The organism is Vibrio sp. 10N.286.51.E5, assembly GCF_041469125.1.
In the GTDB taxonomy this organism is placed as follows: Bacteria; Pseudomonadota; Gammaproteobacteria; order Enterobacterales; family Vibrionaceae; genus Vibrio; species Vibrio crassostreae_C.
This window is the reverse complement of the sequence record NZ_JBFRJZ010000054.1, coordinates 1-53122: the sequence shown is the minus strand read 5'-3', so window position 1 is coordinate 53122 and position 53122 is coordinate 1. Positions and strand designations below refer to the sequence as shown.

40 protein-coding genes and 2 pseudogenes are annotated in these 53122 nt (G+C 44.9%); 23 read left to right on the top strand and 19 right to left on the bottom strand.

Translation table 11 applies throughout. From position 1 onward, the window contains the following. The 3 genes from AB4161_RS18665 to speA form a co-directional block, all read right to left on the bottom strand. On the bottom strand, positions 1–3617 hold a 3617-nt coding region (locus AB4161_RS18665; RefSeq protein WP_372083882.1), incomplete at its 3' end, for a retention module-containing protein. Between the two features lie 664 nt (positions 3618–4281). Then, positions 4282–5211 (bottom strand): agmatinase, encoded by a 930-nt coding sequence (speB, locus tag AB4161_RS18660; RefSeq protein WP_372083881.1) that lies wholly within the window; start codon positions 5209–5211, stop codon positions 4282–4284. Then, positions 5211–7118: an arginine decarboxylase gene (speA, locus tag AB4161_RS18655; protein WP_372083878.1), complete on the bottom strand. Its 1908-nt coding sequence runs from the start codon at positions 7116–7118 to the stop codon at positions 5211–5213. Before speA ends, speB begins: the two co-directional genes overlap by 1 nt. 560 nt (positions 7119–7678) lie before the next feature. On the opposite strand from speA, the gene AB4161_RS18650 reads away from it, so the two are divergent. The 4 genes from AB4161_RS18650 (at position 7679) to AB4161_RS18635 (ending at position 13141) form a co-directional block, all read left to right on the top strand. Beyond that, a complete protein-coding gene (locus AB4161_RS18650; protein ID WP_372083876.1) occupies positions 7679–9115 on the top strand; it encodes a coniferyl aldehyde dehydrogenase in 1437 nt (478 codons plus the stop codon). Beyond that, positions 9112–9690: a TetR/AcrR family transcriptional regulator gene (locus AB4161_RS18645; RefSeq protein ID WP_017066051.1), complete on the top strand. Its 579-nt coding sequence runs from the start codon at positions 9112–9114 to the stop codon at positions 9688–9690. Before AB4161_RS18650 ends, AB4161_RS18645 begins: the two co-directional genes overlap by 4 nt. Positions 9691–10212: 522 nt before the next feature. Next, the gene (locus AB4161_RS18640; RefSeq protein WP_372083874.1) at positions 10213–11787 is read left to right on the top strand and encodes an ABC-F family ATP-binding cassette domain-containing protein; all 1575 of its coding nucleotides are present in this window, start codon (positions 10213–10215) and stop codon (positions 11785–11787) included. Between the two features lie 115 nt (positions 11788–11902). After that, entirely contained in the window at positions 11903–13141 is a 1239-nt protein-coding gene (locus tag AB4161_RS18635) for a leucine-rich repeat-containing protein kinase family protein (protein WP_372050968.1), read from the top strand. Positions 13142–13222: 81 nt separating this feature from the next. Here the strand turns inward: AB4161_RS18635 and AB4161_RS18630 are convergent, their stop codons facing one another. The 6 genes from AB4161_RS18630 to thrS form a co-directional block, all read right to left on the bottom strand. After that, complete coding sequence (locus AB4161_RS18630) at positions 13223–13672, bottom strand: hypothetical protein (RefSeq protein WP_017063604.1); 450 nt, start codon at positions 13670–13672, stop codon at positions 13223–13225. Between the two features lie 68 nt (positions 13673–13740). Next, positions 13741–14055, bottom strand: coding sequence for a N(4)-acetylcytidine aminohydrolase (gene yqfB / locus AB4161_RS18625; protein WP_017063603.1), 315 nt, complete (start codon positions 14053–14055; stop codon positions 13741–13743). A gap of 175 nt (positions 14056–14230) precedes the next feature. Continuing rightward, complete coding sequence (rplT, locus tag AB4161_RS18620) at positions 14231–14584, bottom strand: 50S ribosomal protein L20 (protein ID WP_004733517.1); 354 nt, start codon at positions 14582–14584, stop codon at positions 14231–14233. Positions 14585–14626: 42 nt separating this feature from the next. Then, positions 14627–14821 (bottom strand): 50S ribosomal protein L35, encoded by a 195-nt coding sequence (gene rpmI, locus AB4161_RS18615; protein ID WP_004738430.1) that lies wholly within the window; start codon positions 14819–14821, stop codon positions 14627–14629. A 104-nt stretch (positions 14822–14925) separates the two neighbouring features. Continuing rightward, positions 14926–15477, bottom strand: a complete 552-nt coding sequence (gene infC / locus AB4161_RS18610; protein ID WP_076654893.1) for a translation initiation factor IF-3 — start codon at positions 15475–15477, stop codon at positions 14926–14928. Between the two features lie 2 nt (positions 15478–15479). Further along, the gene (gene thrS, locus AB4161_RS18605) at positions 15480–17408 is read right to left on the bottom strand and encodes a threonine--tRNA ligase (RefSeq protein ID WP_372083872.1); all 1929 of its coding nucleotides are present in this window, start codon (positions 17406–17408) and stop codon (positions 15480–15482) included. A 462-nt stretch (positions 17409–17870) separates the two neighbouring features. On the opposite strand from thrS, the gene AB4161_RS18600 reads away from it, so the two are divergent. Further along, the gene (locus AB4161_RS18600) at positions 17871–18794 is read left to right on the top strand and encodes a DUF3187 family protein (RefSeq protein ID WP_372083870.1); all 924 of its coding nucleotides are present in this window, start codon (positions 17871–17873) and stop codon (positions 18792–18794) included. 118 nt (positions 18795–18912) lie between these two features. On the opposite strand, the gene AB4161_RS18595 is transcribed toward AB4161_RS18600, so the two are convergent. Beyond that, positions 18913–19656, bottom strand: a complete 744-nt coding sequence (locus tag AB4161_RS18595; RefSeq protein ID WP_372083868.1) for a sporulation protein — start codon at positions 19654–19656, stop codon at positions 18913–18915. Positions 19657–19837: 181 nt separating this feature from the next. Between AB4161_RS18595 and hutC the strand changes: the two genes are divergently transcribed. From hutC to AB4161_RS18565, 6 genes are all read left to right on the top strand, one after another. Next, the gene (gene hutC, locus AB4161_RS18590; protein WP_372083866.1) at positions 19838–20551 is read left to right on the top strand and encodes a histidine utilization repressor; all 714 of its coding nucleotides are present in this window, start codon (positions 19838–19840) and stop codon (positions 20549–20551) included. Between the two features lie 113 nt (positions 20552–20664). Continuing rightward, the gene (gene hutI, locus AB4161_RS18585) at positions 20665–21909 is read left to right on the top strand and encodes an imidazolonepropionase (protein WP_102320508.1); all 1245 of its coding nucleotides are present in this window, start codon (positions 20665–20667) and stop codon (positions 21907–21909) included. Next, complete coding sequence (hutG, locus tag AB4161_RS18580) at positions 21896–22924, top strand: formimidoylglutamase (RefSeq protein ID WP_372083863.1); 1029 nt, start codon at positions 21896–21898, stop codon at positions 22922–22924. The genes hutI and hutG overlap by 14 nt, the downstream gene beginning before the upstream one ends. A gap of 78 nt (positions 22925–23002) precedes the next feature. Then, entirely contained in the window at positions 23003–24697 is a 1695-nt protein-coding gene (gene hutU, locus AB4161_RS18575) for a urocanate hydratase (RefSeq protein ID WP_017063597.1), read from the top strand. A 14-nt stretch (positions 24698–24711) separates the two neighbouring features. Then, complete coding sequence (hutH, locus tag AB4161_RS18570) at positions 24712–26244, top strand: histidine ammonia-lyase (protein WP_372083861.1); 1533 nt, start codon at positions 24712–24714, stop codon at positions 26242–26244. 227 nt (positions 26245–26471) lie between these two features. Next, complete coding sequence (locus AB4161_RS18565; protein ID WP_016792117.1) at positions 26472–27197, top strand: DUF3581 domain-containing protein; 726 nt, start codon at positions 26472–26474, stop codon at positions 27195–27197. A 91-nt stretch (positions 27198–27288) separates the two neighbouring features. Here the strand turns inward: AB4161_RS18565 and AB4161_RS18560 are convergent, their stop codons facing one another. Further along, a complete protein-coding gene (locus tag AB4161_RS18560; protein ID WP_017066183.1) occupies positions 27289–27750 on the bottom strand; it encodes an isoprenylcysteine carboxylmethyltransferase family protein in 462 nt (153 codons plus the stop codon). A 66-nt stretch (positions 27751–27816) separates the two neighbouring features. Then, positions 27817–30852 carry an FAD-binding and (Fe-S)-binding domain-containing protein gene (locus AB4161_RS18555; protein WP_102320504.1) on the bottom strand — a complete coding sequence of 1012 codons (3036 nt, stop codon included), beginning with the start codon at positions 30850–30852 and terminating at the stop codon, positions 27817–27819. A 222-nt stretch (positions 30853–31074) separates the two neighbouring features. On the opposite strand from AB4161_RS18555, the gene AB4161_RS18550 reads away from it, so the two are divergent. The 7 genes and pseudogenes from AB4161_RS18550 to AB4161_RS18520 all read left to right on the top strand — a co-directional run bounded on the left by AB4161_RS18550 (position 31075) and on the right by AB4161_RS18520 (position 36404). Next, entirely contained in the window at positions 31075–31758 is a 684-nt protein-coding gene (locus tag AB4161_RS18550; protein WP_372083859.1) for a DUF3334 family protein, read from the top strand. 209 nt (positions 31759–31967) lie between these two features. Beyond that, positions 31968–32657, top strand: a complete 690-nt coding sequence (locus tag AB4161_RS18545) for a DUF2786 domain-containing protein (RefSeq protein WP_017059769.1) — start codon at positions 31968–31970, stop codon at positions 32655–32657. Positions 32658–32775: 118 nt separating this feature from the next. Continuing rightward, positions 32776–33343: pseudogene (locus tag AB4161_RS18540) on the top strand (tetratricopeptide repeat protein); the annotation flags it as partial. Between the two features lie 80 nt (positions 33344–33423). Beyond that, positions 33424–33861, top strand: a pseudogene (locus AB4161_RS18535) (hypothetical protein); the annotation flags it as partial. Between the two features lie 165 nt (positions 33862–34026). Next, entirely contained in the window at positions 34027–34215 is a 189-nt protein-coding gene (locus tag AB4161_RS18530) for a hypothetical protein (RefSeq protein WP_017059767.1), read from the top strand. A 350-nt stretch (positions 34216–34565) separates the two neighbouring features. Then, a complete protein-coding gene (locus AB4161_RS18525; RefSeq protein WP_017055178.1) occupies positions 34566–34973 on the top strand; it encodes a SulA-like leucine-rich domain-containing protein in 408 nt (135 codons plus the stop codon). Positions 34974–35300: 327 nt separating this feature from the next. Next, complete coding sequence (locus AB4161_RS18520) at positions 35301–36404, top strand: phosphoribosylaminoimidazolesuccinocarboxamide synthase (RefSeq protein ID WP_017055177.1); 1104 nt, start codon at positions 35301–35303, stop codon at positions 36402–36404. A 166-nt stretch (positions 36405–36570) separates the two neighbouring features. Here the strand turns inward: AB4161_RS18520 and AB4161_RS18515 are convergent, their stop codons facing one another. Beyond that, positions 36571–36948: a hypothetical protein gene (locus tag AB4161_RS18515; protein WP_017059766.1), complete on the bottom strand. Its 378-nt coding sequence runs from the start codon at positions 36946–36948 to the stop codon at positions 36571–36573. A 203-nt stretch (positions 36949–37151) separates the two neighbouring features. Then, entirely contained in the window at positions 37152–39530 is a 2379-nt protein-coding gene (locus AB4161_RS18510) for a helicase-related protein (protein WP_372083857.1), read from the bottom strand. A gap of 183 nt (positions 39531–39713) precedes the next feature. On the opposite strand from AB4161_RS18510, the gene AB4161_RS18505 reads away from it, so the two are divergent. The 3 genes from AB4161_RS18505 (at position 39714) to AB4161_RS18495 (ending at position 43942) form a co-directional block, all read left to right on the top strand. Beyond that, positions 39714–41402: an NAD-dependent malic enzyme gene (locus AB4161_RS18505; protein WP_372083855.1), complete on the top strand. Its 1689-nt coding sequence runs from the start codon at positions 39714–39716 to the stop codon at positions 41400–41402. 172 nt (positions 41403–41574) lie between these two features. Beyond that, complete coding sequence (locus AB4161_RS18500) at positions 41575–42375, top strand: vancomycin high temperature exclusion protein (protein ID WP_372083854.1); 801 nt, start codon at positions 41575–41577, stop codon at positions 42373–42375. Positions 42376–42571: 196 nt separating this feature from the next. Continuing rightward, positions 42572–43942: a DASS family sodium-coupled anion symporter gene (locus AB4161_RS18495; protein WP_017059762.1), complete on the top strand. Its 1371-nt coding sequence runs from the start codon at positions 42572–42574 to the stop codon at positions 43940–43942. A 254-nt stretch (positions 43943–44196) separates the two neighbouring features. Here AB4161_RS18495 and AB4161_RS18490 read toward each other — a convergent pair whose 3' ends face one another. Continuing rightward, entirely contained in the window at positions 44197–45492 is a 1296-nt protein-coding gene (locus AB4161_RS18490) for a GGDEF domain-containing protein (protein ID WP_372083852.1), read from the bottom strand. A 303-nt stretch (positions 45493–45795) separates the two neighbouring features. Here AB4161_RS18490 and AB4161_RS18485 point away from each other — a divergent pair, with 303 nt between their 5' ends. Next, complete coding sequence (locus AB4161_RS18485) at positions 45796–46620, top strand: DUF2797 domain-containing protein (protein ID WP_029235797.1); 825 nt, start codon at positions 45796–45798, stop codon at positions 46618–46620. 132 nt (positions 46621–46752) lie between these two features. On the opposite strand, the gene AB4161_RS18480 is transcribed toward AB4161_RS18485, so the two are convergent. Further along, positions 46753–48003 (bottom strand): diguanylate cyclase, encoded by a 1251-nt coding sequence (locus tag AB4161_RS18480; RefSeq protein ID WP_372083851.1) that lies wholly within the window; start codon positions 48001–48003, stop codon positions 46753–46755. 347 nt (positions 48004–48350) lie between these two features. After that, entirely contained in the window at positions 48351–49235 is an 885-nt protein-coding gene (locus tag AB4161_RS18475) for a LysR family transcriptional regulator (RefSeq protein ID WP_372083850.1), read from the bottom strand. 213 nt (positions 49236–49448) lie between these two features. Between AB4161_RS18475 and AB4161_RS18470 the strand changes: the two genes are divergently transcribed. Beyond that, positions 49449–50120, top strand: a complete 672-nt coding sequence (locus tag AB4161_RS18470) for a type 1 glutamine amidotransferase domain-containing protein (RefSeq protein ID WP_372083849.1) — start codon at positions 49449–49451, stop codon at positions 50118–50120. A gap of 175 nt (positions 50121–50295) precedes the next feature. On the opposite strand, the gene AB4161_RS18465 is transcribed toward AB4161_RS18470, so the two are convergent. Both AB4161_RS18465 and AB4161_RS18460 read right to left on the bottom strand, forming a co-directional pair. Then, complete coding sequence (locus tag AB4161_RS18465; protein WP_372083847.1) at positions 50296–51531, bottom strand: cysteine desulfurase-like protein; 1236 nt, start codon at positions 51529–51531, stop codon at positions 50296–50298. Beyond that, a complete protein-coding gene (locus AB4161_RS18460) occupies positions 51515–52171 on the bottom strand; it encodes a 2OG-Fe dioxygenase family protein (RefSeq protein WP_372083845.1) in 657 nt (218 codons plus the stop codon). Before AB4161_RS18460 ends, AB4161_RS18465 begins: the two co-directional genes overlap by 17 nt. Positions 52172–53122: the final 951 nt, after the last annotated feature.

Sequence of the window (53122 nt, the reverse complement as noted above, 5' to 3'; positions counted from 1 at the left end):
TCGCCGTCACCATCAACGGCCACAACATCAAACGGTATTGTTAATGTATCGAGGTTATTTGGTGTCGTAGCGTGATTGAGAGGGCCAAGCAAGGTAAACGTATAAGCACCGTCATCAGTCAGCACTAATGTGAAGATTGGCGTCCCACCTGGGTCAGTTGCCCCTTGGTAGGTAGTCGTGTTAGTGGCACCTGTGATCTCAGTGATCTTAATACCTTCATTGCCCGACGATAGCGTCGCTTCTAGCGTTGAGATATTGCGTAGTTCGTAAACCTCTACTTGGTCTGCTCCTTCTGAGGTAACAAACGAGCCTGCCGCCTGAGCGACAACAGAGCCTAAATCGCCTTCATCAACGACAAACGTACTCGCAACTGTCGTATCAGTGATGCTTGGCACATCATCCGTCACCGTGATCTTCAAATCGATCGCATTCGATTTATCTTGGTCGAAATCTTCAGCTACAACAGAGAAGTTAAGGTTAATCGCGTTTTCACCCGCGCCATCAAGGTGCTTAAGTGGTTTAAGCAATTCGAATTGATAGCTGTTATCCGAGGTATCGAAAATAATCTCGAACACCGCTTCATTACTCGTTGCTGTTTGAGCAACATAAGTGAAGGTTGTGCCGCTTTGTGACACAGCTTGCCACTCTAAACTTTCTCCATCAGAGGTTAAGCCAGTCAGAACCAAATCTTCATCGACCAGTTCATACTTCACAACACCATCGGCGCCTTCATCAACCGTGAATAACCCATTAATAATGGTATCTTCAGATTGATCTGAACCAATACCAGTAAGATCGTCTTCATCGACAACCATTTCACCAGTCGGCGCCGTCATTACTGGCGCAGCATCGAGCACCTCGATTGGCAATACATATTGGTTAGAATCATCGCCATCACGATCAACAGCAACAACATCAAACGGTATTGTTAATGTATCGAGGTTGCTCGGTGTCGTAGCGTGATTGAGAGGACCAAGCAAGGTAAACGTGTAAGCACCATCATCAGTCAGCACTAATGTGAAGATTGGCGTTCCGCTCGCGTCAGTTGCACCTTGGTAGGTCGTCGTGTTAGCAGCACCTGTGATCTCAGTGATCTCAATACCTTCATTGCCCGACGATAGCGTCGCTTCCAGCGATGAGATATTGCGTAGTTCGTAAACCTCAGCTTGGTCTGCACCTTCTGTGGTAACAAACGAGCCTGTCGCTTGAACGACAACAGAGCCTAAATCATCTTCATCAACGACAAACGTACTCGCAACCGTCGTATCAGTGATGGTTGGCACATCATCCGTCACCGTGATCTGCAGATCGACCGCATTCGATTTATCTTGGTCGGAATCTTCAGCCACAACAGAGAAGTTAAGGTCAATCGTGTTTTCACCCGAGCCATCAGGGTGTTTAATTGGTTTAAACAGTTCGAATTGATAACTGTTATCTGAGGTATCGAAAATAATCTCGAACACCGCTTCATTACTCGTTGCAGTTTGAGCAACATAAGTAAATGTTGTGCCGTTTTGTGAAACAGCTTGCCACTCTAGACTTTCTCCATCAGAGGTTAAGCCAGTCAGAACCAAATCTTCATCAACCAGTTCATACTTCGCAACACCATCGGCGCCTTCATCAACCGTGAATAATCCATTAATAATGGTGTCTTCAGATTGATCGGAACCAATACCAGTGAGGTCATCCTCATCGACAACTGTTTCCCCTGTAGGTGCTGTCATCACTGGTACATCGTCTTTAACATTAACGAGGATCTCAGCGGCTTCTGGTGTACTAGAGCCTCCAGACAGTGCAGAACGGTCGCCATCGGCATCAACAGCATAAATTGGCAATGCAAAAGTTAGCAGCGTATCTTCAGCGCCTTGATGTGAAAGGTCTTCATACAGATTAAATTCGTAGCTCCCCAATGAAGGGCTATCAATTTTAACGTCAAAGACCGTAATTCTCGAACCATTGACCTCAACATAACCTTCGTAAGTTCTTACACCGTTGGTTTCATCAATCAGCTCAAGTAGCACAGCCTCACCATTTGAAACCAAGCTGCCACCCGTATTAAATTCCGTCGGCTCCAGTTCATAATGGTCGATGATGTCGCTTTCGAAAATATCGGCAGTGATACTTCCGCTCCCCGCTACAGGCGCGGTTCCCTCTTGTGAGCCACCAATGATGCCTGCTTCATCGACACTAATACTGTCGACATTAGTAATGACTGGGCTATCGCCATCAGTGATAACAATGTTGATGTTATTGGTTACAACATCTTGGTCGAAATCGGTAATCGTGATCGGTAAATCGAACGTCAGTGAATCGGTGCCCACTTGTTCTATTGGATTAAACTGCTCGAATTTATAAGTACCATCGGTATCTAGTGAGATAGTGAGAACAACCTCACCTCGACCTTGGATGGACAGAGTAATCGTTGTTCCATCATCAGAAAGTCTGGCAAGCGTATTTTGATTATCACTGAGCAACCCATCAAACTGGTCCAGTGCACCAGCATCAAATACAGCTGATTGAAGATTATCACTACCAATATTGGAGAACGTTCCTTCAATTGCTGCACTGCTAGTTTCTACGTTACTGATATTCACACTTTCAGCAGACGGATCGCCCCCATCAACCACGGCAACTTGCGCATTAATTGGTGTTGCTAATGGGTTTCCGGCGGTGTCTTCACCTTGAATATCAAAAGTGATGTTAATTTGATCGCCTGTATAGGAAACCTGACCGCCACCAACAGACGTTACGTGATCAATTGGTTGAGAAATCGTTGTGGTCAATGAAAGCTCAGCGTTGTTTCCAACACTAACAACATCGATGTCGATGCGTAATACTTCATCGGTGCCTTGAACACCAATGATAGAGTTCGTCGCCGCATCATAAGTAAACGTAACGGGTTGACCACTTGAAGTAATATCACTGTTTAGCTCTGTGAGTAGCGAAGCGAGAGACAGTGCTTCTGGAACAAAAGAATCAGGGGAGAGCGCTAAACTACCAGCAATAATCGTTTCGGTAGTTGTAATAGATTGGGGGTAGGTATTGCCAGAAATGGAGCCTTCGGTGAGCACTTCACTGATTGATTGACCTCCCGATGAACGGGTTATTGTTCTGAACTCTTCTCGGTCTTCATCAACCGTTTGTTCTGCTAGACCTGCGGTCTCAAAAAATGTCGACGGATGAGTTTCGGTGTAGTTGTAGTCAATCGTCACAAAGCCAGCGTTTGCAGAACCTAATCCGCCCCCCGCAGCCGTTGCTTCTAAGATTTGGGTCGGATCGGCACCACCTAAAATGGCTTCTTGGATAGCAGCAAATTCATCATCATCAAAATCTCCTGCATCGGCTTGCTGTAAGTCAAAATTAACTTCTCCAGCGATAGGAGCATCAGCCCACACTAAGTCTTGATCAACACAGCCAACACAATTACTTGCCACCTCAGTGACACCGTTTGGGTTACCTAATAACAGCTCTGCTTGGTTTGCAGTGATAACAATCTCGTTTTCACGAATAATATCGCCAACTGAAATTTTTCGTGCGCTTCCATCAGACTTAACCGCAATGACTTCTCCACTCACTGCCTCTACAACTGCAGCTTGGCGCGAAACTTCAATACCCATATATCCCCCGAGGTCACAAAATGCTGTATTGCCCAACATCGTGAAAATGATAGTAATAACGGTTTCAGGCTTAAATTATATTCAGAACTTATTCTCTGCATTAACAATCAATTACGTAGAATGATGTATGTGATGAGTCAGTTCCGTTTCGCCTGTTTTTTTATAGTTTACTTACCCTTAAGCCTAGTCTTCCCCATAAAAAATGCCATGTCTGTGCGAAGAGACATCTTTTCGCAAATCCAAGTATTCTTTCAAGGCTTAAAAACCCTAGTCAAAAGTTAGTAGGATGCTGATTAATATGCAAATGAGCGCGCAATATAAATACACATCTTCGTTTTATAAATATATACAGTAACAAAGTTGATAAATCATTAGCGAATACAGGGCATTAATAGCGGTAAGCTCTGCATCCTTAGTAAAGCAGAGGCAAGTCCCATCTTTGAGACACCTCTCAGAATCAATGTGATGATTTTTCGCTCACAAATCATGAGATAGACCGTAGAATACGAGCCTTTTAGCCTATTAGTTCACAGCCAAGAAAAGACTACTTACTGAGATGCGAGAATAGAATTTTTGTTGCTCGGCAAAACAAAAAAGCCCACTAAGTTGAAACTTAGTGGGCTTTAAAATCAGTATGTAGCGTTACGCTTTTAACAATCAAACACTATGATTTAGCGAGGCGATTTGCCGTCCAAACATAAAGCAGCTCAAGTGCGATAGTTGCACCAGCCAGTGCTGTAATCTCGCTTTGGTCATACGCTGGAGAAACTTCTACAACGTCCATACCAACCATGTTGATACCCTGTAAGCCACGGATGATTTTGAGCACTTTATCTGAGTTCAAACCACCACATACTGGTGTGCCGGTACCCGGAGCAAAAGCAGGATCCAGACAATCGATATCAAACGTTAAGTACACTGGCTTATTACCAACAATACCTTTCACTTGAGCAATGATATCGTCCACGCTCATGTCGTTCGCTTGCATCGCGTTAATAACGTTAAAGCCGTGCCCTTCCGGCTTGTACTCTGTACGAATACCAATTTGCACTGAATGTTCAGGCGAAATTAAACCTTCATTTGGCGCATGGTAGAACATAGTACCGTGATCGTAACGACTCCCCTGACTGTAAGTGTCAGTGTGCGCGTCGAAGTGAATCAGAGCCATCTCACCGTACTTCTTGCCATATGCTCTTAACAAAGGCAGTGTAATGAAGTGATCGCCACCTAAACCTAACAGAGTTTTACCACTGTTTAGAATCGCATCAGCAGCTGCTTCTAAACGTTGAGTTAGGTCTTCTGCATCACCGCAATCAAACACAAGGTCGCCAGCATCAATGACCGAGGTGTGTTCAAATACATTGAAGTCCCAAGGGAATTTTTTACCTTCCCACGCCAAGTTTACTGACGCACGACGAATCGCATCAGGTCCCATACGAGCACCCGGACGACCAGACGTCGCCATATCTAACGGCGCGCCCAACACAACCACATCAGCATCGTTGTCGATTGGGTTTTGCACCAATGGACGACGCATAAACGTCATCGCATTGGAGTACAACGAGTAATCTGGTTTCGTAAATAGATCGTTCATTAAAAATCCTCAAGATAGGTGTAACCCATCAAGCCTTGCTCTAACTCTTCAAGTACGCTTTGCTGCTCTTGCGCTGGTACTTTCGCGGTGACCAATTCTTTGTACTTCTGACGAATTAGGTCCATATCGATATGAACGTAACGCATCATGTCTTCAACCGTGTCGCCTTCGTTGATGTAGTCGATATTCGCTTGACCACTTTCATCAACATTCACCACAACACTGTGCGTATCACCAAATAGGTTATGCATATCACCCAAGATCTCTTGGTATGCGCCTACTAGGAAAAAGCCCATCAGGTAAGGTTCGTCTGGGTTCCATGCTGGAACTGGCAACGTTGTTTCAATGCCCTGGCCGTCAACATACTGATCGATCGTACCGTCAGAATCACATGTGATATCCAGTACTACCGCGCGTCGCTCGTCCGCATTGTCCAAACCACTTAGAGGCAATACAGGGAACACCTGATCGATACCCCAAGCATCTGGCAACGATTGGAACAAAGAGAAGTTCACGAAAAACTTATCAGCCAAACGCTCACTCAACTCATCCAAGATTGGACGGTGGTAGCGGTTCTTAGTACTCATACGAGAGCTAAGTTCATAGTTAATACGCAAAGACATCTGTTCTGCCCAAGCACGGTGCTGAAGGTTCAGCATGCCTGTCGCAAATTGGTTGTGTGCTTCTGCGATATCACTTTGCGTGTCGTTGTAGATCTCAATCAGCGCGCGGTCATCATTACCTGCATCTAACTCCAAGAAGTTCTTCCACATGTTGTTTAGCAACAGTGGTGCGTCTGCTTCTGGCGCAGCCATATCTTCCGGTGAGTAGCTTTCAGTACCAATCACGTTGGTGATCAACACAGCATGGTGCGCAGTCAGTGAGCGACCAGACTCCGAAATAATCACAGGTTGTGGCTGATTGTAGAGTTTACAAATATCCCCTACTGTCATCACGATGTTACGAGCGTACTCAAGCAAGCCGTAATTCATTGAGTTTGAAGATTGGCTACGCGTGCCGTCGTAATCGACTGCCAAGCCACCACCAACATCTAAGAACTTCAGTTGAGCGCCAATATCACGCAGTTCACAGTAGAAACGAGCCGCTTCACTCACGCCATTTCGCACGTCACGAATGTTTGCCATTTGTGAACCTAGGTGGAAGTGCACGAGTTCAAGTACATCCAGCTGGTCTTCGGCTTTCAAGCGTTCGATAACAGTAAGCACTTGTGATGCAGACAAACCGAATTTCGACTTCTCACCACCACTTGCTTGCCATTTACCTGCACCTTGAGAAGCAAGACGAATACGTAAACCCAAACGAGGTTTTACGCCAAGTGCTTTCGCTTCAGAAAGAACAAGATCAAGCTCAGACAACTTCTCTAGAACGATAAAGACTTTGTGGCCTAGCTTTTCGCCAATCAGCGCAAGACGGATGTATTCTCTGTCTTTGTAACCGTTACACACGATCACAGAGCTCGCTTTTTGAGCCAGCGCCAATACCGCTAATAGTTCAGGTTTGCTGCCCGCCTCTAGTCCTAGCTGCTTTTGCTCTAATTGAGCTTGGCTCGCTAAGATCTCATCAACCACTTCTTTTTGTTGGTTAACTTTAATCGGATAAACAAGTAGGTAACGATTGTCGTACTGATATTCGTCGATCGCTTGGTTAAATGCGTTACAGATATTGTGCACACGTTGATGCACTATTTGAGGAAAACGCACAAGAGCAGGTAAACCAATATTTCTTTGCTCTAACTGTTTTACGATCTTACTTAGTGGGACTTGATGATCCGTCTCGCTCGGTGAAACATACACCTCACCGTTATCATCAATTCCATAAAAACCTTGGCTCCAGTGCTTTACATTATACTCAGCACGGATGCGTTCCAAATTAACCGAATTTTCCAATTCTAGAGACCTCACACTATAGGGCCATCGACAGAAGATACCTCTTTGGAATAGCGAGGTATAACCCAACAAAAAGCGTTCAAAAACGATTTGTTGGCTGCATTAACCGATATTATTAAGAGCGAGTCCAACCATTGATATTTGTGGTGACGATTACGTTTTTTTATCGACAGATCGACTTAAAATGACAGGTAAGGAATTACAAGGTTTTAGGGTAAAAACAGGCTGAAGCGCATTAAATATAAAGCAATTTCTCACATTAAATTAGGGAGAAAAAATGTGCAGAAACCAAAAGATTTTTAGTAAATTGAGTGAGGTTAAGTCAGAGTTGTGACAAATATAAGCACTTCACAATCTGAACTCTCGCTATCACCAACACAGCTTGTGTCCCGCGATTCGATGCCGATAAACACTTCATTCTTCCTACTAGAACTCGCTCACTTCAATGTTGTAACCGCTCAATTTTTGAACTTTTCTCGCGCATATCTTGTATTCGGTTCAATCTTCTTGTAATTTTAACTGACCAACCAATCGGTCAGCCTTCGAATTTAGGGGATACTATGAGCCATAATCTAGACCTTGAACCAAACACGTCGAGCACCAACGACATGGATCAAATATTCAACCGACAACAAGATCACTACCGTAACAACGTTAATCCAACACTTGATCAGAGACGAAATGATCTCTCAGTCTTGAAAAAACTATTAATGCGCTACCAAGAGCAGTTAATTGAAGCGGTATCAGAAGATTATGGCCATCGAGCAGAGCACGACAGCTTAATTGCTGACATCACCCCTTCCCTACACCAGATCAATTACAGTGATAAAAACCTGAAGAAGTGGTTGAAGCCTTCACGTCGAAAAGCCGGCTTGATGCTAACACCAGCCAAGATTACTGTGCATTATCAGCCAGTAGGTGTGGTTGGTATCATCGTGCCTTGGAACTTCCCAGTCATGCTCTCTTTAGGCCCTCTGATCACAGCGTTAGCAGCGGGCAACACGGCGATGCTCAAGATGTCGGAGTTTACTCCAGCGACCAACCGAATTTTAAAAGCGATGTTGGCCGAAGGCTTTAGTGAAGATCAGGTTGCGATTATCGAAGGCGAAGCTGACGTTTCCGCTAAATTTAGCCAACTGCCGTTTGACCATATCCTTTTCACAGGCTCAACCGCTGTGGGTAAACACGTTATGAGAGCAGCGGCTAACAACTTAACACCAGTTACCTTGGAATTAGGCGGCAAATCTCCAACCATCATTGCCCCTGACTTTGATGTAGCTGACGCTGTTGAACGTATCTTGTTTGCCAAGAGTCTAAACGCTGGCCAGATATGTGTAGCGCCTGATTACATCTTATTGCCGCGAGAAAAATCAGACGAGTTCATCACAGCCTATAAGCGTTATTTCAAGAAGCTTTATAAAGCCGGTATTGAGAGCAAAGACTTAACCTCAGTGATCAACATGCGCCAATACAATCGCTTGAAAGGTGTCATTGAAGACGCACAAGCCAAAGGCGCGGTTATTCACACGGTAACCGAACAAGCACAAGACGATGTAAACCACAGAATGACGCCGCACCTTCTCACCGAAGTGAACGATGAGATGCTCGCGATGCAAGAAGAGCTGTTTGGTCCTGTTTTGCCTATCGTGCCTTATGATTCCATCGAAGAAGCAATCAATTACATCACAGAGAGAGAACGCCCACTGGCTCTGTACCTAATGAGCCATAATAAAGAAACCCAAGACAAGCTTTTATCAGACACGCACTCTGGCGGCGTGTGTATTAATGATTCTTTGGTGCATGTGGCTGCAGAAGACGCACCATTCGGTGGCATCGGCCCTTCAGGCATGGGACACTATCACGGCATTGAGGGCTTCAAGACCCTTAGCCATGCCAAAACCGTTCTAAGTAGAGGAAAAATCAACTTCACCAAGTTAATGCATCCTCCTTACAACAACCCAATCAAGAAACTGATGTTCAAAGTACTCAATAGATGATCACCAAAAGACAAAAAATCCTAGATGCTGCACTCCTGCTCTTCTCTCAACAAGGGCTAGAGGGCACATCTACCGGACAAATAGCGAAAACAGCCGGCGTGGCAAAAGCGACGTTGTTCCACCACTTCGAGAATAAATCTCTATTGATTGATGAACTGTTTCGCGAGCTGAAGCTAGAGCTATTCTCGACCCTTCAACCGCACACTGATGTGGCTGTAGAAGATCGCTACCAAACCTTTAAGTTCATGTGGATCACAGGAATTGAGTGGGCATTAGAGAATCCGGTTGCGATGAAGTTCTTCACCAATGTTCATTTCGACCCAACGACTCAAACTCGAGAAGTGATTGTTTCACAGATGTTCGCATCGCTAGACGAGATCATTTTGAAAGGGCAACAAGATGGTGAATTGATGGTGTTGGACATTAACCTTGTTAGACACTTCATTCATAGCCACTTTCTGATTTGTGCAAACTGGCTGATTGAACAAAGCGAGTCTCCACCAGAGCAAACATCGAAGTACATCAACGATAGCTTTGATATGTGTTGGCGCGCCGTTGGTGGGCAAACCAAGTAGCTTTAAGCCCAAGGCTCTAAGCTCTAAGCTCTAAGCTCTAAACCCAAAGATATAAGTTCTAGACTCAACTGATTTCCAATAATGATCACTAAAGCGCCACAAAGGCGCTTTAATTATTTGAACACAATTTAATCACCTCAACATATTGACTCAGAGTACGTTCTTTCAGTACCATCCCACCATCATTTCAAAAGAGAATAACGCCATAATGAAGTACTAACATCCTGACATCCGATTTATTTTTATAAAAATCATTTGGACACTCGGGGTTAGTGGGCGTTACTTCATCATCTATTTTCGCGACAAATCAAGCTCTTAAAGATCCGTTTTTTGACAAACAAACATCTTTAAGATTAGTACCTCAAAGACAGAAATCAGATCAACACCCTATTTCCTATCTTTGATTGGCATACTACCTAAGTAACGTCTTTGGCGATCTATACATAGAATTCTGTGTAGGGTTCTATATAGAAAAAGCGCCTCACCCCTTTTATTCGTATATACGTAAAGGGAGGTATTTTTATGCCTACTATTTTAGCCAATAATCTCTCATTCCAACTCGATACTGGTGAGTGGTTATTCAAAAACATCACCTTTAATTTGAGCACTCGCCTCACAGGCCTAGTCGGAAGAAATGGGGCTGGAAAGTCATTGTTACTTTCGTTGCTCGTTGGACAAAAACAGCCCACAACGGGCAGTGTTTCGCGCCAAGGTTCAATCGGCTTTTACTCTCAGTTACCATCAACGCTACTGGATACCAACATCACCATCGCTGACTTCTTAGGACTCACCGAAAAGTTAGAAGCGTTAAGCGCCATAGAACAAGGTAGCTGTGAACTGCAGCACTTCAATATCGTTGGCGATGATTGGGATTTAGAGGCGCGTACCCAGCAGTTGCTAGGTACATTAAAGATCACTCGTGATTTGAACACACTTTGTTGCTCTTTGAGTGGTGGGCAACTCGCCCTGTTACAGCTTCATCAGCTATTCGTATCAAATAACGACATACTGATCCTCGATGAGCCTTCGAACCATTTGGATAACGACGGACGCAATTGGCTACTAGAACAATGCCAGTTGTTTGAAGGTAAGGTACTTGTCGTCAGCCATGATCGAAGCTTATTGAGACAAATGGAAGGTATCTACCATCTCAACAGTTTGGGGTTACGTTTCTATAAAGGAAACTACGATGACTACTTCAAACAAATGTCGAATCAGGCCGATGCACTAGATAAACAGATTTCACATCACCAATCCGAAAAGAAACGACTGGAGCGCCAAGCTCAAGCTAATAAGGAAAAAGCACAGCAACGTGAGTCTCAAGGTAATCGACTCAGAAAGTCCGGTAGCCAACCCAAGATATTATTGGATGCGATGAAAGATAAAGCAGGACGAACGCAAGGAGCATCAGCCACTAGTCAAAAGAACTTAAAGGACCAAAACCAACATAAGCTTCAATCTCTTAAAGAACAAAAGGAACAACTAAAACCACAGGCCTTGTATCTACAACAGAGTAATAACAGTAAAAAGAGCTCTTTGTTAACCGTTGAAAACTGCCGCCTTATTTACGGCTCTGGTGCGCCAATCAGTTTCTCTTTATCACAAGGGGAACGGTGTTATCTAACCGGTGCTAACGGGTGTGGAAAGTCGACACTGTTAAAAGCGATTCACGGTCAACACGCCAATTATAAAGGCTCGATTAAGCGCTTAGGGGCGACCGTCTATTTGGATCAACACTTTGGCCTGTTAGACACCAACGATACGATGTTCGATAGTTTAATAACGCATAGCTTTGTATTAACAGAGAGCGACGCGCGAACACTACTAGCGGGAATTGGATTCAGGCGTGACTCGGTATATCGAAAAGTCGATCACCTCAGTGGTGGCGAGAAAATGAAGCTGGCGATGTTGATCGTCAGCCATAAACAGGATGCCCCACTTCTTTTGCTTGATGAACCAGACAATCACTTGGACATAGACTCGAAGCAAATATTGGCTTCGGCTCTGCGTGAATACCAAGGCGCATTCATCTTGGTCAGTCATGATAGCGATTTTGTTGAGGAGGTCGGCGTTAGCCAAAACCATATACAGCTTTAACCTTCGTAAATTCGTTCACTGAGCTTAGTTAGGCGAGTATTCTTCCGGATACTCGCCTTTCTCGGTTGAGACAAGTAAACTACTCGCCTCGAACATCTATTCATAAGGCTAAGGTTTGCATACTCTAGAACAATTAAAATCAGGGCAACTTAAAGGTATTAAGCGTCTAAAACTATCAGAAGGTCTCACAGAGTTCCCTCTAGAAATCATAGAGCTTGCAGATTCTCTTGAGATCCTAGACCTTTCAGGTAATCAGCTGTCAGACCTACCAGCCGAGTTATCAAAGCTAACTAACCTGCGTATTATCTTCGCGTCGAATAACCTGTTTACGCACCTGCCTGATGTTCTAGGGTCACTTCCTAAGCTCGAAATGGTTGGCTTCAAAACCAACCAAATCAAAACCGTTAGCGAACAATCTCTGCCGACTCAACTACGTTGGTTAATCCTGACCGACAATGAGATTGAGGCCCTGCCTAGCTCACTAGGTGAAAGACCGCGACTACAGAAACTGGCATTGGCGGGTAACAAGATTCGCGTGTTACCAGAAAGCATGGAAAACCTATCCAACCTTGAGCTAGTTCGCCTGTCTGCAAACCAGTTGACTGAATTCCCAGAGTTCCTTATCAAGCTACCAAAACTGGCTTGGTTAGCGTTTGCGGGTAACCCGTTTTGCAAACACCCTAGCAGCTTAGATAGCGTGCCTGCGGTTAGCTCTCAAAGCTATTCACTGAATCAAGTACTTGGCCAAGGCGCATCTGGCGTGATCTCGCATGCAAGCTGGCTAAACAGCGACTTCGATTTTCCACAGGAAGTGGCGGTTAAAGTGTTTAAAGGCGAAGTCACCAGTGACGGCTACCCACATGATGAACTGGAAGCGTGCTTGCAGGCTGGACACCATAACAACTTGGTAAAATCTATCGCCCAAGTAGAGGAACAAGATTACCTAGCTTTGGTGATGGAACTCATTCCAAACAGCTACTACAACCTAGGGCTACCACCAACACTCGAGACTTGCACGCGTGATACTTTCCCAGAAGGTTTCGAACTTTCAATTGCTCAAATCAATAGCATTACAGAGCAGATGATTGATGTGTTTGAACACCTTCATGCCAATAAAGTCTCTCATGGTGATCTATACGCTCACAACACTTTAGTGAACGAACAAGGTCAGATGATCTTTGGTGACTTTGGCGCTGCGACTATCTACGGCTACCTAACTGAAGAACATCAACAAGGTATTCGCCGAATTGAAGCACGTGCATTGAAGTACTTTATTGAAGACCTACTGACGATTTGTGCAAAGCAAGATCAAGACAGCGAGCTTTATACTCGATTGGCGAACTTCGAAGCTTAATAGAAGTATTCAGTCAGATTGAAGACAACAAAGCCAACATCACTGTTGGCTTTTTTATATGCTAATTAAACGAACCAGCGTTTAGCTTTCAACTTGAACAAGCTTCAAGTACGAATGCAGCTCTCCGCTCTTATACTCAACCGCAGAGTGAATATTAAGGTCAGCACGAGCCACAACAGCAAACTGGTAGCAGTTCTCACCCTTCAGAATCTCGACGTGTAACAAACCGTCTTTTAGTTGCCACTGCCCTGTTGTTTCAAATCGGTCGAACAAACGATATTCAATCAAAGAACCGTCAGCATTGAAGTGCACTTCAGTGATGTAACCGCCGGGGCAGCTCTTCACCCAAACTCGATTCTCGATATCACTGACCGTAAAGTTACGCCTTGTGTCACGCCACGCTAGAAAGCCTTCGCTATCATAAAGAGCAATGTCGAGATCAGTTCTAGAGATTAACGGCTGCTCATTTTGCTCACGACAATAAAGTTGAAGCAAAATTTGCTGAACTGTTTCGCTCTGTAATTCACTCATTGTGGCTTCCCTTTATCATTGCTCTGCGTTAGACGCAGTATTGATCAACAAATTCTATTTAAAGCGGGCTACACAAGCTCGTAAGAAACCACATACAGTTGAGAGATACCCGGGTAGATATCTTGAATCACGTCTTTCAGTACTTGCAGCGTCATGTTCTCTTGCTGAGCATGGAACTCACCTAAGTCATCAAACAAAATTGGCTCAACGCTGATGATCTTAAGATTACAGAACACACGGTCTTGCTCTAGCGTCGATACTTCCACAACACTGCCTGGCTGGTAGTCTCGCTCAGATTCATCACGAATAGTAATCGTCTTCTTGCCAGATAGGATGTCAGTTTCAAAACGTTCGAAGAACGTCATAGTAGTCGGTGCGGTCATTTATTTCGGTCGCTTAACATTTAAAGGTTAGGTAGATGTTTATATACCAGAATGCGTGTTCAAGCGAATAAAAATTAGGGGCGAGATGCGAGAGAATATGACAAAGCCAAATTGCAGGCAATAAAAAAGGAGAACCGAAGTTCTCCTTTTCTTAAACCTTTAAGCTAACTCTAAATTATAGAGATGCTTTCGCTTTTTCAACTAGAACAGCAAATGCTGCTTTGTCGAATACTGCGATGTCAGCAAGAATCTTACGGTCGATCTCGATAGATGCTTTCTTTAGGCCATTGATGAAACGGCTGTAAGATAGACCATTTTGACGAGATGCCGCGTTGATACGTGCAATCCAAAGTTGACGGAATTGACGTTTCTTGTTGCGACGGTCACGGTAAGCGTATTGACCAGCTTTGGTAACTGCTTGGAAAGCTACGCGGTAAACACGTGAACGTGCTCCGTAGTAACCTTTAGCTTGTTTTAGAACTTTCTTATGACGTGCACGAGCTTGTACACCACGTTTTACGCGAGGCATTATGCTTCTCCTAAACTAAACGAATTTATAAACTAAAAAGAATTAAGCGTATGGCATCATACGTAGAACTTGAGCAACTTCACATTTAGGAAGGATCGAGTTCGGACGTAGCTGACGCTTGTTCTTAGTAGTACGCTTAGTCAGGATGTGACGTTTACCAGCGTGCTTAAACTTAATACCACCAGCAGTTTTCTGGAAACGCTTAGCAGCACCTTTGTTGGTTTTCATCTTAGGCATGATGAATAACTCCGCATTGTTGAGTTGTTAATAACATAGTAATTAGGGCGAATAAAACCCCGCAACCTGAGGCTGCAGGGTTCAATTACTTGCAAAGCCGTTAATTACTTCTTTTTAGGGGCCAACACCATGATCATCTGGCGACCTTCAATTCTCGTTGGGAAAGATTCGACTACTGCAAATTCTTCAGTATCCGCTTTCAAACGATTAAGAACGTCAACACCGATTTCTTGGTGAGCCATTTCGCGGCCACGGAAGCGAATTGTTACCTTCACTTTGTTGCCGTCTTCTAGGAAACCAGTCAGGTTGCGTAGTTTTACCTGATAGTCTCCAATATCAGTTCCAGGTCGGAATTTAATTTCCTTGATCTGAACCTGCTTTTGCTTCTTCTTCTGCTCTTTCGCAGCTTTGCTCTTCTCGAAGAGGAACTTACCGTAGTCCATCACACGACAAACTGGCGGCTCGGCGTTAGGGCTGATCTCTACAAGATCCATACCAGCTTCATTTGCAGCTTCCATCGCTTCAGCGATTGATACTACACCAACAGCTTCGCCGTCTGCGCCAGTTAGACGCACTTCACGAACGCCACGAATGTCACCGTTTAAACGGTGCTGGTTTTGTTTGGCCGGTTGTTGGCCACGTCTTCCGCCTTTAATAGCTATTCCTCCAGATTGAGCTTACGGCTTGAAACCTCGGCTTGGATGTATGAAATAAAGTCATCCACTTTAAATTTGCCAAGGTCCTTACCTTTACGTGTACGTACTGCAATTTCGCCGGCTTCCATTTCTTGGTCACCACACACAAGCATGAACGGTACACGTTTCAAAGTATGTTCGCGGATTTTAAAGCCAATCTTCTCATTTCTCAAGTCTGCTTTGACTCTAAATCCACTTTTTTGCAGTTTTTTCGTAATTTCTTGTACATATTCAGACTGTTTGTCTGTAATGCCCATTACAACTGCTTGTTCTGGCGCCAACCACGTTGGGAAGAAGCCAGCGTATTCTTCAATAAGAATACCAATGAAGCGTTCTAGTGAACCTAAAATCGCGCGGTGGATCATAACTGGCGTGTGACGCTCGTTATCTTCACCTACGTAAGTAGCACCTAAACGTTCTGGTAATGCAAAATCGAGCTGCACTGTACCACATTGCCAAGCGCGGTCCAAACAATCATGCAAAGTAAATTCAATCTTAGGTCCGTAGAACGCACCCTCGCCTTCTTGAATCTCGTATGCAATGTCCATTGCCTCTAGCGCTTGCTTAAGGTCAGCCTCTGCACGGTCCCACATTTCGTCTGAACCTACACGCTGTTCTGGACGAGTAGATAGCTTAACAACGATGCTTTCGAAGCCGAAAGTTGTGTAAGTATCGTAAACCATTTCAATACAAGCTTTAACTTCTTGTTGAACTTGGTCTTCAGTACAGAATACGTGAGCATCATCTTGAGTGAAGCCACGAACACGCATAATGCCGTGAAGTGCGCCAGACGGCTCGTTACGGTGACATGAGCCGAACTCAGCCATACGTAGCGGTAGATCACGGTAAGATTTCAAACCTTGGTTGAAGATTTGAACGTGACCAGGACAGTTCATTGGCTTGATAGCGTATTCACGGTTCTCTGAAGAAGTAGTGAACATCGCTTCAGCGTACTTATCCCAGTGACCAGAGCGTTCCCAAAGAACACGGTCCATCATTAATGGGCCTTTAACTTCTTGGTAATCGTACTCAGTCAGTTTTTGACGAATAAATACTTCTAGCTCACGGAAGATAGTCCAACCGTTGTGGTGCCAGAACACCATGCCTGGTGCTTCTTGCTGCATGTGGAATAGGTCAAGCGCTTTACCGATTTTACGGTGGTCACGTTTAGCCGCTTCTTCTAGGCGCACAAGGTGAGCTTTAAGTGCCTTCTTGTCGTGGAATGCAGTGCCGTAGATACGTTGAAGCATCTTGTTGTCACTGTTACCACGCCAGTATGCACCCGCTACGTTAAGTAGAGTGAAGTGCTGGCAGAAGCTCATGTTAGGCACGTGTGGACCACGACACATATCGATGTATTCTTCGTGATGGTACAGGCCTGGACGATCGTCTTTAGAAACGTTCTCGTCCAAGATTTTAATCTTGTAAGTCTCGCCGCGAGCTTCGAATGCGTCGCGCGCTTCCTGCCAGCTAACTTTCTTCTTAACAACCTGGTATTTGGTCTTCGCTAGCTCTTTCATGCGCTTTTCGATCTTTTCTAGATCGTCTTGCGTTAGAGAGTGCTCAAGATCGATATCGTAGTAGAAACCGTTATCGATAGTAGGACCGATCGCCATTTTCGCTTCTGGAAAAAGCTGCTTAACCGCGTGGCCTAAAAGGTGAGCACAAGAGTGACGAACGATTTCAAGGCCATCAACTTCATCTTTAGCTGTGATGATTTCTAGGCTTGCATCGTTTTCGATAAGATCACAAGCATCAACACGCTCGCCGTCTACACGACCAGCAATGGTAGCTTTCGCAAGACCAGGACCGATTGATAGGGCAACATCTAGAGTTGATACAGGGTTGTCAAATTGACGCTGACTACCGTCAGGAAGAGTAATAATTGGCATTATTTGTCCTTTACAGTGGTGTTGCACACCAAGCAACACATGAAAATGTTTAATATATGTCTTTCAATCAACGAGTACGCTGATTGGGGATATATGCATAATAAATATACCCACATAGAAGCAAATACAGATGCCACATCTGTGAGTAGCCGAACATTGTAACGAAATTATATGAAATGACAATGACAGAGCGGATTTGCAAGCTATCCAACGGTTTCGTTTGGTAAGGTAAACCATACTTGTGATGATTTACCTGCTCTTCTAATCCTCTTAATTACCCAGCTGTATCAACTTAACAACTGCACCCTACCTGTTCCGAGTTCGCTCATTCAACTTATCTCTTACAAACTAGTTATTTAGAACTAAGCTATATAGAAGCAACGGAATGCAGATGAGGTACATATGGAGAAACGGGCTACTTGTATATCGCTCATACGACCTTTACCGCTAGTAATAGCCGCCATGTTTTCTGCGCCAAACGCATGGGCCAACAAAGATTACGGCCCCTTAATCAGTTATACTCAAGCACCATTGCAGTCTGTTCGTCTCACTCCGGCACTTCGCTCTGGCTTCCCTCTTGAAGAGAATAAGGTTGAAGTATTTACAGCCTTAACTGCTGCGAGTATCTGGGCTAACTCCCACGACTATCACTTAGACTATTATCAAAACCAGCTTCAAACAGGCCTGCGATGGCAATTGACTACAGCGTGGCAAGTAGAGCTCAATTACCGCTGGTTATACGCCGCCAATAATCATCTCGACAAAATCACCATTAACTTTCACGACCTATTTAGCATCGACCAAGCAGGTCGAGATCAGAAAGAGAGACACCAATTCGACATCTATGCACCAGACCATGGCGTCAATAATCGAGACTTCTCCGGCGACACATTGACTAGCGCTTTCACGCTCTACACCCAATATCAGATCATAGATATAGAAAACCATGGCTTATCTTTTGGCGTCTCCCTTTATCATAACAAAGTCAGCCACGGTGCATTTAAGGGAAACAGCACCGAACAAAGCGCTCAACTCAATTATGCATACCAACTCGACATAAATACCTTCTATACAAGCTTAGGATTAGCGAATCAGTCCAGTAGAGAAGTGGAGAATAGCTTTTCACATAAAAAAACGACATGGTCATGGATGGGAGGATATCAACTCACGCTATTTGAAAATCATGAGTTACACCTAGAGTATCGTTGGTATGAAGGCGCAGAAGACGGTGAAACTGAGTTTTCAGAAGCCGCGAATGAAATGATGTTTGGCTATCGCTATCTCATGCAACGCTCGGCAATTGAGATATCCATAATCGAGAACATTTTCAATATGGACAACTCCACCGATGTTGCTTTTCAATTGGCCTATCGGCACCAGTGGTAAACCCATTTCAGGACGGGGCAGATAGTAGAATCAAAAAAGCCGAATGGTTAAGTTCGGCTTGAAAAGTTGTATTGTCTCTATTAATTAATAGACAGAGCGACTGCTAACAGAGAGGGAACTACGCACTCATTATTCTTGAAACTGCGTTGCGAATGTCTGAGTCAGTTGCGTTAGCAGGCAAGCTGAATGAGATGTATTGGTCGCCGCGGAAGCTCATTGAGCGATCGATTTCTGCTAGGCAGTGAACCATTGAGCCTTCAACGATGAATGACAGTTCGATCTCTTTGTTGTTCATGAAACCGCCGCTGCGAAATTCAATCTCTTGGTAACAGCCCGAACGAGAAGCAAAGCTGTTGCCTTTCAGGAAGCCCTTCTCTACGTCTGCTTTCACCATTGCCATTCCCGATGCTTCCACACCTTGGATGATTTTAGCGACTGTTGGCAGTGGGTGAACCGAGATAAAGTCGCGGTCTTTAGGATCAATCGCGAAGCCGATATCTAGGTTGGTTTCAACCCACACATGGCATTGGTTCATTTGTGCATTCAATGCGGTGACTGGCGTTTCATCATTTAACTTAAGGCGGAATGGCACCAATTTGGTTTCACCCGGTTGGATAACGAAAGGCTCTACGGCCTGAATACGACCCAGCGAAAAGGTTTCGTAGCTGGTGCTGCCTTCCGTTTCTACTTTTACTTCGGTGTTGAGAACTAAGTTAATCAGGTCGATTTGTTGCTCAACGTCGCCGCCAACAATGTGAACGTTGCCAGACAACTCTCCACCTTGGAAAACTTCAATATTATCTAAGACGGTATCAACCTTTGCTGCACCGATGCCCAACGAGGCCTTTAATTTCTTAAACATATTATTTCCCTTTCTAATTATCTGATTTACGAATAGTTATTGCGTCACAATTTGCGACACTTGCCTCACAGAATCAAGCAATTTGCCCCATCTATGTTGAATAAAGTCACATTGCCCGAGGAAATGTTGAAATCGTGAATAAATCCGTTACTCTATTTGTATAGTCAAATAAGGTTTCATTATGTCGAAAGCGCCGCTCTACCTTCAGATAAAACAGTTTATAGACGACAATATCACTAGTGGTCACTGGCCAGTGGGTTACCAGATAACCACAGAGCTCGAACTCACCGAGCAGTTCAAAGTGAGCAGAATGACGGTCAATAAAGCCATTCGAGATCTGGTGTCTGAAGGCAAGCTCATTAGGAAACCAAGGCTAGGTACTTTTGTTTGTGAACCAGACGAAAAGGCGCAATCTCCGCTGCTTGATATCAACAACATCGCGCAAGAGATCAAAGACCGTGGCCAAACGTATACTAGCCAAGTTATCAAACACAAGAGCATCAAGGCAGATGAAAGCACCGCCACACGGTTAGGTGTGATGATCAATGCTGAAGTGTACTATAGTGAAATCATACACTTTGCCGACAACGCACCGATTCAATTGGAAGCGCGCTGGGTGAACTCTCAAGCCGCTCCAAAATACCTAGAGCAAGACTTTTCAACCTCTACACCTAACGAATACCTTTCAAAAAGCTGCCCGTTGAGTGCTATAGAACACACGGTTGAAGCCATTATTCCAGACTTACAAATCAGAACGTCACTAAAGCTTTCTGAATCAGAGCCTTGCCTTCTTTTAAATAGAAGAACATGGAGCAAAGAACGGCTTATCAGCTTTGCATTGCTCTACCATCCTGGCTCTAAGTACAAATTAAGCTCCAAGATACTTCTAGATTAAAGAACATCATCCTGATCGCCGATCACATTTTTGCAACATCGACTTGATTCAGGTCAGAGTTTAGCCTATTTATTTGTATATACATTTAATGTTTAGCAAAGATCTAGGTGATTATGAATTTGATCCTCAAAAACGCACGAGTGGTCTCGATGAGCTCGGGAGCTGACGGTTATCAACCTTCTTCCCCGCAAGATATCGTTATCGAGAACGGTAAGATCGTATTCCTGTCACACTCAAGCGATGAGTCACTTCATTGTGAAACGGCGAGTGCTAGCCGCTCTGTTGATCACATCATCTACGACTGCAAAAACAAGCTCGTCACACCAGGACTGATTGATTGCCACACTCATCTGGTGTTTGCAGGTAATCGTGCCAATGAATTTGAACAACGGTTAAATGGTGTCTCCTACACCGACATCGCAAAACAAGGCGGTGGTATTTTAGCGACGGTAACGGCGACACGAGCCGCACAAGAAGCCGAACTGGTTGAGATGGCGCTGCCTAGATTAGACGGCCTGCTAAGAAGTGGTGTCACCAGCGTTGAAGTAAAGTCTGGCTATGGTTTAACACTTGATGACGAGCTTAAGATGTTACGTGCTGCTAAAGCCTTAGAAAACCACCGTCGTATTAAAATCACCACCACACTCCTTGCAGCACATGCTGTACCACCAGAATATAAAGAACAGCCAGATCGTTACGTTGATCTGGTATGCCAAGAGATCATCCCTAAAGCCGCAGAGCAAGGACTAGCTGACACGGTCGACGTATTCTGCGAATCGATCGGCTTCAACCTAGAACAAACCGATCGTGTATTTGCGGCTGCTAAAGAACATGGGTTAGCGATCAAAGGCCACACAGAGCAGCTTTCTAACATGGGCGGCAGTGCGCTCGCAGCTAAATACGGTGCACTCTCTGTCGACCATGTTGAATACCTTGATGAAACAGGAGTAAAAGCACTGGCTAAATCAGGAACAGTCGCCACATTATTACCAGGTGCTTTCTACTTTTTGAAAGAGACACAGCAGCCGCCCATTGCCCTACTTCGTGAGCACAACATCCCAATGGCAATCGCGACCGACTTAAACCCCGGCACTTCTCCTTTTGCTGATTTAACACTGATGATGAACATGAGCTGCACCCTATTTGGCACAACCCCAGAAGAAGCATTACGTGGGGTAACTTGCCATGCAGCCGCTGCCATTGGCGAGTCGCAAAACAGAGGCAAAATTGAAGTAGGTTACTCTGCTGATTTGGCTATCTGGAATATCGAGCACCCTGCCGACTTAAGCTATCAAGTTGGTGTTCCTCACCTGCATAAGCGCATTGTTAATGGCGAGGTGTGTCATGACTCAATCTAAATCCAACGCTATCCAAGAGAACGCAACAACCATGCATAACTTTGTGTGGACCGGACGTAATGATCTTGAAGATGGCCCACTCGGTACTCGCGTTCATCACATTACCAAGCAAGTGCAAAGTAGCGAGTTAAGTGACGAGCTGACTGACGGTGGTATCGCCTTGGTAGGCTTTGCCAGCGACGCCGGTGTTGCAAGAAATAAAGGACGTGTTGGCGCAAAACAAGCACCTAATTTGATTCGCCAAGCGTTAGCTAATATGGCTTGGCACTGTGATACACGCTTTGCTGATCTTGGCGATATCGAATGTAACGATGATCAATTAGAAGTGAGCCAGAAGCAGTGCGCTACTGTGATTGCCAATGCGCTATCAACCAACAAAGTGATTACCCTTGGCGGCGGTCACGAAGTCGCTTGGGCTTCTTTCCAAGGCCTAGCTGAGCATCTTCACAGAACTCAATCAGATCACAAACCTAAGATAGGTATCGTTAACTTTGATGCTCACTTTGATCTTCGTGAATTTGAAAGCGACATCGCTGACGTCAAACCAAGCTCAGGCACACCCTTTAATCAGATTAGCGAATACTGCCACACACATCAATGGCCGTTTCATTACGCTTGTCTTGGTGTGAGTGCCGCCAGCAATACCAAAGCGCTGTTTAACAAAGCTGACCAACTGGGCGTGTGGTATGAACACGACCGCAACATGACCCAAGTGAATCAAGTCGCTCAACTGATCAAGTTACAAAAATTCATCGTTGAGTGTGATTATCTCTATCTCACCATTGATCTCGATGTTTTCCCCGCAGCTACTGCGCCGGGCGTAAGTGCACCAGCGGCAAGAGGCGTGAGCTATGAAGCGCTTGCTCCTTTTCTAGAACAGATTTTCCAACACAGTGAAAAACTCATTATCGCGGACATAGCGGAATGCAACCCAGACTACGACGTCGATGGCCAAACGGCTCGATTAGCGGCTCGTTTATGTTGGGATATTGCCAGTGCAATGGCCAGCGACTAATCCAGCTATACCGATAACTACAACTACAACTACAACTACAACTACAACGATATAACGTGAAACAGAAGGAATTCCAAAATGACGGAACACCACAACAGTGACCCTCGTCTCGACACGACCCGCGAAATTCGCGCACCTCACGGCACCACTTTGCGCGCTAAATCTTGGTTAACAGAAGCACCACTGCGTATGCTGATGAACAACCTAGACCCTGATGTGGCAGAACACCCACATGCACTGGTTGTGTATGGCGGTATTGGTCGCGCGGCACGTGATTGGAAATGTTATGACAAAATTGTTGAAGTATTAGAGCGTTTAGAGGACGACCAAACGTTACTTGTTCAATCCGGTAAACCTGTGGGCGTGTTCCCGACTCATAAAAACGCACCTCGCGTACTGATCGCGAACTCGAACCTTGTTCCACACTGGGCGAACTGGGAACACTTCAACGAGCTCGATAAAGAAGGCTTGATGATGTACGGCCAAATGACCGCGGGCAGCTGGATCTACATTGGTTCACAAGGCATCGTTCAAGGTACTTACGAAACCTTTGTCGCTATCGCGAAGAAGCACTTCCAAGGTGAAGCAAACGGCAAGTGGGTTCTAACGGGCGGTCTTGGTGGAATGGGCGGCGCTCAACCTCTTGCTGCAACGATGGCTGGCTTCTCAATGATCGCAGTGGAGTGTGATGAATCACGAATCGACTACCGCTTGCGTACTGGCTATGTAGACAAAAAAGCCACCAGCTTAGATGAAGCGATGGCAATGATTAAAGAGTCAGACACGCCAATCTCTGTTGGCTTATTAGGCAACGCCGCAGACGTCTTCCCAGAGTTAGTTGAACGCAATATCACACCTGATGTGGTGACTGACCAAACCTCTGCCCACGATCCTCTTAACGGCTACTTGCCGCAAGGTTGGACGATGGAGAAAGCCGCACAAGAGCGCTCCATTGATGAAGCAAAAGTGGTGAAAGCCGCTAAGCAATCTATGGCGATTCAAGTACAAGCGATGTTAGACCTGCAATACCGCGGCGCAGCGACCGTGGATTACGGTAATAACATTCGCCAAATGGCACTGGAAGAAGGCGTAGAAAACGCGTTTGATTTCCCAGGTTTCGTTCCGGCTTATATTCGACCTTTATTCTGCGAAGGTATTGGTCCTTTCCGTTGGGCGGCACTATCTGGTGACCCAGAAGACATCTACAAAACAGACCAAAAAGTAAAAGAACTGATTCCAGACAACCCACATCTACATAACTGGCTAGATATGGCGCGTGAACGCATTCAGTTCCAAGGCCTGCCAGCGCGTATTTGTTGGGTTGGCTTGAAAGATCGTGAACGCTTAGGCCAAGCATTCAATGAAATGGTGAAAAATGGCGAACTGAAAGCACCAGTTGTTATCGGTCGTGACCACCTAGATTCAGGTTCAGTAGCAAGCCCGAACCGCGAAACAGAAGGCATGATGGATGGATCAGATGCCGTATCAGATTGGCCTCTATTGAATGCCCTTCTGAACACAGCGGGCGGCGCAACTTGGGTTTCTTTGCACCACGGTGGTGGCGTTGGTATGGGCTTCTCGCAACACTCAGGCATGGTGATTTGTTGTGACGGCAGTGAAGATGCATCACAGCGTATTGCTCGCGTACTTCACAATGACCCAGCAACCGGCGTTATGCGTCATGCTGATGCAGGTTACGATATTGCCAAGCAATGTGCCAAAGAGCAGAAGCTTGATTTACCTATGCTAAACGAAGAACTTCGTCGCCTTTAATGTCTGGAGAGAACATGTTGAACTTATTACTTAAGCCAGGACTTCTTGGCCTATCTGAACTTCGAAAAATCAGCCGTAGCCCTGTGAACTTATCACTCGATCCTGCAGCAATCCCGGATATCGAAGCGAGCATGCAAGTTGTCGAACAAGTGATTGCTGAAGACCGCACTGTGTATGGCATCAACACGGGTTTTGGCTTATTAGCAAACACCAAGATTGCGCCTGAAGATCTCGAAGTTCTACAGAAAAGTATCGTACTTTCTCACGCTGCGGGCATTGGCAAGTTCATGTCTGATGAAACCGTACGCTTGATGATGGTATTGAAGATTAACAGCTTGTCTCGCGGTTACTCTGGTATCCGCCTCAAAGTGATTAACGCTCTTATCGATCTTGTGAACGCGCAGGTTTACCCGTGTGTTCCACAAAAAGGATCAGTAGGCGCATCTGGAGATCTCGCCCCCCTTGCACACATGAGTACCGTTCTGCTAGGTGAAGGCCAAGCACGTCACAACGGAAAAATCATCACAGGCTTAGAAGCAATGCAAATCGCTGGCTTGGAGCCTATCACACTAGCACCTAAAGAAGGTTTGGCGCTGTTAAACGGCACACAAGCATCAACCGCCTTTGCATTAGAAGGTCTGTTCGCAGCTGAAGACTTGTTTGCGTCTGCAACCGTGTGTGGTGCGATGTCTGTTGAAGCCGCGCTGGGTAGCCGTCGTCCGTTTGATCCGCGTATTCATCGCGTTCGTGGTCATCGTGGCCAAATGGATGCAGCACTTGCTTACCGCCATATGCTTGATCAAAAGAGTGAGATTGGTGAATCACATACTTGCTGCGAAAAGGTTCAAGACCCTTACTCGTTGCGCTGTCAGCCTCAAGTGATGGGTGCCTGCTTACAGCAGATTCGCAATTCAGCTGAAATTTTAAATGTTGAAGCGAACTCAGTATCCGACAACCCGCTGGTTTTCGCTGACGATGGTGACATCATTTCAGGTGGTAATTTCCACGCCGAACCCGTCGCAATGGCAGCCGATAACCTGGCACTAGCAATCGCTGAGATAGGCAGCTTGTCAGAACGAAGAATGGCACTGCTAATCGATAGCGCGCTAAGCAAACTTCCACCTTTTTTGGTAGATAACGGCGGCGTGAACTCAGGATTTATGATTGCTCAAGTAACGTCTGCAGCACTGGCGAGTGAGAACAAAACACTGGCTCACCCAGCGTCAATAGACAGCCTACCAACTTCTGCAAACCAAGAAGACCACGTATCGATGGCAACCTTCGCAGCACGCAGGCTTAGATACATGGCCGAAAATACACGAGGGATTCTGGCCGTAGAATATTTAGCTGCAGCACAAGGGCTAGACTTCCGAGCGCCGAACCTTTCGTCTCCTCGTGTAGAAGAGGCGAAACAAATTCTGCGTGAGAAGGTAAGCTTCTACGACAAAGATCGCTACTTCTCACCTGATATTGAACAAGCGAACTTATTGCTCAAACTATCCGTTCATAACCACCTAATGCCAGAAGGTACTTTGTGTAGCTTTTAAAGCAGAAACATTCTGAATAACACCAATTAGACTGTCATATAAACAAGGGCTATTAATTAGCCCTTGTTGCATTGAGCCAAAGGCCATATTTACCTTAAAATCGTCACACACCATCTAACGCATTCATCTAACTAACTGATATATAAGAAAAGTTAACTGGATAGACCATTAGATCGAAGTTAGTTAGCTATAATCCACCCCAGATTTGATGACTAAATAGCGATACTATGTTTCTGACACCTTACTTTTCTACTGAAGACAATCAATTTCAATTCACTCGTGAACAAGCTAGCCACTTTGCTAAAAAAGTAGCTGCTGACTTCAACCCAATTCACGATGAAGACAACAAGCGCTTCTGCGTGCCTGGCGATCTTTTGTTTGCAGTTCTTCTGCAGAAAGAAGGCATCAGCCAAAAAATGCGTTTTGATTTTTCAGGTATGGTGGGTAACGGTATTGCGCTTAGCGTTGACAACAAATGTGAGAAAGAAAGCTCACTGGTTGACGAGAAAGGCAAAGAGTACCTACACATGTCTTGTGAAGGTGAAAAGAGCCACGACCAAGCATTCATCGAGCACGTGGTAACAAACTACGTTAAGTTCTCTGGCATGAACTTCCCACACATCATGGTTCCTCTTATGGAAGAACAACAAATGATGATCAACTGCCAACGTCCTCTAGTGATTTACGAGAGCATGGAAGTTGAATTTACTCGCCTAGACCTGTCTCACCCAGAAGTTGAATTCTCTGGCGCGACTTTTGATGTTGAAGGCAAACGTGGCATCGTGACCCTGAACTTCGATTTCAAAGAAGACGGCGAAGTAGTAGGTAAAGGCGTGAAGCGTATGGTAGCAAGTGGCCTTAAGCCATACGACCAAGCTTCTGTAGACGACCTAGTAAACCGCTTCAACGAACGCAAAGAGATGTTTCTAGCTCAGTTCACAGCCGCTGCTTAATCAGCTCTAGAACAAGATCAATAAAGCCCAGCTTGATAATCTCAAGCTGGGCTTTTTTATTTCGATTACTAAGCCAGCACTCAAATCATCACTAAATCCAGCGTCTAACCTTTTGTTTGTAATCAACATATTCTGCGCCGAATAATTGTTCTAGTGCTCGCTCTTCGGGTTTGATTTGGAAGTAATTCATGTAGATTACGAAGCCAAAGCTAAGTAGTACACTGAAGATATTCTGGAAGAAGTAGCCAAAGCAAAATAGCAGGATGAACAACCCTAAGTACATTGGGTTTCGCGTGTAGCCAAAAATTCCACTGTCCACGACGGCTGAAGCGGTTTCTACTTTGATCGGGTTAACGGTGGTTTTCTGTTTTCGAAATTCCAATATGCCGGATATTCCGATCACACCACTCAATGTGACTCCGATTCCTAACACAATCATTCCATAAGGCAATGCCAGTGTCCCTTGGCTCAACTGTTGAGCGCAGAAGTATGATGCTACGAATACAATAATGAACAGTGCAACTGGTGGTACTTTTAATTCTAGAAATTTCATACTTTTCCTTATTAACATTCCTTTGTTAGTTTAGAAAAAAGCCCAGCAATTGCTGGGCTAAATGTATTAGAGAATTTTTGCTAGCGCCTGTAATGGGTGAGCAAGCTTCTCACCTTCAAAACGCTTCACTTGGCTGCGGCAAGAATAGCCCGTCACCAAGCAACGATCTTTTGGTAAGTCCTGCATTTGAGGCTTCCAGCTTAAACCATATATGTCTTTCGACATTTGTAGCTTATCGACTTCGTGGCCGAAAGTTCCCGCCATACCACAACAGCCGACAGGAACGCTGGTTAACGCCGCCCCAAAGTGTTTGAAGATAGTACCCCACTCTTTTTCAGCGTTCGGCATTTTGGTTTTCTCAGCACAGTGAGCAAACAAGTACCACATATCTTCACTTGCTGAGCGTGCTTCGAACTCACCTAGCGATGGCATTAACCATTCATGCACAGTAAGTACATCAAAGTCGCCGCGCTTGTCACCTAAGATCTCGACGTATTCATCGCGGTAACAAAGCACAAGAGCAGGATCAACACCGACCAAAGGAATTCCGATATCCGCCACCATCGACAAGAAATCCGAAGTCGATTTCGCCTCACGTGCAAAACGATTTAAGAAGCCCTTGATGTGCAACGCTTTACCATTCGGTTTGAACGGCAGCAGTACCGGAGTTTTGCCAAGTTTTTGAGCCAGAGTGACGAAGTCTTCAATCACCTCGGCATCATAGAAGCTGGTAAACGGGTCTTGAACGATCAGCACATGCTGTTTCTTCTGTTCAGAAGACAAGCCTTCTAAATACTGTAAATCGAAGAGTTGCAGCTCTTTACTCGCTAGACGATTTTTGAGCGTAGGCACCGACATCAATGGTGCATCAACATAACCGACCGTTTTAGCTGTTGCCGTTTGGATCCACTTTTGACCCAATGCAGCGTTGACTACTTTTGGCGCTTTCGCCATCAGCGGCAGCATGGTTTCAATGTTGGCAACTAGATAATCTTTTGCAGGGCGCTGGTAACGCGAGTAGTAGATGTTCAAGAATCGAGAACGGAAACTTGGTACATCGACTTTGATCGGACATTGACTCGCACACGCTTTACACGCCAAACAACCGTTCATCGCCTCATGAACTTCATGCGAGAAATCGTACTCATGGCGTTTGTTCATCGTATTGCGAACACGCTCAATCATAGTCTTAACGGGTGTGTTGTCTTTCAACGCTTCTTGCTCAAGGTCGAGAATATCAACGCCTTGTTCAGTCAGTTGACGCAACCACTCTCTTACCAAGCCTGCGCGGCCTTTGGGTGAGTGACGTCGGTCAGCCGTAACTTTCATTGAAGGACACATTGGCGAGCTAGTATCGTAGTTGAAACACAAGCCGTTACCGTTACATTCCATTGCTTGCTTGAAGCTGTCACGAACTTGTACGTCGATCTGACGGTCGTAGAAACCACGCTTGGTATCGGTGACTTTCACCAATTCAGCGTCACTTTCTAAAGGCGTACAGATCTTGCCTGGGTTCATCTTGTTGTGCGGGTCGAATGCTGCTTTAATACGTCTTAATTCGGTAAACAGCTCTTCACCAAAGAAGTCTGGGCCATACTCAGAACGGAAACCTTTACCGTGCTCGCCCCACATTAAACCGCCGTATTTCGCCACCAGCTTAACCACTTCATCAGAGACTTCATGCATCAATGCTTCTTGCATCGGGTCACACAGATCCAATGCTGGACGAACGTGTAATACGCCCGCGTCAACGTGACCAAACATGCCGTAATTCAACTCTTTTGAATCGAGTAACACTCTAAATTCAGAGATGAAATCCGCGAGGTTTTCTGGTGGTACACAAGTATCTTCAGCAAAAGCGACTGGCTTAGCTCGGCCTTTCGCCGCACCTAACAGACCCACTGCTTTCTTACGCATGTTGTAGATTCGGCCAATGCTCGCCAAATCGCTACAAACTTGAAAACCAATCACGCCGGCTTCTTCGCTTTCAACCATGGTTTCAAGGCGTGCAGTCAGCGCTTGAACTTGCTGTTCAACTTCCGCTTCATCTTGGCCTGCAAACTCAACCATGTTGATGCCAAGCATCTCTTTGTTCGGAACATCAGTCAGCAAATCGCTCACGGTGTGCCAAACGATGTCTTGCTTCGCTAGGTTCAATACTCTTGAATCTACCGTTTCAACAGACAGTGCTTTCGCTTCCACCATGAACGGCGCATTACGCAGCGCAGAATCAAACGTGTTGTATTTCACGTTAACCAGTGTGCGCGCTTTTGGAATCTTGGTTAGGTTTAACTTTGCTTCCGTGATGAATGCTAAAGAACCTTCAGCGCCACATAGAACGCGAGTTAGGTCAAAGCTGTCATCTTGTTCGTTGATTGCATTCTTTAGGTCATAGCCTGTTAAGAAGCGATTCAGCGGAGGGAATTTATCTAAGATTTGAGCGCGTTTGTCTCGACAAACCGCCTCTGTCACCGCAAGTGCATGGTGAGCGAATTCACCCTCTACAGGTAAGCCGTGTGATAAATCAGATTCTAGACATGAACCATCTGCGAACACCGCTTGCAGCGACAATACATGGTCAGACGTTTTGCCGTACTTCAATGACCCTTGGCCCGAAGCATCGGTATTGATCATGCCACCCAAGGTTGCTCGGTTACTGGTAGAAAGGTCTGGAGAGAAAAAGTAACCATAAGGGCGAACAGCGTCGTTCAATTGATCTTTAACGACACCAGACTGAACTCTTACCCAGCCCTCTTTCTCGTTAATCTCAAGAACCTTATTCATGTATCGCGACAGGTCAACCACGACACCTTTTGTTAAAGATTGTCCGTTGGTTCCGGTACCGCCGCCACGAGGGGAAAAAGTCACGCGTTCGTAAGCGGATTTAGAAACCACTTTACCGATAAGCACAACGTCTTGCGTTGTTTTAGGAAGGATGACCGCCTGCGGCAATTGCTGATAGACACTATTATCAGTCGCCACAGCCAAACGGCTAGAATATTGAGATTCAATGTCGCCAGTAAAGCCCGCTGTTTTTAGTTCATCTAAAAAGCGTACGACAACTGGATCGACATCAGCATTGAGTTGAAGTCTTGGTAACATTTGCTTCCTGCCCCTACTTCGCTGATCCTATCAGCATTGGGTTATCTGAGATTTATAATAATTTTCTTTGAATTTCGTCACTTTACTACTATTAAGATCATATAAAAAGGTGATCAAATCAGAATCTCAGTGCAAGAATGGAGAAATAGTCACTTTCGTCTTAATTCAGTAACAATATACTGAATAACATTTTGTTTAAGACATCTCCACGAGCACATCACAATGAAAAAAAACAAAACAGTCACAACTGAAGATATCCTTCTTAAACTATGCCAATCAGTCTCAAGCGTACTGACTTCAGCGACGGCTTCTCAGGTGTCCTATTCAGCCATGGTTCAAAAGATCAACAAGACAAGCCTAAAGCCAGATTTTGGTTGCTTCGTTCTGTTTGACGGCGGCTTTTCTGGTCTCGTTGTTATTAATTTTACGTCCAAAGCAACGCTAGAGATCTACACCAATTACATGCGCAATATGGGCATGCCTGAAAACGAGCTTGCTGTGCTTCATACTTCAGACGAAGTGGGTGATGTATTGGGTGAGTTGATGAACCAATTAGTTGGCGATTTCACCAATAAAATCCGCAAAGAGCTGCAAACCAACATCACACAAAACCAACCGAAAATGCTGGCTCTGAACAAGCAAGTTAACCTTTCTGTTGATACCAATCTCGACCGTCCACAAGCTCGTCGTGTGACCTTCTCTACCGCTAATAACAACATCTTCTACCTTGAGCTTGCGATGGATAAGACTGAGTTCATTCAATTAGAAGAATTTGAAATCGCAGAAGACGAATGTCCAGATAGCATTCTTGAGGCGACTCAGAAAAAAATGCAAGAAGCGAACAAGCCAGCTCAAAGCTCTGGCAATGATTCTGCGGCAGATCTACTCGATGAACTGGGTATCTAGTTTACGAATGCTCTAGACATATTGAAAAAACGTGTCACTAACGCCATCAATACGCTTGATGGCGTTTTTGTTTTTACCGCCAACTGGGCTCATGCAGTTCAATGTTCACCGCCTTCCTTGTTCATCAAACCAGTTTTGCCTTTCTGTTACCCGCGAAAACATGTAAAATGTTGGACTTTTAAAAATTTGCGGTACTGATTAAATTGTCGATGGATAAGAAAAAAGCCCTAAAGAAAATTGCCAAGTGTCTTGAGCTTGGAAATTCTGCGAACGTCAATGAAGCTGCCAATGCGATAAAAATGGCGCATAACTTGATGCTGAAATATGGTCTCGAAAAAGACGATATTGAATTTATCAAGATGGGGAAAACTCAGTCCAGTCACCTGTTACCTGCAAATATCAGTTCTACACTGCTGCGTGTTATTCGCGGTATCAACACCAAATTTGGCGTAGAAGCCGTATTGCTGAATCATAAAGGCCTCAAGCGTGTTGAGTTCATTGGTGAAGCCGACCGCGCGATCTTCGCAGCGTTCGCTTTCGATATCATTTATCGTGAACTGAATGAACACACCGGCCAATTCAGAAATAGCTTTGCTGGCTCTGGCACAGGGTCCTTAGAAGTGACACGCCGCGTGAACTCGTTTGTTTCAGGCTGGGTTGAAGGTGCGCTTGAAAAGCTACCAACCATTACTCCCGACGACGAATCAAACAACAAGATCAATAACTACATTGATAAAGAATTCAAAAATATCGACCGTGAAACGTTCAAGCAGCAACTGAGAGAAGCGATGAAAAACCTCACCGCCGATTATGAAGTTGGTTTGAAGAAAGGTCGTAAATTGTCTGTTAATCGACCAGTTGGCGGTACCCAGGCAGCTAAAAAGATAACTAAATCATAGAGCCGATGCACATTGGCTTAGGGTATTGATAGTGATTACTTTAGTCGTATCACTCGCCGAAGAAGATACGACTTAATTGACAACCACATATCGTATTAGACTTAACTATGAGGTCCCATTGTTTATCGTGTCCAATTTTCCCCCCTCATCATTTCTTAGAGCTCTATTTCTAGCCCTCATCTTTTCCACGATACCGTTGTCCACCACACATTTCGTGCACGCAGCGAGCAGTGATGAATTTTCACTAGAATCACAACCTCAAGATCCAGTTTCTCAATACCAATTGGCTCAAGCTTATGAATCGGGTGTCGACGTTCCTGTTAGCACCAGTGATGCATTGTATTGGTACACGCAGTCAGCAGAAAACGGCAACCCAAACGCGCAATTTAGACTGGGTGAATGGTACTTGGCTGGTACAGGTGTTGAACAAAGTAACAAGCTTGCTTTGGAATGGTTTATTAAAGCGGCGTTGCAAGGTAACCAGCGCGCACCTATCGAGGTAGCAAAACTCTACGAATCCTCGCTAGAACAAGACCTCCTTCAACCATTAGATAAAGCGCAGCTATGGTATGAAGCAGCCTTAAAAGATAATCCACAAGCAGAAGAGGGCTACAACCGCATTTTGGAAGCACAATTCAACCAGCAACGTGCAAAACAGATCTCTTCAATAGAACAGCTCGATGACAGCATCGACTCTGAAATAGACACCAGTCAGGGGGTATCTAAGCACGTTCAATCTAACCAAGCATCACGCTCTAACCTCTCCAGTTCTAACCTAACTAGCTCTGACTATATGATTGGTGCTGCGTTGGCCGTGTTGATTTCAATCATCAGCATTATTGCGACGCTCGTTATCTCAAGAAAAAGACAAGCTCTAAAGTCGGGTGATTCGCGACAGCAACAACAATCACTTGAAGCGCAGCTTAGCTCGAAGGACCTTACGATTAAGCAGCAAAAACGCCAGCTGCACACTATGTTCCACGAATTGAAGAAGCAGAAAAACAGCAAAGGTCTGAGTAATTTGCAGGTGGCCTGCGCGCTATTTGGCTACACACCTAGCTCAATCCCCGACCAGAAAAGCATCAAGATCCGATACAAACAGCTATCAAAGATCTACCATCCAGATGGTCACGGATGTGACGAAGAAATGAAACGTTTGAACAATGCGCTAAAAACCACTTTACAAAATGTTACAAAACCGTAAACAAACACACATCTTCATTTTCCTAGATCTCAAAGATATCGATTTTATTGGTGTTGCAATCGATCCCCCTCTCAAAAACGGGTAACAAACTATTAACTAATGGGTCTTACTTGTGTCATAATTTGCGCCGAAAATACACCTGACTTAAACAGGTGAGGAGAGAATATGTTCACAATAGAAGGCGTTTGTGATTGGTGCAAAAAGCCAAGCCTAGTTAAAAAGCACGACTACCTAGATGGTAAGTGTCATCATGCATGTAACGAGTGCAATGATATTGCAACCATTGATGTTCGCCAGTTCAATATTGGTGAAATGGAAATGAGAGCAAAACTCTCCCAAGCGACATTGAGATAAGCAACACCGTGAAATATAAGAAAGCGCCTAAGGCGCTTTTTTTGTGCCTGTGGTTTTAGATCTTCTTTCTTCTTTCTTCTTTCTTCTTTGTTCTCTCTTCTATACAGGTATATACAGTACTTTTCTGCAAAAACCAGTGTATACACCTGTATAAAGCTCACATTTATTCAACTTATGATACAAAACAGCAGATTCATTCAAATTTAATTTATCGAATACTTTCAATGATTTAATCATTTACCATCCATAACCTCAGACGAAATCGTCCAATAATCCCGCAAAAAACGCTTGATCTTATAAGCAACTAAAACTACTGTATACACATACAGCATGTATATAAGGACAGCAAAATGATTCAAGCACACGTTAAAGCACAACACTCTAGCCCGCTAGTTCACTGCGCATTTACATCAGTTTCTCGTAAAAGCAAAAATTCAAACGAGGAAGCGTTGTTTGCAAGAATGGCGTTGCTGTCCAATCAACATCAGTGGTTACTGTTTACGGCTCAAACACCAAGACCATCGGCTAAGCAGCTTAAGCAACATAATGTTTGCTGCGACCGCGTTATTCATATGAAAGCCTCTCATCAAATGACTGAGGTAGAGACTGTCGAGAAAGCAATCCGCTCTAAGAATGCGAGCGCGATTGTTGCAAGTGCATCGATTGATCAGTTCAGCCAACAGTACCTAAGAACATTAGGGTTACGCTTTCAATGTGAAGTCTTCTTTATGGATGCAAATTCAGAGCGTATTCACTAAGCCACCTTGCTTAATAACATGTTGGCTTAATAACATTTTGGCTCAAAAACATGGTCCACAAACATAGCTTAATCTTTTAGCTAACAAACTTAATTTAACTTAAGAAACAATTCGCCAAAACACAGTCCAAACATACTGCCTTCCCCTGCCCTACAATTCGCCCATTTTTTAGCGGATTGTTAGGCGGGGGTTTTTATTTAAACAACAGATTTAGCAATCGTTTGCTTTTTCTCTGGAAGCAAATGGTAGATTGGGTATAATGCCCGTCTAATCATGTGCACACCGCACTTCTCTGTATGACGTTTGATAAAAGATAGGAATGTCTAAATGAGCCTTGCTGATCAAGTTCTTGCCGTAAATGATGACCTACCAATCCGTACTGATAAACCTGTCCACAGTGGCAAGGTTCGTTCGGTCTACTGGTTAACTGAAGAAGATAGCCAACGACTAATTAAAGAGAAAGGCTACGATGTAGCACCAGATGCGCCTTTAGCAATCATGGTGATCAGTGACCGTATCTCTGCATTTGATTGTATCTGGCGTGGTGAAGGGAATCTTAAAGGTGTTCCAGGTAAGGGAGCGGCTCTGAATGCTATCTCTAACCACTGGTTCAAATTGTTTAAAGACAACGGACTTGCTGACAGTCATATTCTTGATATCCCTCACCCGTTCGTATGGATTGTACAAAAAGCTCGCCCAGTCATGATCGAAGCGATTTGTCGTCAATACATCACTGGTTCAATGTGGCGTGCATACGCAAACGGCGAACGTGAATTCTGTGGTATCGAGATGCCTGAAGGCCTTGAGAAAGACAAGAAGTTGCCTGAGCTACTGATCACGCCTTCAACAAAAGGGATTCTGAAAGGTATTCCTGGCGTTCCAGAAGCTGACGATGTGAACATCACACGCAACAACATCGAAGATAACTTCGCAGCATTCAACTTTACTCAAGCAAGCGACATCGCGCATTACGAAAAACTTCTTAAAGAAGGCTTCAACGTAATCAGCCAAGCGCTAGCAAAAGTAGACCAAACCTTTGTTGATACCAAATTTGAGTTTGGCTACGTCAACGATGCTCAAGGCAAAGAAAAGCTTATCTACATGGACGAAGTCGGTACTCCAGATTCATCTCGCATTTGGGATACTCAGGAATATAACAACGGCAACATCGTTGAGAATTCAAAAGAAGGCTTCCGTCAGTTCTTGCTTAACTACTTCCCTGATGCCGACATTCTTTTGAATAAAGAGCGTATGCCAGAACGTGAAGCATTGGCTCGTGACAATGAACTTCCACTGGATTCTCTAATGTCTCTGTCTCGCACTTACCTTGATATCGCAGCGAAAATCACAGGTGCGGAGATCGTACTGAGCGAAAATCCTAAGCAAGAGATCATCGATGTACTGCGCGCTGACTATGGTCTAATCGACTAGTCGCTTAATTGCTAATTGCTTAATCGCTTAATCTCAAAATAAAAAGCTCGAAAGCTAATAAGCTCGTAGACTCAAGTTTTAGATACTAAAAGGGCCTCAATATTTGAGGCCCTTTTTACGTGTACGTTTTTACTATTCCTCGAGAGAGATTATAGGCGAGCTGAAGTTACAGCTTAATCGTGAACTCTTCTCCAGAATTACCCGCAATCACTAAATGACTGCGCGATTCAATATACTCGATCTGCTCTTCTTCAAGTGAATATGGCATCACCACTTTGAGCTCATTGATCCCTTCCAGCTTAGCGAGCTTGAGTAAGGTAACAATGTTCGACTCATCACTTTTACGCGTCGACATTGATTTCAATGCCATCTGCCATAAACGATCCTCTGGGGTGCCCAACTCTTTAATGCTATCTCGCCAGACGGTACTGAACACTGGCGCAATTGTGGTGAGTGCTTCCAGAAAAGTCCATTTTTTACTGCATGAGGCGCCAAGAAATGTTGTGTAATCGAACTCTACACGCGTCTCTTCCTGTTTATCCATGATGTCCCCCGACACTTTGGCAACACAATATACTCAATATCTATCAACTCTTTCTTTATAGCAATAGGATATAGAAGAATAGTCTTTTATGACCTTTTGATTGGTTAAAAAGGCATATAAAAATCAAACTTGTAACAAAATAAGCACTGAAAAATCATATATGCATCTATTTGATTAATATTTTAGAGATAAAACTTATCCATCTATTTGATATCAATTATTCGACTCGCTTTTTTGAACTGAATACGCCAACCAGACCATGTCGGTAGCTCCCAACGTTTTGGCGATAACTTTCGGCTACCCGACTGATAATGGACGTAAATCAGCTTTCTTGCGGGCAAGTATTCAACATCGAGTTGCAAGTCGGCAAGGCTCAATGCAAACGGGTATTTTTCCGAAAATTCTGAGTAGAGCCAAGTTGGAATGCCATCGAACGGTATGTCTGCATGATCGAACATTTCCAATTCGCTGACATCAGTAACACCTAGTACTTCAAGCTGCTCTATAAACCATAGCTCAAAGTTAATGTTCTCAATTTCTGGTGTGTATTTAGTTTGTTCATCGAGACCAAGTTTCACATACAACTGCCAGTGTTTGATTTCTTGAGTGCGAGCCTTTGCAAAACCGGGAAGCTGCTCTCCATTTAACACAAGGTCGACGATAGGTTTTAACGATAGTTGCCCTTCAGCGGCGACGAGTTTGGTTGTAATCGTGCGGCCTGCGTACACCAATGCCATCTCGGTAAAAACACCATCATCATTCACAACGGTTTCGCCTTGCTCCCACTCTCCTAGTTCAGCATCAATGAGAAGCTCAAGAGGAATGGGTGTCGTGACCGTCGCTAAGGTCAGTGTTTGCTTAACGCCTCTTCCCGGCAAGCTGTGAGTATCCAACACCAACATCGCTTGTGCATTATCAGGGAAACGGTTCTGACGACCGAGCACCACTTCTAAAACACCATTGGCAAAGGCTTCTTTCCTTTTCAGTCGGCGCACAAACACCAGTTCAGGATGCAGATTCACAATGGTCTTGAGCAATTCAATGCGTTGGAAACGTGACGCGACTTCTAGCTGAGGAAGTTCAAATACCTCCCGCATTTGCTTCGCCAATCCTTGAGCTTCATTCAGAGCCTGTTGGTCGATGTCTAAATGCGGATATTCTCGACCGCGCACAATCTGAATCAACAGGCTTAAATCACACCCTTCCTTCTCTTGTTGCGCGAGCGCTTCAAGATGTTCTGCATTGTTTGGTAACTGATACAAGCGAGCAGGAACGGACAGCGCCGCAGTGAGATCAACCATCGCCTCTTTTAATGCTTTGGTTTTGATTCGAGTAACGATATCGGCATACAAAGCATCAATCGGCAACGGATACAGCTTTTTACCATGCTCGGTAACTTGATGGTCGGCGTTAATCGCTTCCATCGTCAGCAAGGTTTGAGTTGCACTGTTGAGTGATTTCTCTGGAATAGGGTCAAGGAAGGACAAGCTCTCAAGCGGAGATCCACAACATGCTGCGGCCAACATAGGTTCGGTCAGCTCTTCACGCTGCAATTCAGGCGGTGTGACTAACTCTAACGCCGCATGCTCTCCATATAGACGCACACAAACGCCGTCCATTACCCTACCCGCGCGGCCAGCTCGTTGTTTGGCACTCGCTCGTGATATGGATTTAAGCATCAGTGTGGTTCTGCCATTACGCTGAACGGTGCGTCTCTCTAATCCTGAATCTATCACCACGCCAATGTCAGGAATGGTTAATGAGGTTTCTGCAACGTTAGTCGCAAGGATGACCTTTCTCAAACCATTACCTTCAGTATGGATATTCCGACCCGATAACGCTGAATCTCGCTCTGTATCACTGACCGACGCATGCAATTTAACAACTTGGATATCTGGATTTTTCGCTAAGGCTTGTTCGCATTGCACGATCTCTTTTTTACCCGGTAGAAAAACCAACATATCGCCAGAAGAAGCGATCAACTGATGATTAACTTCTTCCACGATACGCTGCTCTAGATGTCGGATATCAGGCAGTGTTCTGGATTCATTCGCTCTGTGCTCAATCTCAACTTGATAGGTTCGCCCTTCACAGCTTATGCGATTCGCATCCAAATAATGAGCAAGGCGTTCACCCTCAATGGTTGCTGAAGTGATCACCAAACGATGGCTCGCTTTTTGTTTCAGAATCGCCACCAGCAGATCAATGTCCCAGCGCCTCTCGTGAAACTCATCCACCACGATCACATCAAAACTAGCTAATCCATCTTCTGATAACCAACGCAGCGCGATACCGGGCGTCACAAAAACAACGTTAGTTTGCTCGTTGTATTCCGACTCAAGCTTAATCGCATAGCCCACTTTGCTACTCAACTTCTCGCCTGATCGCTGCGCGAGATATTTAGCCAGTGATGTACACGCGATGCGTCTTGGCTCCACCACTAACACTCGTCCATGTTGAGAGGCCCAAAGTGGCAGGCGCGTTGATTTACCTGATCCGGTTTCCGCCTCTACGACAAGGTGAGAATTAGCGATTTGTTCGTGGAATACGTTTTGATAAGCATCGATGGGAAGTAATGACATAAAATGGCGAGTAGCGAAAAAGTGTGAGCAAAGTATAACGAATTATCGTGTTGAAATTCGATAAGTGTGGGACAGAGGTAAGAATATCATTTTGTTTGCTCAGATCGCGGAGAAACTATTTACAATTGAATAACTAAACCGTTATCATTTTTTAGTTACCCTTTCTCCCATATTAGGCATCCAATGAACAACGATAAACGCCCTCTATATATCCCTTATGCTGGTCCTGCTCTACTAAGTACACCTCTTCTAAACAAAGGCAGCGCATTCTCTGCTGAAGAGCGCAGTTCTTTCAACCTTGAAGGCTTGTTACCGGAAACGACCGAAACAATCCAAGAGCAAGTAGGACGTGCATACAAGCAATATTGTAACTTCGAAAGTGATATGGATAAGCATATCTACCTTCGTAACATCCAAGACACTAATGAAACACTTTTTTATCGTTTAGTTCAAAACCACATTTCTGAAATGATGCCTATCATTTACACGCCAACGGTTGGCGCAGCATGTGAGAACTTCTCAAATATTTACCGTCGTGGCCGTGGTCTGTTTATCTCATACCCGAACCGCGATCGTATCGATGACCTACTGAACAATGCGACAAACCACAACGTTAAAGTTATCGTGGTTACGGATGGTGAGCGTATTCTTGGTTTGGGAGACCAAGGTATCGGTGGCATGGGTATTCCAATTGGTAAGCTAGCACTGTACACAGCTTGTGGCGGTATCAGCCCAGCTTACATGCTACCTATCGTGCTCGATGTGGGTACAAACAACCCTCAACGTCTTGCAGACCCAATGTACATGGGCTGGCGTCACCCTCGTATCACAGGTGCTGACTACGATGCATTTGTTGAAGAGTTCATCCAAGCGGTTCAACGCCGTTGGCCTGATGCACTAGTTCAGTTCGAAGATTTCGCACAAAAGAACGCAATGCCACTGCTTGAGCGTTACAAAGATCGCCTCTGTTGTTTCAACGATGACATCCAAGGCACAGCTGCCGTAACGGTTGGTTCTCTACTTGCAGCATGTAAAGCAGCAAACAGCAAACTGTCAGATCAGCGTATCACCTTCTTAGGTGCGGGTTCTGCAGGTTGTGGTATTGCTGAAGCTATCATTGCCCAAATGGTGTCTGAAGGTATCAGCGATGCACAAGCTCGCTCTCAAGTTTACATGGTTGACCGTTGGGGTCTGCTACAAGAAGGCATGCAAAACCTGCTTGATTTCCAACAGCGTCTGGTTCAAACCAACGAAAACACCAAAGACTGGGAAAGCGATGGCACTGGTTTCTCTCTACTAGACGTAGTTCGCCACGCGAAACCAACCGTATTGGTTGGTGTGTCTGGTGCTCCAGGTCTATTCAGCAAAGAAGTCATCAAAGAGATGAACCTACACAGTGAACGCCCTATCGTGTTCCCACTGTCGAACCCAACAAGCCGTGTTGAAGCGACGCCAAACGACATTATTCGTTGGACTGATGGCCAAGCACTTGTTGCGACAGGTAGCCCATTTGAGCCAGTCGTTCACAACGGCACAACTTACCCAATCGCTCAGTGTAACAACAGCTACATCTTCCCAGGTATTGGCCTTGGTGTATTGGCTGTGAATGCTTCACGCATCACTGACGAAATGCTAATGGAATCAAGCCGTGCACTTGCTACGTGTTCTCCACTAGCAATCAATGGCACAGGTGCTCTACTTCCACCATTGGAAGAGATCCACACGGTATCTAAGAAAATTGCTCTTGCGGTAGGTAAAAAGGCGATTGAACAGGGCGTTGCTCTAGAGATCACTGAAGAAGCACTGCAACAAGCGATTGACCAGCACTTCTGGCAGCCAGTTTACCGTCGCTACAAGCGCACGGCATTCTAATAAAGCGTACTGCGCTTGGAATAAAGAGCGTTAACGACTCTTATATGAGCCTCTGCAATTGCAGGGGCTTTTTTCTTTAAACTGTCTTGTCTTTTTAACTGATTTTTCTCATTTTTATTTGGTATTATCGAGCACTCAAAAATTAATGCTCAGTGAAAGGACCATACCGAGAGTGAAATTTGATTCTCACATTATCCGTAGCTACATAAAAAAAGCTTACAAAAAACTGCAAGGTTTTCTGTTTGGCGCTTTCCTCGTGTTCTTAGTAGGCAGCGCTGCGGTTATTGCGATCGATTATTGGGTTTCATGGCAAGCGGAAGATCGCATCATCAACGATATAGATGAAGTGCCCGAGCTTGAGGTCGCCGTTGTGCTTGGCACGAGCAAATATTTGGGTCGAACACTCAACGACTATTATAAGCACCGAATCGAAGCCGCGATTGAGCTGTTCGACCGTGAAAAAGTCGACCAGTTTCTGTTAAGTGGTGATAACGCTCATCGCTCTTACAATGAGCCGTGGACGATGAAACGCGACTTGCTGAAAGCGGGTGTACCCGATGAACGCATTAACCTCGATTACGCAGGCTTTAGAACCTTAGACTCGATTGTTCGCGCCAAAAAGATATTCGATACCGATAACTTTCTGATCATCACTCAAAAATTCCACTGTGAAAGAGCGTTATTCATCGCCAATTCTTACGATATTCACGCGCAGTGTTTAGCGGTTTCAGGACCAACCCATCACTCGGGAAGCTCAATACGTTTGCGTGAAGTGTTTGCGCGCACCAAAGCATTCCTTGATCTGTATATTATGGGGACAACGCCAAAGTTCCTTGGACCTAAAGAGCCGATTCAACCGAGTCCAAAACCGGAATCATTTCCGATCCCAAACCCTATCACCGACCCCACTGTAACCCCTGTTGTAGACCCTACAAAAAGCCCGATTGCAGACCCAGCAGAGACCGATGTGTAGAAAACTACACATTTTGAATTTGTTGCCTCACACTTCCCCATTGTTAAGCAAAAACACACCAACACTCCTTTATTAACTTGAGTAACATTCTTCCAACAAAGTCTGACCCTACATCAAGCTATATACCTCGACAATAATAAGCATGACTCAATGAAGTCGTGCACCAATAAAACGAGGATAACAAAAGGAGCGTCTTATGACGGCACTTGTTACTACACTGAAACACTGGTTGTTCACCCGCAACAGCATGATATTAATTGGTAATTTCACGCTATTCGCACTCTTGCTCAACACCCTTCCTTTCGAATCACAAGTCAATACTGGTTTGAGTATTCTCGTGTTCGTTGCGGTTCTATGGTTAACCGAAGCTATTCATGTCAGCATCACCGCTCTGCTCGTTCCACTCTTGGCTGTCTTGTTTGGTGTGTTCAATACGCCCGCTGCATTAGCGAACTTCTCGAACCCAATCATCTTCCTATTCATGGGTGGTTTTGCCCTTGCTGCTGCGCTCAACAAGCAAGAGCTCGATAAGGCGATTGCCGACAAAGTTCTGCTGATTGCAAAAGGCAGAATGTCGGTGGCGGTGTTCATGCTATTCGGTGTGAGTGCAGGCTTGTCGATGTGGATTTCGAACACAGCAACGACTGCAATGATGCTTCCCCTTGTTCTTGGCATCATGAACAAAGTTGACCAAAGTGAAGACCGCAACACGTACGTGTTCGTACTGCTGGGTATCGCTTACTGTGCATCGATTGGTGGTATCGCAACCTTAGTGGGTAGCCCACCGAACGCAATCGCCGCTGCAGAAGTTGGCTTGAGCTTTACTGAGTGGATGGCGCTAGGTCTTCCAATCTCAATGATCTTACTGCCAATCGCGATGATTATTCTTTACGTGATGACTAAGCCAAAGCTTGACCACAAATTCGAGCTAGACCATGCCCCAGTTGAATGGACAAACAGCAAGAAAATCACACTGTCTATCTTCCTTCTAACCGTAACGCTTTGGATATTCGGTAAACCAATCAACGCAATGATTGGCGGATTCTCTAAATTTGATAGCTTGGTAGCGATTGGCGCAATTGTACTGCTTGGCGCTTCTAGAGCGGTGGAATGGAAAGACGTCGAGAAGACAACGGACTGGGGTGTTCTTATCCTGTTCGGTGGCGGTATCTGTTTAAGTAACATTCTGAAAGCGACAGGAACCAGCGTATTCCTAGCACACTCACTAAGCGGATTTTTAGAAACAGCTGGCGTACTGCTTACGATTCTAGCCGTGGTAGCGTTCGTGGTATTCCTAACGGAATTTGCGAGTAACACAGCGAGTGCAGCACTTCTGGTGCCAGTATTCGCAACCATCGCTGAAGCACTTGGTATGTCGCCAGTTATCTTGTCTGCTCTGATCGCTGTTGCTGCGTCTTGTGCCTTCATGCTTCCTGTTGCAACACCACCAAACGCAATCGTGTTTGGCTCGGGTCACATCAAGCAGAAAGAGATGATGCGAATCGGTATGGTGTTGAACCTAGTTTGTATCCTAGTTCTGACTCTGTTCGCTTGGATCTTCTGGTAAACACTAACGTTCTATAAGCGCATGCTTACAGGAATGCTCCCCTAAACTGGTTGAACTTCCCCCGGTTTAACCAAGACAAAAATGCCCGTTCAGCGTAAGCAAGCACTGAACGGGCATATAAAAACAAGAAACGCTTTCCCTTTTGGTGGCCCCGCGCCACCTTTTTTGTTTTGGCTTTTGGGAGAAGAACCATAAAAACGCCACACGTCACATATGCACGTGTGGCTTATAAACTCATCAAAACAATTTTCAGATTAGTGACTCAAGATCACCTGGTTTCGACCTGAATGCTTTGCTTGATATAAAGCTTCGTCCGCGCGAGCAATGGTCTCTGTCACTCGCTCTTGCTTCATCTCGGCTACACCAATACTGCATGTCAGTGGATCGCCATGAACCCAAAGGTGCTGGCTGACTAAAAGTCGGATTTTCTCGGCCTTTCTTTGTGCTTCGCCAAGATCAGTCTGTGGGCAAAAAACAATGAACTCTTCACCACCCCACCTCACCAACTTGTCAGTAGCGCTGATCGAACTGCCCACCACCATGCTGAACTCACGTAAGATGTGGTCACCCATTTGGTGTCCGTACTTGTCATTCACGCTCTTGAAGTAGTCGATATCGAGATACAACATACCCAGCTTGCCATGCCCTTGCTTCACATGTTGTGACTGCATTTTCAACCAATCACGAATCGCGTGGCGGTTTAGTATTCCGGTTAATTCATCGCGATGGGCCTTTTCAGAGAACTCAAAGTTTTGCTCTCTCAATGCTCGGTTGACGTTCTTTAGATGGTTGTGTCTCTTTTCAACAATCACCATGCGTTTCCTAGAACGGTGCAATTCTGAAATCAAGAACACGGTGCCCGTCCCCACCCAAACAAACAGTAAGATTAAGAACAAGCTCTCGCCTGTGATGTAAGAGCCTTCAAACTCGATGCTACGGATAACGATTCTATGATGGCCAAGCTTCGCACCAGATGCGGTAGCAAACTCAACCATATTCACATTCGAATACTCGGGTGCTGAGTGCTCTAGCGCAATGTCGTTATCAGCTAACCACCATGTCATTACTTGCAGGTTTTTGATCGGAATCTCAATCACACCACCATCAACGCCCGGAGAAAACTCCATCCCGTTGTACTTATGTGTGTACTCGTTATCCGGAACTGAATAAGCAGGGTTATAGTTACGTAGGTAGGTTCTCAAACGGCCGCTTGAGTCAGCCTCAGCATGGTAATCGATGTTCACTCTAAAAGTGTGATACTGGGAAAGGTCAAGACCTGTGGTTATATCTGGATCGATACGAATCGATAAGCCGCAGTAAGGCCAAGGATACTCAGATTCTTTAAGTTCACAATCGAGAGTGTACTGTCCATTTTCATAGGATAACTGGGACGTACTGACTCCCCTATCAACTTGATCACTGGTCGCGATAAATTCATATTTATCAGGGGTAATTGCCGTTATCACACGATTTCCGCTCACACGGTAATACTGCACAATGGCAAGCGTTGCGATAACAAGAAAGATAACAATCTTATGGATCCACTTCACGTCTAAGCTTCCTGCTTAATATCCCTATAGTTGGGATTTCACGATAAAAAACAAGTTAGATAAATTAGTGATCTTAATACCAATAAATCACTAAAAAACGTTATATCACGCCCGAACAAAATGTCATACTATATTTTAATGCATGTATTTTCTGTTGATTATTCACGGCGAGAATCAAGTAATATTGCGTATAAAAACAGGCTCTATTTGTTATACTCATCGCATAATCATCGTTAACCGTACTGCCTGCTCACAGCGCAATCGAGTCGACGAAATAATAATCAAAATAGAACGAGTAATGTCATGTCTTTATTAGCAAAAGGAACACTCAAAAAGATGAGTGCTTCCCTTGATGGCGCGGTTACCTACCGTTTGCCTGTAGGCGAAGAGTTTGTAGAGCTAAACCCTCTGATTGGTAAAACCATCAACCTCACTCACACCGGCAATATTTTTTGCTGCTCATGTGGTAAGAAAACTAAGAAGAGCTACTCTCAAGGCCACTGTTTTGTGTGCATGAAAAAGCTAGCAAGCTGCGACATGTGCATCATGAAGCCAGAGACTTGTCACTACGATGAAGGCACGTGTCGCGAGCCTCAATGGGGTGAAGAGAACTGCATGGTTGATCACTTCGTTTACCTATCGAACACATCAAGCCTAAAAGTAGGTATCACTCGTCACACTCAAATCCCTACCCGTTGGATTGACCAAGGCGCGACTCAAGGTTTGCCTATCTTGAAGGTAAAAACACGTCAGATTTCTGGCCTGATCGAAGTTGAGTTAGCAAAGCACATTGCTGACAAAACCAACTGGCGCACGCTGCTTAAAGGCGACGGCGACGATATGGAATTGGTAGAAAAAGCCAAAGAACTCTTGCCATTGGTTGAGGATAAAATCCAAGAGATCAGAGCGAAGTTTGGTGATGATGCTATCGAGATTCTGAGCGAAAACATCACTTCATTGAGCTACCCAGTTGAACAGCACCCAGTGAAGATTGTGTCGCACAACTTTGACAAGAACCCTGAAGTATCTGGTGTGCTGCAAGGTATTAAAGGCCAATACCTAATCTTAGATACGGGCGTGATTAACATCCGTAAATTTGGCTCTTACGAAGTGGAAGTGTCTGCATAACTTGTAGAACTTAAACGTTTCTTATAGTTAGAAGCGCTTAGTGAATAGCCAAAAAATAAAATGCCCTCAAGTGATGACTTGAGGGCATTTTTCGTTGTCGATCCTATTCGCTTTCGATGACGATTTTAGGCGTTAGAGCGCAACCACATCTCCGTCTACACAATTCTTGCCGTTGGCTTTCGCGCGATAGAGAGATTGATCGGTTAAATTCACGAGTGCATCAATCGTGACACCGTCTTCACAGGCTTGGCTATCACTCACGCCGATACTCACACTCACATTAAAGCGAACGTGCTCATCAATCTTAAATTCGGTTTGATTAAACTGCTCTCGGATCTGATCAGACACTTGACGCGAAATCTGAGGCGACGCATTAGGGATAAATACAATGAACTCTTCACCGCCCCATCGACCTGCGACACCGCCCACAGCCTCAACATTACGCTTAGTAATATCAGCCAATGCGCAAATTACCTCGTCACCCACCATGTGCCCGTAGGTATCATTGATCGATTTGAAGTCATCGATATCAAGCAGCATACACACTAAGTGAGTCTCAGAGACAAGGTGCTCTCTCAGCCACTCGTAAATCGCTCTGCGGTTAAGTAAGTCGGTCATTTCATCGAAGTTCGCTTGGTGTACCAACTGCTTTTCCAGCATCACCTTTTGAGTCACATCTTCGAGCACAACCTGAACGGCTGGCTGACCTTTCCAAGTAATCGCATTGTCGTAAATATTGAAGAACCGATGAACGCCGTCAAAGCCAATGTTTTCAACCACGGTACTAGTACCTGACAACTCCCCTGATACGATCGCGTGATAGTGCTTGCTGATGCCATCGGCATTCTGTTTTGGTACCAGTTCAAGGATAGAGTCCAGCTCTAATACTTGCTCGATGGAAGCAGCGCCTTGCATGTTGACCCAAGATTGATTAACCATCAGCGGCTTGAAATCTCGGTGAACCAAGATGCCCTGCCCAGATTGCATGATCATGTCGTGATACATCTTATCTTGCTCACGCACCGCATTTTGCAACTGAATCGCAGGGGAAAGATCGATCACTGTGACTTGCAGTGCAGGTCTTCCCTGCCACTCCGTCACATGGTCGATAGAAAACACGGTGAACTCTCTGCCATTGCGATCAACATTGGTATAGGTGTGAACCTGAGGGTCGCGTTGACCACTGACCGTTTCAAGGTAATTTTGATAGGCGAGAACATGATAATCTTCTGAGATTAGATCTAGAAAGCTATCGATATTAGAAAGTAGTTCTTCGGGCGATTGGTATCCATAGATGCGAGCATAGTTAGCGTCAACACTCACTACATTCATATCTTGAATAGTTATTACACCGTACGTGGATTCGAAATTTATTGAAGACATTGCCAACTCCGCACTCTAGCTACACTTCATAAACTGGAGCATAACAACACATCCTGCCAACGCTTCCACACAATCTATCACGCGCTAGGGACATTAATATGCCATCTAGTATATCGTACTGTTGCGGCCTTCTCTACAACTCAATTGCTAACACGAGTTAGTAAAAGTAGACAAGCATCTCAATCCCATTATTCGCGTCAAAAAAACAGAAATAGATAACCTATACCAATGTAACCATTATCTTTTTCTACTTTTGGCCTTGAACTGATGAAAGAATCCGCTCCCAACCACTTCAAATCCTGTTCGCTATTCTTTTAAACCTGCGCACTATTCTTTAAACCTACGAACTATTCATTCCAATCAGAGAAATATGAGACTAAGAAGTCGATAGCTAACCGTGCTCTCTGTGGAAGAAAACGACGGTTCTGATAAACAATCCAACTGCTTGTGCCCGCTCCCCAATACTCTTCTAACACAGGGACGAGTTTTCCATTGCTAAGACTGCCATTGAAACTGCTTTTGGGAAGGTAGACAACACCAAGCCCCTCTTCACATGCTTTCAGTACTGCGCTCGAATTGTTACTGCGCCAGCGTCCATGTACTCGTACCGCATTTAACGGTTTTCCCTCTTTCTCAAACAGCCACTGATCACTGTTGGCGATAATACAGCTGTGCATTTTTAACTGCTCAGGATGAGTGGGCGTACCAAATTGCTCTATATAGTCTTTACTGGCTGCCGCCGCCATCGGGCGATCGACGAGCTTTCTTGCCACCAGCCCTGAATCGTCTAATCGACCATAACGAATGGCGAAGTCGATGCCATCTTCGATGAAGTTAACCATCTTGGTATTGAAATTCATTTCTATAGTGAGCTCAGGATGATCTTTGGCAAACTCCATCAGCGCCGCCGCGACATGATTTTCTGCAAACGCGCCTGCCGCACTCACACGCAAAGTACCGCTAAGCTGAGTCTGCTGAGAAGTCACTTGCTCGTTCGCTTGCTGAAGCCCAATGACCAAGTCTTTGCACTGCTGATAATAGGTATGACCCGATTCGGTCAGGCTCACCATCCGTGTTGAACGCGCAAGCAACGCCACGCCAACTCTCTCTTCCAACCTTGAAACTTGGCGACTGACATGACTAGTACTGCAACCCAACTGTTTTGCTGCTGCAGAAAAGCCGTGACACTCGGCTACCGCAACAAACTCATTAATACCTTCAAAGCTGTCCATACTTAATCTACCCGTATCTTATCTTTGCTATATAGCAACAATGTTTTGCCTGTTTAGTATATTATCACCTAATTGGTTTGGAACTAGTATTAGATACAACAAGACGGCGATAGCTAAGTAACAACACGATACCTAGCGCTTAACGAAAAGCGTCAGCATCTAATTACAGGCATCGTTTCTAAATAAAAAAACAGCAGCTCAAAGGGATGAATCATGAAAAAAATACTAATTCCAGTAACTAACCACGCAACACTTGGCGATACAGACCAAGCGAACGGTACTTACGCTCCAGAACTAACCCACGCTCTGAAAGAGATCATGGCTGCTGGATTCGAATACGACATCGCTTCTATCAATGGTGGCAAAGCCCCACTCTACGGAACGGATATTGAAGGAGATGTGGTTAGCGCTGATATCTTGGCTGATGATGACTTCCAGAACCGTATCAACAATACGATTCCAGTAAGCCAAATTAATGCAGAAAGCTACGATGCTATCTTCTACCCAGGTGGTTTCGGTTTGCTTTCTGACTTAGCAACCGACGAGCAATTCGCAGCGATTGCGGCTAAGCATTACGAAGATGGTGGTGTGATTGCGTCAGTATGTCACGGCCCTGCGGCGCTGCTTCCGATTGTTTTAAGCAACGGCGAGAAGCTACTAAGCTCTAAATCGGTGACTGGCTTTACACGTGAAGAAGAGATCGACTTTGGCACCATCAACGACATTCCGTTCCTACTGGAAGAGTCTCTTGCTCGCAGCGCAGCGCGTTTCAACAAGGTTCAACCTTGGCAAGAGCTTGTGATTGTTGATGAGCGAGTGATTACTGGCCAAAACCCAACCAGCGCGCACGCTGTAGGTGCAACTCTGGTTAAGCACCTGTCTTAGTTAAATCAAGGGCTTATTCGAATAACTGGCGTTGTTCAAATAAGCTCAATCAAATAAAAAGAGCATGCTTCCTACTCAATACTCTTGAGAGAAGCATGCTCTTTTTTCGATCTAAAGGCACAAACAGCAAAGGCAAGTGACTTCTTATTAATTACTTCTTGCTAATGGCTTCTCGCTAATTACTTCGCAAGATCCCTTCAAGCACATTGAACAGCAAGTCGATCTCTTCAATCGAGTTGTAATGCATACAACCAATACGCACCACGCCCTGCTCTTCAATACCCAACTGTTTCACCAAACCTAATGCGTAGAAATGTCCGTTCCACACACAGATATTATGTTCACCCAGCTTCTTGGCGATGAACTCTGGAGAATGGTTTTCAAAGGTAACCGCAAAGGTTGGCGTTCTTAGGTTCGAATCAAACTCTGTTTTCCCGTAAAGCTTTGCCCCTTCAAGATCAGACAAGCGTTTAAGGAAGTACTCACTGAGCTGGCTTTCATGCTTATTATAAAGCGCGTAGCTTTGCTCTAAACGAGAACGCAATGAGTCGGTTGGCTCACCGAATTGCGCCAAGTAATCTACCGCCGCAATCACACCTGCAAGGCCTTCAAAGCTTTGCGTACCTGTTTCAAAACGGCCTGGGCCAATATTGGTTGCAGGCTCAACCTTGTAAGGCTTTAACGTGTGTAGCCATTGAGGTGCAACATAAGCAATGCCCACATGCGGGCCGAAGAATTTATACGCTGAACACGCTAAGAAATCACAATTCAGCTGCTGAACATCGATCAAGTGATGTGGCGCGTAATGAACGGCATCGACATAAACCTGCGCACCATGCTGATGTGCAAGCTCAATAACTTTTGCCATGTCGACAATAGAGCCAGTCGTGTTCGAAGCAAACGTCACCGCGACAAGCTTGGTTTTCTCGTTCAACAGTGACTCAAAATGCGCCATATCCAAACTGCAATCTGACTCGTCGACACGAACCTGGCGAACTATCGCGCCTTTGTCGTCTGCCGCTTGCTGCCAGCTCGATACATTTGAGTAATGGTCTAACGCCGTGACGATAACTTCATCGCCCTCTTTCCAATCGCGGCTGATCGCTCGGCTAAGTTGGAAGGTCAGAGATGTCATGTTCGCACCGAACACAACGTTACCAGAAGACTCCGCATTAAGCAGTGCTTGCGCCGCTTCTCTTGCTTGCTGCATTAAGCTTGTAGTCTTTTGGCTAGAAAAGTAATGACCGCCTAGGTTTGAATTAAAGTGCCCTAGGTATTCCGTCATGGATGCTAAAACATTTTCAGGAACCTGAGAGCCACCCGGCCCATCAAAAAAGGTCACCGGCTTACCGTTATGGTATTGGCCTAGCGCGCTAAACTGCTGGCGCACATGATTAAGAGTGAAGGACATTACGCGCATCCTTAGCCGTTAGAACAAACACATCCATGTAGCCCATCTCATCGTGGTCTATGGTACGAATCGGCTGTGCGTTGTGCCAAAGCTTGCTATCGGCCAACATTGCGACTTCACCGTCTTCAAGCACTTTTCTAAAGAATGGCGCTTCATGGGAATCTTGGTACAGCATGATTTCGCCACCCACAATGTTATGACGGTTCACACCAATTAACGCGATGTGGTCGAAGCCATCTTGGTGCACGCCTTCTGGCGCAACCTGCGTCTCTTCATAAATGGCAGCGATACGAATTTGGTGGATTTCGATTTCTTGTCCGTCTTCAAGCCCGTTGGTTTCAATAAACAGTTCACACATCTCTTGCATGCCTTGGCTGCTTAGAATGGGTGCTTCAATTGGTTCGAATTGGCGAACAACGTCACCTTGAAAGTGATTAATGTCTTCAGACTGAACAAAGTTATGTTTGTCTAGCTCTACGACTTGTCCATTACTGAATTGAACCACCGAGTACCTTCTCAATCGAAACTGACCATCCGCATGCTCTGTGCTTGGAAGCTTAGAGAATGACGGTGACAACTCCTCAACTGCGTGGTTACTGAGGTGGGTAATATGTAGGGTATTTTCGTGAGCATGTAACATCATCGACTCCTTAATGATTGTTAATTAACTTTCGATATTTAACGTTTTATTTACACAAAGGATACTTGAAGATCTTGCCAAATCAACATTAAACAATCATTTATCCCGTCAGATTTAATAATTCAGACACTAAATCTAACTTGAAATTCAAAAGCAGTGTATAACACCAGAATAAAAGATGACCAACTCTTAAAACTAGCACACTCCACTAGGTAGTTATAAACCCCTGAAAATTCAAATTTAACGATATTATTAACTGATATGTGATGTTTCATATTGTGTCAGCCCTTTTACTTCAATACGCCAGCCTCCTTGCATGAGTTCAGGTATCACGCTCACCATCATTCATTTCTATGATTTTGCATAGCGAAATACGACCTACCTATCAGTTGCCAAGCTATTGATTATTTACACAACAAACTGAAATTGGTTAACTTATGACTAATCCAGAAACCAAACGCCTTTGCTTGCGCGTCTGGAACGGGTCGAGTTCGGGGGGAACTCGGCCGCCCTTAAATAAATATGATCCCTTTCACGCAGCAGCTTCACTGACCTTTCAGTCACGAAAACACTCCGATTTAAACGATGCACACCTAATATGCATTAATGATCTGGTTTATGTGAAGAATTTGAATTGGGTATTGAGAAAGGAGTTTACTTAGTGTTTTCAGGCAACCAAGAGTATGAAACGTTTGAAATAGGTCAGAGCAATGGACGAAGCTTCAGGTCATAGGTAAGACGATAATGGCTGTGTAGTTAGAATAAGACTTGGTCGCTTAGTGATCACATTGTTTTAAGATCTTTAGCTAACAAGTTAGTGCTCCGAAACGTAACTGGAGTAATTTAACCAACTGAAAATTAAACCATTTTTTGTAATAATTTCATTCACACCACAAAGTGCCCATACAATGCCTCAGTTCACCTTGGACTGCAGGGCGGGAGCATACTTTG

Excerpts from the sequence above, each read along its gene's own strand:
- AB4161_RS18640 (WP_372083874.1), top strand. The coding sequence starts at position 10,213 with ATGCCTACTATTTTAGCCAATAATCTCTCATTCCAACTCGATACTGGT.
- speB (WP_372083881.1), bottom strand. The coding sequence starts at position 5,211 with ATGAACGATCTATTTACGAAACCAGATTACTCGTTGTACTCCAATGCG.
- AB4161_RS18520 (WP_017055177.1), top strand. The coding sequence starts at position 35,301 with ATGAGCCTTGCTGATCAAGTTCTTGCCGTAAATGATGACCTACCAATC.
- AB4161_RS18545 (WP_017059769.1), top strand. The coding sequence starts at position 31,968 with ATGGATAAGAAAAAAGCCCTAAAGAAAATTGCCAAGTGTCTTGAGCTT.
- rpmI (WP_004738430.1), bottom strand. The coding sequence starts at position 14,821 with ATGCCTAAGATGAAAACCAACAAAGGTGCTGCTAAGCGTTTCCAGAAA.
- AB4161_RS18475 (WP_372083850.1), bottom strand. The coding sequence starts at position 49,235 with ATGGACAGCTTTGAAGGTATTAATGAGTTTGTTGCGGTAGCCGAGTGT.
- AB4161_RS18645 (WP_017066051.1), top strand. The coding sequence starts at position 9,112 with ATGATCACCAAAAGACAAAAAATCCTAGATGCTGCACTCCTGCTCTTC.
- AB4161_RS18465 (WP_372083847.1), bottom strand. The coding sequence starts at position 51,531 with ATGTCCTTCACTCTTAATCATGTGCGCCAGCAGTTTAGCGCGCTAGGC.
- thrS (WP_372083872.1), bottom strand. The coding sequence starts at position 17,408 with ATGCCAATTATTACTCTTCCTGACGGTAGTCAGCGTCAATTTGACAAC.
- AB4161_RS18630 (WP_017063604.1), bottom strand. The coding sequence starts at position 13,672 with ATGAGTGAATTACAGAGCGAAACAGTTCAGCAAATTTTGCTTCAACTT.
- hutG (WP_372083863.1), top strand. The coding sequence starts at position 21,896 with ATGACTCAATCTAAATCCAACGCTATCCAAGAGAACGCAACAACCATG.
- AB4161_RS18560 (WP_017066183.1), bottom strand. The coding sequence starts at position 27,750 with ATGAAATTTCTAGAATTAAAAGTACCACCAGTTGCACTGTTCATTATT.
- AB4161_RS18515 (WP_017059766.1), bottom strand. The coding sequence starts at position 36,948 with ATGGATAAACAGGAAGAGACGCGTGTAGAGTTCGATTACACAACATTT.
- AB4161_RS18650 (WP_372083876.1), top strand. The coding sequence starts at position 7,679 with ATGAGCCATAATCTAGACCTTGAACCAAACACGTCGAGCACCAACGAC.
- yqfB (WP_017063603.1), bottom strand. The coding sequence starts at position 14,055 with ATGACCGCACCGACTACTATGACGTTCTTCGAACGTTTTGAAACTGAC.
- AB4161_RS18485 (WP_029235797.1), top strand. The coding sequence starts at position 45,796 with ATGTCTTTATTAGCAAAAGGAACACTCAAAAAGATGAGTGCTTCCCTT.
- AB4161_RS18505 (WP_372083855.1), top strand. The coding sequence starts at position 39,714 with ATGAACAACGATAAACGCCCTCTATATATCCCTTATGCTGGTCCTGCT.
- AB4161_RS18460 (WP_372083845.1), bottom strand. The coding sequence starts at position 52,171 with ATGTTACATGCTCACGAAAATACCCTACATATTACCCACCTCAGTAAC.
- hutI (WP_102320508.1), top strand. The coding sequence starts at position 20,665 with ATGAATTTGATCCTCAAAAACGCACGAGTGGTCTCGATGAGCTCGGGA.
- AB4161_RS18470 (WP_372083849.1), top strand. The coding sequence starts at position 49,449 with ATGAAAAAAATACTAATTCCAGTAACTAACCACGCAACACTTGGCGAT.
- AB4161_RS18565 (WP_016792117.1), top strand. The coding sequence starts at position 26,472 with ATGTTTCTGACACCTTACTTTTCTACTGAAGACAATCAATTTCAATTC.
- AB4161_RS18480 (WP_372083851.1), bottom strand. The coding sequence starts at position 48,003 with ATGTCTTCAATAAATTTCGAATCCACGTACGGTGTAATAACTATTCAA.
- AB4161_RS18495 (WP_017059762.1), top strand. The coding sequence starts at position 42,572 with ATGACGGCACTTGTTACTACACTGAAACACTGGTTGTTCACCCGCAAC.
- AB4161_RS18550 (WP_372083859.1), top strand. The coding sequence starts at position 31,075 with ATGAAAAAAAACAAAACAGTCACAACTGAAGATATCCTTCTTAAACTA.
- hutC (WP_372083866.1), top strand. The coding sequence starts at position 19,838 with ATGTCGAAAGCGCCGCTCTACCTTCAGATAAAACAGTTTATAGACGAC.
- AB4161_RS18525 (WP_017055178.1), top strand. The coding sequence starts at position 34,566 with ATGATTCAAGCACACGTTAAAGCACAACACTCTAGCCCGCTAGTTCAC.
- AB4161_RS18600 (WP_372083870.1), top strand. The coding sequence starts at position 17,871 with ATGTTTTCTGCGCCAAACGCATGGGCCAACAAAGATTACGGCCCCTTA.
- hutU (WP_017063597.1), top strand. The coding sequence starts at position 23,003 with ATGACGGAACACCACAACAGTGACCCTCGTCTCGACACGACCCGCGAA.
- AB4161_RS18595 (WP_372083868.1), bottom strand. The coding sequence starts at position 19,656 with ATGTTTAAGAAATTAAAGGCCTCGTTGGGCATCGGTGCAGCAAAGGTT.
- AB4161_RS18510 (WP_372083857.1), bottom strand. The coding sequence starts at position 39,530 with ATGTCATTACTTCCCATCGATGCTTATCAAAACGTATTCCACGAACAA.
- hutH (WP_372083861.1), top strand. The coding sequence starts at position 24,712 with ATGTTGAACTTATTACTTAAGCCAGGACTTCTTGGCCTATCTGAACTT.
- rplT (WP_004733517.1), bottom strand. The coding sequence starts at position 14,584 with ATGCCTCGCGTAAAACGTGGTGTACAAGCTCGTGCACGTCATAAGAAA.
- AB4161_RS18555 (WP_102320504.1), bottom strand. The coding sequence starts at position 30,852 with ATGTTACCAAGACTTCAACTCAATGCTGATGTCGATCCAGTTGTCGTA.
- AB4161_RS18530 (WP_017059767.1), top strand. The coding sequence starts at position 34,027 with ATGTTCACAATAGAAGGCGTTTGTGATTGGTGCAAAAAGCCAAGCCTA.